Origin of the sequence: Methylobacterium gnaphalii (assembly GCF_007992215.1) — a bacterium.
GTDB lineage: Bacteria > Pseudomonadota > Alphaproteobacteria > Rhizobiales > Beijerinckiaceae > Methylobacterium > Methylobacterium gnaphalii.
In genome coordinates this window covers 1-56732 of record NZ_BJZV01000011.1, presented here as the reverse complement: position 1 = coordinate 56732, position 56732 = coordinate 1, and the positions used below count along the sequence as shown (strand labels likewise).

The 56732-nt window shown below is 65.3% G+C and carries 54 protein-coding genes (1 of these 54 running past the window's edge); 33 read left to right on the top strand and 21 right to left on the bottom strand.

Features of this window, described 5'->3' with window-relative positions; genetic code table 11:
* The 10 genes from MGN01_RS10975 to MGN01_RS10930 all read left to right on the top strand — a co-directional run.
* Positions 1-320, top strand: partial view of an NADPH-dependent FMN reductase gene (locus tag MGN01_RS10975; RefSeq protein WP_147046655.1) — the 3' portion only. Its footprint begins 259 nt before the window's first position; only the last 320 of its 579 coding nucleotides appear in the window; its start codon lies off the left edge, out of view; it ends in the stop codon at positions 318-320.
* Between the two features lie 133 nt (positions 321-453).
* Entirely contained in the window at positions 454-2796 is a 2343-nt protein-coding gene (gene rnr, locus MGN01_RS10970) for a ribonuclease R (RefSeq protein WP_147046654.1), read from the top strand.
* 23 nt (positions 2797-2819) lie between these two features.
* Positions 2820-3320, top strand: a complete 501-nt coding sequence (locus tag MGN01_RS10965) for a DUF983 domain-containing protein (RefSeq protein ID WP_238257969.1) — start codon at positions 2820-2822, stop codon at positions 3318-3320.
* Complete coding sequence (locus MGN01_RS10960) at positions 3274-4023, top strand: NUDIX hydrolase (protein ID WP_147046653.1); 750 nt, start codon at positions 3274-3276, stop codon at positions 4021-4023. Before MGN01_RS10965 ends, MGN01_RS10960 begins: the two co-directional genes overlap by 47 nt.
* A 193-nt stretch (positions 4024-4216) precedes the next feature.
* Positions 4217-5431, top strand: a complete 1215-nt coding sequence (locus MGN01_RS10955; protein WP_147046652.1) for a serine hydrolase domain-containing protein — start codon at positions 4217-4219, stop codon at positions 5429-5431.
* Positions 5432-5516: 85 nt separating this feature from the next.
* Positions 5517-6005: a cyanase gene (cynS, locus tag MGN01_RS10950; protein WP_147046651.1), complete on the top strand. Its 489-nt coding sequence runs from the start codon at positions 5517-5519 to the stop codon at positions 6003-6005.
* 258 nt (positions 6006-6263) lie between these two features.
* Positions 6264-6734, top strand: coding sequence for a peptide-methionine (R)-S-oxide reductase MsrB (gene msrB, locus MGN01_RS10945; RefSeq protein WP_147046650.1), 471 nt, complete (start codon positions 6264-6266; stop codon positions 6732-6734).
* Positions 6735-6765: 31 nt separating this feature from the next.
* Positions 6766-7500 carry a peptide-methionine (S)-S-oxide reductase MsrA gene (gene msrA, locus MGN01_RS10940; RefSeq protein WP_147046649.1) on the top strand — a complete coding sequence of 245 codons (735 nt, stop codon included), beginning with the start codon at positions 6766-6768 and terminating at the stop codon, positions 7498-7500.
* A gap of 87 nt (positions 7501-7587) precedes the next feature.
* Complete coding sequence (gene purD / locus MGN01_RS10935) at positions 7588-8868, top strand: phosphoribosylamine--glycine ligase (RefSeq protein WP_147046648.1); 1281 nt, start codon at positions 7588-7590, stop codon at positions 8866-8868.
* A gap of 7 nt (positions 8869-8875) precedes the next feature.
* Positions 8876-9322, top strand: a complete 447-nt coding sequence (locus MGN01_RS10930; RefSeq protein ID WP_238257968.1) for a nucleoside deaminase — start codon at positions 8876-8878, stop codon at positions 9320-9322.
* Between the two features lie 4 nt (positions 9323-9326).
* On the opposite strand, the gene MGN01_RS10925 is transcribed toward MGN01_RS10930, so the two are convergent.
* Entirely contained in the window at positions 9327-10250 is a 924-nt protein-coding gene (locus tag MGN01_RS10925) for an alpha/beta fold hydrolase (RefSeq protein WP_147046646.1), read from the bottom strand.
* 214 nt (positions 10251-10464) lie between these two features.
* Between MGN01_RS10925 and MGN01_RS10920 the strand changes: the two genes are divergently transcribed.
* From MGN01_RS10920 to MGN01_RS10895, 6 genes are all read left to right on the top strand, one after another.
* Entirely contained in the window at positions 10465-12567 is a 2103-nt protein-coding gene (locus MGN01_RS10920; protein WP_147046645.1) for a putative bifunctional diguanylate cyclase/phosphodiesterase, read from the top strand.
* A gap of 114 nt (positions 12568-12681) precedes the next feature.
* Positions 12682-12885 carry a CsbD family protein gene (locus MGN01_RS10915; protein WP_147046644.1) on the top strand — a complete coding sequence of 68 codons (204 nt, stop codon included), beginning with the start codon at positions 12682-12684 and terminating at the stop codon, positions 12883-12885.
* 74 nt (positions 12886-12959) lie between these two features.
* Positions 12960-13136: a DUF1328 domain-containing protein gene (locus tag MGN01_RS10910; protein WP_147046643.1), complete on the top strand. Its 177-nt coding sequence runs from the start codon at positions 12960-12962 to the stop codon at positions 13134-13136.
* A gap of 152 nt (positions 13137-13288) precedes the next feature.
* On the top strand, positions 13289-15076 hold the full coding sequence (locus tag MGN01_RS10905) for a pseudouridine synthase (protein WP_147046642.1): 1788 nt from the start codon (positions 13289-13291) through the stop codon (positions 15074-15076).
* Positions 15077-15107: 31 nt separating this feature from the next.
* Entirely contained in the window at positions 15108-15662 is a 555-nt protein-coding gene (gene rsmD / locus MGN01_RS10900; protein ID WP_147046641.1) for a 16S rRNA (guanine(966)-N(2))-methyltransferase RsmD, read from the top strand.
* 107 nt (positions 15663-15769) lie between these two features.
* Complete coding sequence (locus MGN01_RS10895; RefSeq protein WP_147046640.1) at positions 15770-17908, top strand: molybdopterin-containing oxidoreductase family protein; 2139 nt, start codon at positions 15770-15772, stop codon at positions 17906-17908.
* Positions 17909-18235: 327 nt separating this feature from the next.
* On the opposite strand, the gene MGN01_RS10890 is transcribed toward MGN01_RS10895, so the two are convergent.
* The 12 genes from MGN01_RS10890 to MGN01_RS10840 all read right to left on the bottom strand — a co-directional run bounded on the left by MGN01_RS10890 (position 18236) and on the right by MGN01_RS10840 (position 29742).
* Positions 18236-19507, bottom strand: coding sequence for a Gfo/Idh/MocA family protein (locus MGN01_RS10890; protein ID WP_147046639.1), 1272 nt, complete (start codon positions 19505-19507; stop codon positions 18236-18238).
* Between the two features lie 533 nt (positions 19508-20040).
* Entirely contained in the window at positions 20041-20307 is a 267-nt protein-coding gene (locus MGN01_RS10885) for a hypothetical protein (RefSeq protein ID WP_147046638.1), read from the bottom strand.
* Positions 20282-20965, bottom strand: coding sequence for a hypothetical protein (locus MGN01_RS10880; protein ID WP_147046637.1), 684 nt, complete (start codon positions 20963-20965; stop codon positions 20282-20284). The genes MGN01_RS10885 and MGN01_RS10880 overlap by 26 nt, the downstream gene beginning before the upstream one ends.
* Positions 20966-20972: 7 nt before the next feature.
* Positions 20973-22409, bottom strand: a complete 1437-nt coding sequence (locus MGN01_RS10875) for an APC family permease (RefSeq protein ID WP_373319167.1) — start codon at positions 22407-22409, stop codon at positions 20973-20975.
* Between the two features lie 5 nt (positions 22410-22414).
* The gene (locus MGN01_RS23535) at positions 22415-22588 is read right to left on the bottom strand and encodes a hypothetical protein (RefSeq protein ID WP_170245935.1); all 174 of its coding nucleotides are present in this window, start codon (positions 22586-22588) and stop codon (positions 22415-22417) included.
* 60 nt (positions 22589-22648) lie between these two features.
* A complete protein-coding gene (locus tag MGN01_RS10870) occupies positions 22649-23041 on the bottom strand; it encodes a hypothetical protein (protein ID WP_147046636.1) in 393 nt (130 codons plus the stop codon).
* Positions 23041-23340 carry a hypothetical protein gene (locus MGN01_RS10865; RefSeq protein WP_147046635.1) on the bottom strand — a complete coding sequence of 100 codons (300 nt, stop codon included), beginning with the start codon at positions 23338-23340 and terminating at the stop codon, positions 23041-23043. The genes MGN01_RS10870 and MGN01_RS10865 overlap by 1 nt, the downstream gene beginning before the upstream one ends.
* Positions 23341-23775: 435 nt before the next feature.
* Positions 23776-25065 carry an outer membrane beta-barrel protein gene (locus MGN01_RS10860; protein WP_147046634.1) on the bottom strand — a complete coding sequence of 430 codons (1290 nt, stop codon included), beginning with the start codon at positions 25063-25065 and terminating at the stop codon, positions 23776-23778.
* 353 nt (positions 25066-25418) lie between these two features.
* On the bottom strand, positions 25419-26717 hold the full coding sequence (gene glnT, locus MGN01_RS10855; RefSeq protein WP_147046633.1) for a type III glutamate--ammonia ligase: 1299 nt from the start codon (positions 26715-26717) through the stop codon (positions 25419-25421).
* 99 nt (positions 26718-26816) lie between these two features.
* On the bottom strand, positions 26817-28160 hold the full coding sequence (locus MGN01_RS10850; protein WP_147046632.1) for an FMN-binding glutamate synthase family protein: 1344 nt from the start codon (positions 28158-28160) through the stop codon (positions 26817-26819).
* On the bottom strand, positions 28160-28849 hold the full coding sequence (locus MGN01_RS10845; protein ID WP_147046631.1) for a GltB/FmdC/FwdC-like GXGXG domain-containing protein: 690 nt from the start codon (positions 28847-28849) through the stop codon (positions 28160-28162). The genes MGN01_RS10850 and MGN01_RS10845 overlap by 1 nt, the downstream gene beginning before the upstream one ends.
* Entirely contained in the window at positions 28849-29742 is an 894-nt protein-coding gene (locus MGN01_RS10840; RefSeq protein WP_147046630.1) for a class II glutamine amidotransferase, read from the bottom strand. The genes MGN01_RS10845 and MGN01_RS10840 overlap by 1 nt, the downstream gene beginning before the upstream one ends.
* Before the next feature lie 722 nt (positions 29743-30464).
* On the opposite strand from MGN01_RS10840, the gene MGN01_RS10835 reads away from it, so the two are divergent.
* Complete coding sequence (locus MGN01_RS10835) at positions 30465-31070, top strand: helix-turn-helix domain-containing protein (protein WP_147046770.1); 606 nt, start codon at positions 30465-30467, stop codon at positions 31068-31070.
* A gap of 357 nt (positions 31071-31427) precedes the next feature.
* Here MGN01_RS10835 and MGN01_RS10830 read toward each other — a convergent pair whose 3' ends face one another.
* The 5 genes from MGN01_RS10830 to MGN01_RS10810 form a co-directional block, all read right to left on the bottom strand.
* Positions 31428-32081: a helix-turn-helix domain-containing protein gene (locus MGN01_RS10830; RefSeq protein ID WP_147046629.1), complete on the bottom strand. Its 654-nt coding sequence runs from the start codon at positions 32079-32081 to the stop codon at positions 31428-31430.
* A 55-nt stretch (positions 32082-32136) separates the two neighbouring features.
* A complete protein-coding gene (locus MGN01_RS10825; protein WP_147046628.1) occupies positions 32137-32757 on the bottom strand; it encodes a sarcosine oxidase subunit gamma in 621 nt (206 codons plus the stop codon).
* Positions 32750-35785 (bottom strand): sarcosine oxidase subunit alpha family protein, encoded by a 3036-nt coding sequence (locus MGN01_RS10820; RefSeq protein WP_147046627.1) that lies wholly within the window; start codon positions 35783-35785, stop codon positions 32750-32752. The genes MGN01_RS10825 and MGN01_RS10820 overlap by 8 nt, the downstream gene beginning before the upstream one ends.
* Entirely contained in the window at positions 35782-36069 is a 288-nt protein-coding gene (locus MGN01_RS10815) for a sarcosine oxidase subunit delta (RefSeq protein WP_147046626.1), read from the bottom strand. Before MGN01_RS10815 ends, MGN01_RS10820 begins: the two co-directional genes overlap by 4 nt.
* Before the next feature lie 107 nt (positions 36070-36176).
* Complete coding sequence (locus tag MGN01_RS10810; protein ID WP_147046625.1) at positions 36177-37427, bottom strand: sarcosine oxidase subunit beta family protein; 1251 nt, start codon at positions 37425-37427, stop codon at positions 36177-36179.
* A gap of 105 nt (positions 37428-37532) precedes the next feature.
* Between MGN01_RS10810 and MGN01_RS10805 the strand changes: the two genes are divergently transcribed.
* On the top strand, positions 37533-38528 hold the full coding sequence (locus MGN01_RS10805) for a GlxA family transcriptional regulator (protein ID WP_147046624.1): 996 nt from the start codon (positions 37533-37535) through the stop codon (positions 38526-38528).
* 146 nt (positions 38529-38674) lie between these two features.
* On the opposite strand, the gene MGN01_RS10800 is transcribed toward MGN01_RS10805, so the two are convergent.
* Both MGN01_RS10800 and MGN01_RS10795 read right to left on the bottom strand, forming a co-directional pair.
* Positions 38675-40132: an MFS transporter gene (locus tag MGN01_RS10800; RefSeq protein ID WP_147046623.1), complete on the bottom strand. Its 1458-nt coding sequence runs from the start codon at positions 40130-40132 to the stop codon at positions 38675-38677.
* Positions 40133-40230: 98 nt separating this feature from the next.
* Entirely contained in the window at positions 40231-40758 is a 528-nt protein-coding gene (locus MGN01_RS10795; RefSeq protein WP_147046622.1) for a gamma carbonic anhydrase family protein, read from the bottom strand.
* A 245-nt stretch (positions 40759-41003) separates the two neighbouring features.
* Between MGN01_RS10795 and MGN01_RS10790 the strand changes: the two genes are divergently transcribed.
* Positions 41004-41894: an alpha/beta fold hydrolase gene (locus MGN01_RS10790; RefSeq protein ID WP_147046621.1), complete on the top strand. Its 891-nt coding sequence runs from the start codon at positions 41004-41006 to the stop codon at positions 41892-41894.
* Between the two features lie 892 nt (positions 41895-42786).
* Here MGN01_RS10790 and MGN01_RS10785 read toward each other — a convergent pair.
* Positions 42787-43632 (bottom strand): S1 family peptidase, encoded by an 846-nt coding sequence (locus tag MGN01_RS10785; protein ID WP_147046620.1) that lies wholly within the window; start codon positions 43630-43632, stop codon positions 42787-42789.
* Positions 43633-44131: 499 nt separating this feature from the next.
* Between MGN01_RS10785 and MGN01_RS10780 the strand changes: the two genes are divergently transcribed.
* The 14 genes from MGN01_RS10780 to MGN01_RS10715 all read left to right on the top strand — a co-directional run bounded on the left by MGN01_RS10780 (position 44132) and on the right by MGN01_RS10715 (position 56693).
* On the top strand, positions 44132-46006 hold the full coding sequence (locus MGN01_RS10780) for a methanol/ethanol family PQQ-dependent dehydrogenase (RefSeq protein ID WP_147046619.1): 1875 nt from the start codon (positions 44132-44134) through the stop codon (positions 46004-46006).
* Between the two features lie 178 nt (positions 46007-46184).
* Positions 46185-47072, top strand: coding sequence for a methanol oxidation system protein MoxJ (gene moxJ / locus MGN01_RS10775; protein WP_238257824.1), 888 nt, complete (start codon positions 46185-46187; stop codon positions 47070-47072).
* 71 nt (positions 47073-47143) lie between these two features.
* Positions 47144-47746 carry a cytochrome c(L), periplasmic gene (moxG, locus tag MGN01_RS10770; protein ID WP_147046769.1) on the top strand — a complete coding sequence of 201 codons (603 nt, stop codon included), beginning with the start codon at positions 47144-47146 and terminating at the stop codon, positions 47744-47746.
* An 83-nt stretch (positions 47747-47829) separates the two neighbouring features.
* Positions 47830-48120 carry a methanol dehydrogenase [cytochrome c] subunit gene (locus MGN01_RS10765; protein WP_147046768.1) on the top strand — a complete coding sequence of 97 codons (291 nt, stop codon included), beginning with the start codon at positions 47830-47832 and terminating at the stop codon, positions 48118-48120.
* Between the two features lie 274 nt (positions 48121-48394).
* Positions 48395-49426, top strand: a complete 1032-nt coding sequence (locus MGN01_RS10760) for an AAA family ATPase (RefSeq protein ID WP_147046617.1) — start codon at positions 48395-48397, stop codon at positions 49424-49426.
* Positions 49423-50268 carry a DUF58 domain-containing protein gene (locus MGN01_RS10755; protein WP_147046616.1) on the top strand — a complete coding sequence of 282 codons (846 nt, stop codon included), beginning with the start codon at positions 49423-49425 and terminating at the stop codon, positions 50266-50268. The genes MGN01_RS10760 and MGN01_RS10755 overlap by 4 nt, the downstream gene beginning before the upstream one ends.
* 7 nt (positions 50269-50275) lie before the next feature.
* Positions 50276-51205: a nonribosomal peptide synthetase MxaA gene (locus MGN01_RS10750; protein WP_147046615.1), complete on the top strand. Its 930-nt coding sequence runs from the start codon at positions 50276-50278 to the stop codon at positions 51203-51205.
* 4 nt (positions 51206-51209) lie between these two features.
* Positions 51210-52262 carry a vWA domain-containing protein gene (locus MGN01_RS10745; RefSeq protein WP_147046614.1) on the top strand — a complete coding sequence of 351 codons (1053 nt, stop codon included), beginning with the start codon at positions 51210-51212 and terminating at the stop codon, positions 52260-52262.
* A complete protein-coding gene (locus MGN01_RS10740; RefSeq protein ID WP_147046613.1) occupies positions 52259-52885 on the top strand; it encodes an MxaK protein in 627 nt (208 codons plus the stop codon). The genes MGN01_RS10745 and MGN01_RS10740 overlap by 4 nt, the downstream gene beginning before the upstream one ends.
* A complete protein-coding gene (locus MGN01_RS10735) occupies positions 52882-53865 on the top strand; it encodes a vWA domain-containing protein (protein WP_238257822.1) in 984 nt (327 codons plus the stop codon). Before MGN01_RS10740 ends, MGN01_RS10735 begins: the two co-directional genes overlap by 4 nt.
* Before the next feature lie 35 nt (positions 53866-53900).
* Positions 53901-54434 (top strand): SRPBCC family protein, encoded by a 534-nt coding sequence (locus tag MGN01_RS10730; protein WP_147046766.1) that lies wholly within the window; start codon positions 53901-53903, stop codon positions 54432-54434.
* On the top strand, positions 54431-55462 hold the full coding sequence (locus MGN01_RS10725) for a YncE family protein (protein WP_147046612.1): 1032 nt from the start codon (positions 54431-54433) through the stop codon (positions 55460-55462). Before MGN01_RS10730 ends, MGN01_RS10725 begins: the two co-directional genes overlap by 4 nt.
* A complete protein-coding gene (locus MGN01_RS10720; RefSeq protein WP_147046611.1) occupies positions 55459-55977 on the top strand; it encodes a hypothetical protein in 519 nt (172 codons plus the stop codon). Before MGN01_RS10725 ends, MGN01_RS10720 begins: the two co-directional genes overlap by 4 nt.
* 23 nt (positions 55978-56000) lie before the next feature.
* Complete coding sequence (locus tag MGN01_RS10715) at positions 56001-56693, top strand: response regulator transcription factor (protein ID WP_238257820.1); 693 nt, start codon at positions 56001-56003, stop codon at positions 56691-56693.
* Positions 56694-56732: the final 39 nt, after the last annotated feature.

Below are 56732 nucleotides of genomic sequence, written 5' to 3'. Positions count from 1 at the left end.
ACTCGATCCCGCCGGCCCTGTCGAACACCCTCGACCATTTCCTCGAAGAGTATTTCTGGCGGCCTTCGGGCATCGTCTGCTATTCGGCCGGTCAGTTCGGCGGGGTGCGCGCCGCGATGCAACTGCGCGCCATGCTGGCGGAGCTCGGCACGCCGAGCATCCCCTCGCTCCTGCCGATCCCGCGCATCCAGAAGGCGCTGAACGAGAGCGGCGAGCCGGCCGAGGAATGGCTCGGCAAGGCCGCAGACAAGTTCCTCGACGAGCTGGCCTGGTACGCCGAGGCGTTGCAGGCGAAGCGGGCCGGAGGGACGCCGTACTGATGCTGTGGCCCGCTCGTCGGGAGGCGTTGCCCCGGACCCCTGCCGGGGCCATGTTCAAGCCAGCCGCCGGTATGCTCGGCCCTGTCCGATCGAGCGCCGTCCCCATCAATCCGGCGCAGCGAGTCCCTCCTCCTTGACCAGACGCACCTCTTCCGCACCGGCCGCCAGCGCCCTTCCCTCGCGTGAAGCCATCCTCGCCTTCATCGCCGAATCCACCGAGAAGGTCGGCAAGCGCGAGATCGCCAAGGCGTTCAACATCAAGGGTGGGGACCGCATCGCCCTCAAGGCCCTTCTCAAGGAGATCGAGGAGGACGGCGCCATCGAGCGCGGACGCGGTGGCCTCAGCAAGGCCGGAAGGCTGCCCCCGGTGGTGCTGGCCGACATCTTTTCGAGGGATCGCGACGGCGAGTTCGTCGCCCGGCCGGCCCAATGGGACGGCGAGGGCGAGGCGCCGCGCATCATCGTCCAGATGCCGCGGGCGGGCCGCAAGTCGAACCGCCCTGCCCCGGGCCTCGGCGACCGCGCGCTGATCCGCGTCGAGCCGGAGGCCGGGTCGGCCACGCGCTATACCGGCCGCGTGGTCAAGGTGATCGGCAAGAACAAGGCCGAGGTGATCGGCGTCTACCGCGCCGGACGTGAAGGCGGCCGACTGATCCCAGTGGAGAAGCGCTCGCAGGGCCGCGAGATCGAGATCCCGCCCGGCGAAGAGGGCGAGGCCCGCGACGGCGATCTCGTCAGCGTCGCGGTCGAGCGCGAGACTCGCTTCGGCCTGCCGCGCGGACGCATCCGCGAACGTCTCGGCACGCTCGGCTCCGAGAAGGCGGTGAGCCTGATCGCGATCCATCTCCACAACATCCCGCATGTCTTCGCGAAGGAGACGCAGGCCGAGGCCGACGCGGTGAAGGAGGTTGGCCTGAAAGGCCGCGAGGACTGGCGCGACCAGCCGCTGCTGACCATCGACCCGCCAGATGCCAAGGATCACGACGACGCCGTGATGGCGGTGCCCGACCCCGACCCGAAGAACGAGGGCGGCTTCATCGTCACCGTCGCGATCGCCGACGTCGCCGCCTATGTCCGCCCCGGCTCGGCGCTCGACCGCGAGGCGCTGCTGCGCGGCAATTCGGTCTACTTCCCGGACCGCGTCGTGCCGATGCTGCCCGAACGCATCTCCAACGACCTCTGTTCGCTCCGCGAGAACGAGGATCGGCCTGCGCTCGCCGTGCGGATGGTGATCGCTGCCGACGGCACCAAGCGCCGGCACAGTTTCCACCGCGTGATGATGCGTTCACGCGCCAAGCTCGCCTATGCCCAGGCCCAGGCCGCCATCGACGGCCGGCCGGATGACAAGACCGGGCCGCTGCTCGAGCCCGTGCTGCGCCCGCTCTACGCCGCCTACGAGGCGCTGAAGAGGGCCCGCGACAACCGTGGCCCCCTCGCCCTCGACCTGCCCGAGCGCAAGGTGCTGCTGAAGCCCGATGGCTCCGTCGACCGCGTCATCGTGCCGGAGCGGCTGGAGGCGCACCGGCTGATCGAGGAGTTCATGATCCAGGCGAACGTCGCCGCAGCCGAAACGCTGGAGGCGGCGAAGTCGCCGCTGATCTACCGCGTGCACGACGAGCCGGCCCTGGAGAAGATGCGGGCGCTCGGGGAGGTGCTCGCCTCGGTCGGCATCAAGCTGCCAAAGGACGGCGTGCTGAAGCCGGCCCTGTTCAACCGCATCCTGCTCTCGGTGGCCGAGACCGAGCATTCGATCTTCATCAACGAGGTCATCCTGCGCACGCAGGCCCAGGCGATCTATTCGAGCCAGAACCTCGGGCATTTCGGGCTGAACCTGCGCCGCTACGCGCATTTCACCTCGCCGATCCGGCGCTATGCCGACCTCGTCGTGCATCGCGCGTTGATCGCGGCCGGGGGGCTGGGTTCGGACGGCCTGCCCTCCGATGTCACCGCCGGCATGCTCGACGCGATCGGTGAGCAGATCTCGGGTGCCGAACGCCGCGCCATGGCGGCCGAGCGCGAGACGATCGACCGGCTGATCGCCCACCACCTCGCCGACCGCGTCGGCGCGACCTTCACGGGCCGCATCTCGGGCGTCACCCGCGCCGGGCTCTTCGTGAAGCTCGACGAGACCGGGGCCGACGGCTTCGTGCCGGCCTCCACCATCGGCGCCGATTTCTACCGGCACGACGAGACCCGGCACGCCCTGGTCGGCGACCGCACCGGCGAGACCTTCCGCCTCGGCGACACCGTCGAGGTGAAGCTGGTCGAGGCGGCGGCGGTGGCGGGTGCCCTGCGCTTCGAGATTCTGTCGGAGGGGCGCACCGGCTCGGGGCGGTCGGGACCCGGTGGCCGGCCGAAATTCCACAAGGCGAAGTCCAAGAAGACGAGCTACGGGCCGCCGAAATCCGCCTCGAAGGGGGGCAAGCCTTCCGCCAGCCGCAACACACCCGATCGCCGGCGCGGCTCGCGCGGGTGAGGCGCGTGGTGTAGGACGCCCCCATGCTGATCGAGACGACGCACGCTATCGATCCTTCCGCGGAACCGCCTCGCGTGGCGGTCGAGCGCACCAGGCTCATTCCGGCCATGGCGCTCAGCTTCCTCTGCCGCTGCCCGCATTGCGGGGAAGGCAAGCTGTTCGGCCGCTTCCTCAAGACGCGGCCGCATTGCGAGGCCTGCGGGATGAAGCTCGACGGACATCGGGCCGACGACTTCCCGCCCTACATCGTGATCTTCGTGGTCGGCCACATCGTCGGCTACCTGATCCTGACTTTCGAGATGGGCTACGACGTGCCCCTCTGGGTCTCGGTTACGCTCTGGCCGGGGCTGACGCTCGGATTGGTGGCGCTCCTGCTGCAGCCCGTGAAGGGCGCTGTGATCGGCCTGCAATATGCGACCCGGATGCACGGCTTCCAGGTATCCCCACCCCCGCGGCCCGGAGCCGAGGAGACGCGCGTTGGACCAGGCGACCCCGCCCCCGCTGCCGATATCGGCCGCGTCTGAGACGCGCAGCCGATCGGCTCCGGCGCTCCGACCCCGTGATGCCGCCACGCTGATCCTGGTCGACCGGTCGCGGAAGAAGCTCCGCGTCCTGATGGGTCGCCGCAACACCCGCCTCGCCTTCATGGGCGGCAAGTTCGTGTTTCCCGGTGGCCGGCTCGATCTCGCCGACCGGCGCATGCCGGTGGCCGGCGCCCTGTGCCAGCGCAGCGAGGATGCCCTCTCGACGCGCGTCACCGGCCGCTCGCCGATGCTCGGCCGTTGCCTCGCCCTCGCGGCGATCCGCGAGACCTACGAGGAGACGGGCCTCTTCGTCGGCACCCGAGATTACGGGCCGCCCGAGACCACGCCCGAGGGCTCCTGGACGGCCTTCGCCGAAGAGGGCGTTCTGCCGGAACTGGAGGCGCTTCACCTCGTTGCCCGCGCGATCACGCCGCCTGGTCGCCCGCGCCGCTTCGATACCCGGTTCTTCGTCGCCGACCGCAAGGCGGTGGCGGCCGAGCGCGCCGGTATCGTCGGACCGGATGCGGAACTCACCGAGATTGCCTGGGTCGGGCTCGACGAGGCGCGCGGGCTCGATCTGCCGCGCATCACCCGTTCCGTACTCGACGACCTCGAAGCGGCCGCCGCGATCGACTTCAAGCCGTTCCGGCCGATCCCGTTCTACTTCGAGCGCTACGGGAAGGGCTTGCGGGAATTGCTGTGATGACGCGTTCGGTCGTTCGACACCGCCCGCGTCATTCCGGAGCCACGCAGCGGGACCCGGGATCCAAGATCGGGCACGCTGCTTCTGGCCTGTCGCGACCATCGCATCACGGGTGGATTCCAGATTCCTGCCTGTGGCAGGCCCCGGAATGACGGCCTTGGGAATCGAAAGTGGCGCGAGGCCTGTCCGAACGATGACCGACACCGATCCCCGCGGCCTGGGGCTCTGCCCGGAGCGCCTGGAGCGCATCGACGCCTGGATGCGGCGCTACGTCGACGAGGGGCGGCTCGCCGGGCTTTCCGTGAGCCTGCTCCGGCGCGGCCAGACCGCCTTCTTCCGCGCCCACGGCAAGGCCGACATCGCCCGCGACCGGCCCTTCGGTCCCGAGACCATCGCCCGCATCTACTCGATGACCAAGCCGCTGACCTCGGTGGCGGTGATGATGCTGTACGAGGAGGGCCGGTTTCAGCTCGACGATCCGTTGAGCTGCTTCCTGCCCGAGTTTGCGGAGATGCGCGTCGCCGTCGGCGGCAACCGGGTGAAGCTCGACACCGTGCCGGCCCAGCGGGCGATCACCATCCGCGACCTGCTCACCCATACCTCCGGCCTGACCTACGGCTTCATGGAGGCCACGCTGGTCGATGCGCTGTACCGGGTCGCCGGCATCGACTTCCAGACCTCGGACCATGCGCTGGCCGACCTCGTCGCGCGCGTGGCGCGCCAGCCCCTGCTCGCCCAGCCGGGTGCCGAGTGGAACTACTCGGTGTCCACCGACGTGCTCGGCCATCTCGTCGCCGTGCTCTCGGGCATGGAATTTTCGGACTTCCTGCGCGAGCGCGTGTTGAAGCCGCTCGGCATGAACGACACCGATTTCTTCGTGCCGGACGACAAGCGCGAGCGCTTCGCGGCCAACTACGTCTTCGACCGCACGGGCCGCCTGAAGATCTACGACGATGCCGAGGGCAGCCGCTTCCTGTCGCCCCCGCCGGTGGCCTCGGGCGGCGGTGGTCTCGTCGGCACGGCGGCCGACTACCTGCGCTTCTGCCGCTTCATCCTGAACAAGGGTGAGCTCGACGGCGTGCGGCTGCTCGGCCGTAAGACGGTCGAGCTGATGACCGCCAACCATCTCGATGGCGACATGGCCGCGATGGGCCAGCCGCGCTTCTCGGAATCCTCCTATGCCGGCGTCGGCTTCGGGCTCGGCTTCTCGGTGATGCTCGATCCGGCCCGGGCGCAGATCATCGGCACGCCGGGCGAGGTAGCCTGGGGCGGCCTCGCCAGCACCTCGTTCTGGATCGACCCGGCCGAGGAGCTCGCCGTGGTCCTCTTCGCGCAGCTGATCCCCTCCTCCGCGCTGCCGATCCGGCGTGAGTTGCGGGTGCTGACCTACGCCGCGCTGGTGGATTGACCGCCGCTCTGGCGACGAACTTGCAGGGAGCGCGCCGGCGGCGACGGCAGAGCCGCGGCACGCTCAACCCAGCAAGAGACATGGCATGAAGCGCGAAGACCTCACGGAGAAGCTGCTCGACATCAAGCGCGAGAAGGGCTGGAGCTGGCGGTTCATCCAGGACGAGATCGGCGGCATCTCGCCGATCCTGATCACGGCGGCCTGCATGGGCCAGATGAAGCTGCCCAAGGCGCAGGCGAAGAAGGCGGCCGAGCTGTTCGGGCTGAGCCTTGCCGAGGAGCGCATGCTCAACGAGGCGCCCTATCGCGGCTCGATCCCGCAGATGCCTCCGACCGACCCGCTGATCTACCGCTTCTACGAGCTGGTCATGGTCTACGGCAGCACCTGGAAGGAGCTGATCCAGGAAGAGTTCGGCGATGGCATCATGTCGGCGATCGACTTCAACATGACCATGGAGCGTGAGCCCAACAACAAGGGCGACCGGGTGAAGATGAACCTCTCCGGCAAGTTCCTGCCGTACAAGTACTACGGCAACGAGGACGGCGTGCCGGAATACGGCTTCAAGGAGGGGTGACAGCGGCCGAGGGCTCGCATTCTCCCGCCGTCATTCCGGGACGCCGCCGGCGAACCCGGAATGACGGGCCCGTGGTGGCTGAGAAGCGGCGGCTGCGACATGTCACCCCTTGCGCCACGCTTCTTGCCAAGTTTCCCGCCGCCTATGCTGCATGGGTATCCCCGAGGCGGCGCGTCGCAGGCCGACGCTGAAACGTAACCGGCGCGCCGTCCGTACGAATGGGGAGACGATACGTCCCCCCTTTCGGGAGCAGCGCCCATGAACCGCCGCCAGACCCTTTTTGCCGGAGCCTCCCTGGCCAGCCTCTTCGCCGGGCTGAGTGCGTCGAAACCCGCCCTCGCCTTCGCCGTCGAGAAGAGCGACGAGGAATGGCGCAGGCAGCTCGACCCGGCCGCCTACAACGTCCTGCGCCAGCACGGCACGGAGCGTGCCGGCACCAGCCCGCTCGACCACGAGAAGCGGGCCGGAACCTTCTCCTGCGCCGGCTGCGACCAGAAGCTGTTCGCCTCGCAGACCAAGTTCGACAGCGGCACTGGCTGGCCGAGCTTCTATCAGCCGCTTCCCGGCGCCGTCGGCGAGAGTACGGACCGCGCCTTCGGCATGACCCGCACCGAGGTGCATTGCAGCCGCTGCGGCGGCCATCTCGGCCACGTCTTCAATGACGGTCCGCGCCCGACCGGCCTGCGCTACTGCATGAACGGCGTGGCGATGACCTTCCAGCCTGCCTGAACCGCCTTCCCCTCATTCATAGGAGAGCTCCATGATCATCTCCAAGTTTCTGCGCTCTGCCGCCCTCGGCTGGGCGCTCGCCCTCGGCGCGACCGGCGGGCTCATCGCCACGGTCTCGCTGCCGCACGGCTACGCCCATGCGGAAGAGGCCGGACAGCGCCTGCCCGACGCCGCGATGAAATCCAGCGAGGCGCCCGGCAAGCTGCAGACCGCGACGCTGGCTGGCGGCTGCTTCTGGGGCGTCCAGGGCGTCTTCCAGCACGTGAAGGGCGTGACCCAGGCCGTTTCCGGCTATGCCGGTGGCAGCCGCGATACGGCGAATTACGAGACGGTCGGGCGCGGACGCAGCGGCCATGCCGAGGCGGTGAAGATCACCTACGACCCGTCGCAGGTGCGCTACGACCAGCTGCTTCAGATCTTCTTCTCGGTGGCCCTGGACCCGACCCAGGTGAACCGCCAGGGGCCGGATAGCGGCACGCAGTACCGCTCCGCGATCTTCCCGGCCGATGCCGAGCAGGCCAAGGTTGCCAAGGCCTATATCGCCCAGCTCGACGCGGCCAAGACGTTCTCGCGGCCGATCGCCACCAAGATCGAGCCCGGCGCCGCCTTCTACCCGGCCGAGGACTACCATCAGGACTACATGGCCCTGAACCCGCATGCCGGGTACATCGTGGTCAACGATGCGCCGAAGCTGCGCGCATTGCAGACGCTTTTCCCGGATCGCGCGAATGAGGCCCCGGTCCTCGTCAACAAGTCCAAGGCCTGACCCGAACCGCGTCTCGGCCGTGGACGCAGAGCCGTCGCGGCGAAATCAGGCTTTGCCCCGCCCGCCGTTTTCGACGATGGGAGGGGCATGAACATCCTGCTCATCGGCTCCGGCGGGCGCGAGCACGCGCTCGCCTGGGCAATCTCGAAGTCCCCGCTCTGCGACCGCCTGTTCACGGCGCCCGGCAATTCCGGCACGGCCGCGCACGGCACGAACCTCCCCGACCTGAAGGCCTCCGACCACGCGGCCGTGGTGGAGTTCTGCCGCAGGGAAGCGATCGGCCTCGTCGTGGTCGGGCCGGAAGTCCCCCTCGTCGCCGGGCTGGTCGACGATCTCCACGCCGCCGGCATCCGCGCCTTCGGCCCGACCAAGGCCGCGGCGCAGCTGGAGGGCTCCAAGGGTTTCACCAAGGAGCTCTGCGCCGAGTACGGCATCCCCACCGCAGGCTTTGCCCGCTTCACCGAGGTCGAACCGGCCCTGGCCTATCTGCGCGAGCACGGCGCGCCGATCGTGGTGAAGGCGGACGGCCTCGCTGCCGGCAAGGGCGTCGTCGTGGCCGAAAGCCTGCCCGAGGCCGAGGCCGCCGTGCGCAACGTGCTCGACGCGCCCGGTGCGGCACTCGTCATCGAGGAATGCATGGTCGGCGAGGAGGCGAGCTTCTTCGCCCTCTGCGACGGCACCCGCGCCGTCCCGATCGGCACTGCCCAGGACCACAAGCGCGCCTTCGACGGCGACCGCGGCCCCAATACCGGCGGCATGGGCGCCTATTCCCCGGCGAGCATCATCACGCCCGCTCTGGAAGCGGAGGTGATGGAGCGCATCATCGCGCCGACGCTGCGCGGCATGGCCGAGCGCGGCACGCCCTTCACCGGCATCCTCTATGCCGGGCTGATGCTGACGGCGGATGGGCCGCGGCTCATCGAGTACAACACGCGCTTCGGCGACCCGGAGGCGCAGGTGCTGATGCCGCGGCTCACCGGCGACCTCGTGCCCGCGCTGATCGCGGCCTGCGACGGCGATCTCTCCCAGGTCTCCCTCGGCTTCGACAGCAGCCGGGCGGCGCTCACCGTGGTGATGGCGGCGGCCGGCTATCCCGGCACCGTCGTGCGCGGCTCGCCGATCCGCGGCGTCGCGGAGGCTGCGGCCGAGGACGTCATCGTCTTCCATGCCGGTACCCGGCAGGAGGGCAGCCAGCTCGTCGCCGATGGAGGCCGCGTGCTCGCCGTCACGGCCATCGGCAGGAGCGTCCGCGAAGCCCAGGCCCGCGCCTATGCCGCCATCGCGCGCATCGACTGGCCGGAGGGTTTCTGCCGTCGCGATATCGGCTACCGGGCGGTGACCCGCGAAGCCGACGATCCCGGCATCTGAGCCGCCCGTGAGCGCGGACCCGCTCGGCCTCGCCTTCGACGCCGCCCGCGAGGCGGCCTCCCTCGGCGAGGTGCCGGTGGGCGCGGCGATCGTGCGGGAGGGCCGCGTGCTGGCGGTCGCCGGCAACCGGCCGCGCCGGTTGCACGACCCGACCGCCCATGCCGAGATCCTGGCGATCCGCGCCGCCTGCGCCGCGCTCGGCGACGAGCGGCTGACCGGCTGCGATCTCTACGTGACGCTGGAGCCCTGCCCGATGTGCGCGGGCGCGATCTCCTTCGCCCGCATCCGCCGGCTCTATTACGGCGCCTCCGACCCGAAGGGCGGCGGCGTCGAGCACGGCCCTCGGGTCTTCAACCAGCCGACCTGCCATCACGCGCCGGAGGTGTATGGGGGGCTGCGCGAGACGGAGGCGGCGGCCCTGTTGAAGGACTTTTTCCAGGCCCGGCGCGACTGAGTCCTCAGCGGCGGAAGAAGTCCTGAAGCGCCGCCAGCACCTCGTCCGGCTTCTCCTCGACGACGAAGTGCCCGCAATCGAGCGACAGGCCGGCTGCCCGCGGCGCGAAGGTCTGCTGCCACACGGCGAGCGCCGGCTCGGGCTTGTCCTTGTCGAGATAGTCCCGGCTGGCGAGCACGGTGACGGGCATGGAGAGCGTCTTGCCGGCGGCGAGGTCGGCCTTGTCCGCGGCCCGGTCCGGTCCGTCGGGGCCGCCGGCGCGATAATCCTCGCACATGGCATGGATGCGCTCGGGAACGTTCCAGCTCTGCCGGTAGAGCGCCAGCGCGGCCGGAGCGAAGGCCGAGAGGTCGTGCGCCCCGCTCCACTGCCTCAGGAGGCCCTCGAAATAGGCGTCCGGGTCCTGCCTGATCGCCTGCTCCGGTTCCGGCGCGGGCTTCGCGAGGAACGACCAGTGCGGGTTCGTACCTGGCTTGGCCGCGATCCGGTCCCACTGGATGGTGGTCGGCACGATGTCGAGGAGCGCCAGCCGCTCGATGCGCTCGGGATGGTCCAGGCCGAGACGGTAGGCCACGCGGGCGCCGCGATCGTGCCCGGCGATCGCGAAATGCACGTGACCGATCTGCTCCATCAGCGCGACGATGTCCCGGGCGATCGTTCGCTTGGCGTAGGTCGAATGGTCCGCCTCGCCCCTCGGCGCGTCGGTCCAGCCATAGCCTCTCAGGTCGAGGCAGATGACGCGGCGATCCTCGGCGAGCCGCCCGGCGATCGGGTTCCACATGGCGTGGGTCTGCGGAAAGCCGTGCAGCAGGAGCAATGGCGGCGCCTCCGCCGGGCCGCCGGCCCGGGCGAACCAGCGGCCGGACGGCGTATCGATCCACAAGGCTTCGAAGCCTGGGAAGAGATCTTCGACCTTGTCTGCGTCCATGTCTCACTCTTCTCCGCAGTGATGAAGGTCCATCGATAGGACATCTTCGCGAGTGCCCGTCGATCCGCCGGCCGGCGGTGATGAGCGTGAGAGGGTCTGTCGAAGCGACATTGACCGCTACTTAGACTATTTTGGCAGCAATATGCCTAATACTTCGGCAGTGCCTTTTCTTAACGCTTAGAGGTGACATTAGGCTAGCTTTTGCGGTGCTCTCATGCCTCTCCACGCCCTCGAAGAAGTTGCTCAGATCTCGGCCGACTGGCTCTGGGAAACAGATCAGCTAGGGCGGTTCAGCTATTTGTCTGCCGAGGCCGAGAGGTTCATGGGCATGCCCGCCGCTGCCATGCTCGGCCGCAGCCGCGAGGCCTTTGCCGTGGACGACGCTGGCGAGGGCGACGAGGCTTACAGCCTTCAGGGCGTCTTCGAGGCGATGGACGCGCTTCGTCCGTTCCGCGACCAGATCTACCGGTTTCGGCACCCGGACGGTGCTCCCCGCTGGTTCGAGATCAGCGGGCGCCCGCGCTTTTCACCCGACGGAACCTTCCTCGGCTATCGCGGCGTTGGCAGCGACGTGAGCGAACAGCATCGCACGCGCAGCACCCTGGCAACCACTCTGACGCAGTTGCAGAACGCGAACGCCCAGCTCGGGGAGCAGAACCGGCGCTTCGATGCGGCGCTGGAGAACATGACCCAAGGCCTGTGCATGTTCGACGCGGATGCGCGTCTCGTCGTCTGGAACCGACGCTACCTGGAGATCTTCGACCTCGACGAGACCGCACTCAGCATCGGTATGACTCAGCGTGAGATCATCGAGGTCCTGGTCGCCTTGAAGCGCTACAAGGCCGGCGCCACCGTGGATTCGGTGAGCGAGGGCACGCGGACATCGCTGGCCGGGGAGAGCGCCAAGTCCGTCCTGCGCGAACTGGCCGACGGACGCGTCGTCGCGGCCACCCACCGGACCATGGAGGGCGGCGGCTGGGTCGCCACGTTCGAGGATGTGACCGAGCGCCGACGCAACGAGGCGCGCATCATCCATATGGCCCGCCACGATGCGTTGACCGACCTGCCGAACCGGACCGCCCTGCGTGAAGTCGGCACGGAAATGGCGGCCCAGGCCGGCGACGGCCTGACCTTGGCCGTGCTGTGCCTCGATCTGGACCGCTTCAAACCCGTCAATGATAGCTATGGCCATGCCCTCGGCGACGCGCTGCTGCGCGCCGTCGCCGAGCGGCTGCGCAGCCACGTGCGCGGACGCGACGTGGTTGCACGGCTCGGTGGCGATGAGTTCGCCGTGCTCTATCGGGTCGAGGACGAGACCGGCGCCGAGAGATTGGCGCAGCGCATGATCGCGGCGATCAGCGCGCCCTACCAACTCGACGGCTATTGCGTCGAGATCGGCATGAGCGTCGGCATCGCGCTCGCGGATGAGTGCCGCGACATCGAACGCCTCCTGCGGAACGCCGACATGGCGCTCTACGAGGCCAAGGCGGCGGGTCGCGGTACCTGTTGCCTGTTCGAACGGCAGATGGACGAGACGGCGCGCGAGCGCACCGTCCTGGAACGTGAGCTGCGCGAGGCCCTCGCGCTTGGTCGGTTCGAGGTTCACTACCAGCCGCTTGTCGACCTGGACGAGAACCGCATCACCGGCCTCGAAGCGCTGGTACGCTGGCGCCATCCCGAGCGGGGCCTCATCAGTCCCAGCGTCTTCGTTCCCCTGGCCGAAGAGACAGGGCTCATCGTCCCACTCGGCGAATGGGTGCTCAACCAGGCCTGTCGCGACGCGGCCACGCTGCCCGACGACATCAGCATCGCGGTCAACGTCTCGGTCCTGCAACTGCGCAACCGCAGCTTTGCGCAAAGCGTCTTGATGGCGCTCGCCGCCACGGGATTGCAGGCGGAACGGCTCGAGATCGAGATCACCGAGAGCGTGCTGCTCGATGACACCGAGGCCAATCTCGAGACGCTGCACACCCTGCGCCGGCTCGGCGTACGCATCTCGATGGATGATTTCGGCACGGGCTATTCGAGCATCAGCTACTTGCGTCGCTTTCCCTTCGACAAGATCAAGATCGACCGCTCCTTCGTACGCGACTCCGCTGGGCGCTCGGATGCCGGCGCCATCATCCGCGCGATCGTGGGTCTCGGTACCAGCCTCGGCATCACCACGCTGGTCGAGGGTGTCGAGACCGAGGCCCAACTCGCCACGGTGCGCGCCGAGGGTGTTCAGGAAATCCAGGGCTTCCTGTTCAGCCCGCCGCGCCCCTTGGGAGAGATCAGCGAGATGCTCGTGCTCGGCGGGATTAAGGACGCCGCATGAGCGTGATCACGTCGAGCTCTTCAGGGAGTCGATGTTAAGCGGCGGAACATTGCGGTGGGGCGCGCCGTTGCAATCCCGAAGACGGCACTGCCGTCGATGGATGAAGGACCTGCAATGAGCAGCACGACCGACAAGATCAAGGGCGTCGCCAACGAGGCCGCCGGCAACGTGAAGCAGGGGATCGGCAAGGCGACCGACGATCCGAAGCTTCAGGCGGAAGGCAAGGCGCAGGAGCTCAAGGGCGATGCGCAGAAGACGGCCGGCCATGCCAAGGATGCCGTCAAGGACGGCGCCGACGCGGTCAAGCGCAGCCTCTAGGGAAAAGCGACAGCGCTGCGGAACGATTGCCGCAGCTTGGCCATTTATCCCGGAAGTTTTTGCAGGAGACTCAGATGCTCGGTTGGGCAGTCACATTTCTCGTTATCGCTCTGGTCGCGGCGGTCCTCGGTTTCGGCGGTGTCGCCGGTACGGCCATGGAAGCAGCCAAGATCGTCTGCTTCGTTGCGATCGCGCTGTTCCTGATCTCGGCCGTCATGGGCGCCGTGCGCGGGCGCGCCCCGCGGCTCTGACGGCACCAGCGACGATCGCGAGCGGAAAAGGCGGCTTCGGCCGCCTTTTTCGTGCCTCGCGCATGCCCCCGCGGCAGCGGCGTGTTCCGATCGAGGCAGGAGTGCAGACAGGCGTCTCGTAACGGGCGGCCCGCTCTGTTATGGCAGCGGCCATGAGCGACATTCCCGATGACGATACCGGCGTGGCCGAGCCCCCGCACGGCGACGATGCGATTCCCGCTACCCCCGAGGGCGAGCGCATCGCCAAGGCCATTGCCCGTGCCGGCATCGCCTCGCGCCGCGACGCCGAGGCGATGATCGAGGCCGGGCGCGTGAGCCTGAACGGGAAGGCTCTCACCTCCCCGGCGATCAACGTCACCGAAGAAGATCGCATCACCGTCGACGGCGAGCCGCTGCCGGCCCGCGAGCGCACCCGGCTTTGGATCCTGCACAAGCCGCGCGGCGTCGTCACGACGGCCCGCGATCCGGAGGGCCGACAGACGGTCTTCGACGTTCTGCCGGACGACCTGCCCCGTGTCGTCGCCGTGGGGCGGCTGGACATCAATACCGAGGGGCTGCTGCTCCTGACCAACGACGGCGGCCTCGCCAAGGTCGTCGCGCATCCGGATACCGGCTGGCTGCGAAAGTACCGCGTGCGCGCCTTCGGCGAGATCACGCAGCCGGAGCTCGACAAGCTGCGCAAGGGCGTCACCATCGACGGCATGGAGTACGGCCCCGTCGAGGCGCATCTCGACCGCGCGCAGGGCGACAACATCTGGCTGACGCTCGGCCTGCGCGAGGGCAAGAACCGCGAGGTCAAGCGCATCCTCGAACATCTCGGCCTCTCCGTGAACCGGCTGATCCGGGTCTCCTTCGGGCCCTTCCAGCTCGGCGACCTCGAGGTGGGGCTAGTCGAGGAGATCCGCACCAAGGTGCTGAAGGAACAGCTCGGCAAGACCCTGGCCGAGCAGGCCGGCGTCGACTTCGAGAGCCCGACCCGCGAGCCGATCGCGCCCTTCGGCAAGCCGAGGAAGCCCGCGGCGGAGGCCCAGCGCGGCCCTACCGGCAAGCCTCGCAAGCCGGCCTCGGCCTCCTCGCGGCCCGAGCGGCGCGGCGGGGACGATCGCCCGACCCGCAACCCGTCGCGCCCGGCCGCGCCCGCCCGCGTTCCCACCGGCGGCTCGAGCGCCGGCCCGCGGCAATCCATCTGGCGTGCGGACGAGGATACTGAGCGCCCGCGCGGCACCAAGATCCCGCGCAGGGGCAGCGACCCGAGGTCATCGCGCGAAGCGGCGGCCGAGCGCGGCCGCGAGCGCGTCGGCTCGATCAAGTCCGGTGAGCGCCGCGTCCTGGTGGAGCGCCTGCAGCCGAGCCCGGAGGCACCCGCTCCCGAGCCCCATCGCCGCGTCCGCTTCCGCACCGCCGAGGAGCGTCCCGAGCGCTCCGACGACCGGCGCGCTCCCCGGGCCGATGCGCGCCCGCGCCGGCAGGAAGGCGGGGCAGCTCCCCGGACCGACCGGTTCGAGGATCGCGGCGAGCGCCGCGGACCGCCGCGCGACCGGCCGCGGGACGGCGAACGCTCCGGCGGCTTCCGCGATGGGCTGCGTCCACGGTCGTCCGAATCCGGGCGTGGCCGGGGAAACGATGCCGGCGGCCGTGAAGACCGCCCGCGTGCACACCGGGAACATGATCAGCGTGCTGGCGGCGCCGGGCCGAGAAGCGGCTCGGGCCGACCGGGTTCCGAGCGCCCCGCGGGCGGCGCTCGCAGCGACAGGCCGGCCGGCGGCCGCGGCTTCAAGGCTGGCGGCGATCGTCCGGGCGGCGGAGGTTTCAAGGCCGGCAGCGGGCGGCCCGGTGGCGGCTTCAAGGGCGGAAAACCCGGCGGACGACCGGGCGGTTTCGGCGGAAAGCCGGGCGGTTCCCGCGGTGGCGGCGGTCGGCCGCCGCGCGCTGGAAAATGAGTGATCTCAAAGGCTTGCTGGCGATCCTTGCATGAGGATCGTCGGTGGAAATCTGCGCGGGCGCACCCTGCGAGGTCCGCGCACGGACGCGATCCGGCCGACCTCGGACCGGCTGCGCGAGACGCTGTTCAATGTCCTGTTCCACGCCTACGGCGATCCTGTTGAGAATGCTCGTGTTCTCGACCTCTTCGCCGGCACCGGCGCCCTCAGCTTCGAGGCCCTGTCGCGGGGTGCCGCCTACGCCCTCCTCGTCGACGAGGGCGCTGAGGCGCGGGGCTTGATTCGTGAGAATATCGAGGCACTTGGCCTTGAGGGCACCACCCGCCTCTACCGGCGTGACGCGACCAAGCTCGGCCTCGCTCAGGCCATCGGCCGCTTCTCGCTGGTCTTCTGCGATCCGCCCTATGGCCGCGACCTCGCCCCCAAGGCCCTCCAGGCTGCGGCTGATGGCGGCTGGCTGGAGCCGCAGGCGCTTGTTCTCGTTGAAGAATCTGCCTCCGTCACGCTCGGACCCCTGCCCGGCTTCACGCAACTGGAGCGCCGCGACACCGGCGACACGGCCGTGACCTTCCTGCGCTTCGATTGAGGTAGTCCCAGCGTCAGTGTTTTAGAATTATAATTGACTTAGCCGTCGCAGCGCGAAACTCTCCCCGCATAAGGACGCCCAAAGGGCGCATTCAGGGAGAAACGCCAATGCCTGCCGCACAGACGACGAAGCTCGGAGCCTGTCCGCACGACTGCCCCGACACCTGCTCGATGATCTACACGATCGAAGAGGGCCGGCTGATCAGCGTGAGAGGCAATCCCGAGCACCCGATGACCCGCGGCTCGCTCTGCGTGAAGGTCAAGGATTTCGAGCGGCACCACTACAACTCGGACCGCATCCTCTACCCGATGCGCCGCACCGGTCCGAAGGGTTCGGGCCAGTTCACCCGCATCTCCTGGGCCGAGGCGCTCGATGAAGTCTATAACGGCTTCCAGGACGTGATCGCGCGGCACGGCCGCGAGGCGATTCTGCCCTACAATTACCTCGGCAACGAGGGGGTGGTGCAGGGCCTCACCGTCGGCGACGCCTTCTTCAACAAGCTCGGCGCCAGCGTCGCGGAAAAGACCTTCTGCGGCTCGGGATCGTGCACAGCCTGGCTGCTCACCGTGGGGCCGACCAACGGCCTCGACCCGATGAGCTTCACCCAGTCCAAGTACATCGTGATCTGGGGCTGCAACTCGATCTCGACCAACATCCACCACTGGCACGTGGTGAAGGATGCGCAGCGCCACGGCGCCAAGGTGGTGGTGATCGATCCCTACCGTTCGCGCACCGCCAAGGAGGCCGACTGGCACATCATGCCGAAGCCCGGCACTGACGGTGCTCTGGCGATGGCGCTGATCCACTGCATCATCAACGGGAACCTGATCGACCGCGACTACGTGGAGAAGCACACGATCGGCTTCGACCAGCTGAAAGAGCGCGCCGAGTCCTTCACACCTGAATATGCCGAGCAGATCTGCGGCGTGCCGGCGGCCGATATCCGCATGCTGGCGCATGAATACGCCACCACCCGCAACGCTGCGATCCGCCCCGGCGTCGCCGTCGAGCGCAGTGCCGGAGGGGCGCAGGCCCTGCGTGCCATCTTCTCGCTGCCGGCGCTGACCGGCGCCTGGAAGGATCCCGGCGGTGGGATCTACCAGATGCCGCTCTGGGAGTTCCCAGTGCACTGGGACCGCGTCTGCCGGCCGGACTGGATTCCGGAGGGCACCCGCGCGGTGAACGTTCTGAAGCTCGGCGCCGTGCTCAACGGTGAGGCTGGCCTGAACCCCGGCATCCACGCGCTGATGGTCTATAATGCCAACCCTGTCTCGAACTCCACGGAAACTGCGGCGATCAAGAGGGGGCTGGCCCGTGAGGACCTGTTCACGGTGGTGAGCGAGCACTTCATCACCGATACGGCCCGCTATGCCGACATCCTGCTGCCGGCCACCATGGCGGCCGAGCACGACGACATGATGTTCTCCTGGGGCCATTTCTTCTTCACGCTCAATCAGAAGGCCATCGAGCCGCCAGGAGAGACCGTCTCCAATGCCGAGCTGTTCCGTCGGCTCGCCAAGCGCTTCGGCTTCGATGACCCGCAATTCTCCATGAGCGAGATCGAGCTGATGGAGTGGTACCTCGACTGGGACAGCCCGAAGATGGCGGGTGCGAGCATGGAGGAGTTCCGCCGGACGGGGTGGTATCGTCTCAACGTTGGCGACCCGGAGACGCGAACACCGCATGCCGAAGGCAACTTCCCGACGGCCTCCGGCAAGTGCGAGTTCTTCTCGCAAGGCGCCCTCGACAGCGGCAACTTCGTCGCCCCGCCCTTCCGGCAGATGTACGAAGCCCAGCAGGGCGGCGAGCCGCTCGATCCCCTGCCCGGCTATGTGCCGGCGAACGAGCGGCCGGAGACCAATGGCGCCCTTGCCGCACGCTTCCCACTCAACATCGTCTCGCCAAAGAGCCACGGCTTCCTCAATTCGCAATACGCGAACGAGGCGCACAAGATCGCCAAGCAGGGCGAGCAGTCGATCCTGATCAACCCGTCCGATGCCTTGGGCCGGCAGATCACCGAGGGCGCCCTGGTTCGTGTCTTCAACGAGCGCGGCACCTTCCACGGGCAGGCGCAGGTGACGGAGGACGTGCCGCCCGGCGTGGTCGTAGCATCCCTCGGCTACTGGCACTCGCTCAACCGGGACGGCGCGGTGAATGTGGTGAGCTCATCGAAATACGGCGGCATGGGCCACTCGCCGACCTTCAGCGACAACCTCGTCGAGGTGGGGCTGGCGAGTTCGGCGTAATCGTCCAACTCACCGTCGTTGCGTAGGGAGCGATGCAATCCAGGGCGATAGCCGCAACCTCGCGGGTATTGCCCGGATTCCTTTAGGTTCGCGCAGCAATGCTGACTGAAGGCTTGGCGCACTAGGCCAACCAGCGGCACCATTAGTATACCCAGCCTTGCCATCGAGCCGGTAAGCGCCGGCCGATGATGAGGCTGGTCGGGGCCGGAAGGCCATGCCCCGTCCCAGCTCTATTTCCTGCGCAGCTGCTCGGTTGCTCTCGGCGTGTCGGCGCATCGCGCGCGGCCCACATCGTCGTCGCGTTGCTGGCCATCCTGATCTCGTGGCTCAGCCGCCCTGCTCCTCCGGCAGGGGCCCGCGCGTGGCGTCGAGTCGGTCACTGGCCGGCATCTTGACGACGCCCCCACCGAGCGCCGCCTCGTAGATGGCCGCCATGATGCGCTGGTCCTGGAGGCCCTCTTCGCCTGCCGTATGCGGCTCCCGATCGGCGCGGATGCACTGCGCGAAGTGGTCCATCTCCACCGCGAATTGGTTGCGGGGCGCGAAGACCCGGCGCTCCTGCGCAGTGGCCGGGCCGGCGCGGTGACCGATCTCCATGGCGAGATTGTTGTAGCTGAAGGCCGGATCGAGCCCGAACCAACCCTCCGTCGCAACCGCTCTCAGGCGACGGCTCTCGTGCATGCTGTAGCCCGCGGTGCCCGTTGCGAAAACGCCAGACGGGAATTGAAGTGTAAACTGCGAGACGTCCTCGATTTCTCGGAACCGTGGGTCGTTGCGGGGCTGCGTGATGCGCCCCGTCACCTCCACCGGCTCTTCGCCGGTGATGTAGCGGAAGGCGCTGAGGCAGTAGAGACCGATATCCGGCAGCGAGCCGCCGCCGGCCAGGGCCTTGATCTGCCGCCACTGACCAGGCGCGGCATCGTGTTGCGTGTTGACCGCCTCGATCAGGCGCAACTCGCCGAAGACCTTGCGGCGGGCGAGGTCGACAAGGCTACGGTGGGCGACGTTGTACTGCAGGCGATAGGCTATCATCAGCTTGCGACCGGCCTGCCGGCAGGCGGTGACCATTCGCTCGGCCTCCGCTACCGACGTCGCCATCGGTTTCTCGCAGAGCACATGCTTGCCGGCGCGCGCGGCACGTTCAGTAAACTCGGCATGCATCGCGTTTGGCAGCACGATGTAGACCGCCTCGATCTCGGGATTGTCGCGGATCGCATCGAAGCCCGCATAGTCGTAGAGGTTCTTGTCCGGCACGCCGTATTGCGCCGCGATCGTGCGCGCCTTGTCCCGATTACCGCTCACGAGCGCGACCGGCTTGACGTGCCGGGCCTCGGCGAAGCCCGGCATGATCTGTTCGAGTGTCAGATGGCCGATGCCGACGACCGCAATGCCGAGCCGCCGCGGAAGCGGATCGGGATTGGGCAACGTCTCACTACCCTCGCTCGGCGCCCGCAGAGACGGCAGGACCACCTTACCGTTCTCGACATGGCCCAAGAGCGGCGCCGGCTGACCTTCCGCTGCCGAGGCCGCGCCGATCAAGGGAACGCCGGCCAAGCCTGCGGCTGCGCCGAGAACGCTTCTGCGCGTTGTGTCGACCATGGTGGGGTCCTGCTGATGTTTGTGAGAAGACCGGCTACGCGGATCGCCGCGTGGATGCCGGGTCGGCGCCACCAAGCGGACTAACGCTCACGCCCAGTCGGACCGCGCTCGCATCGTCTCGGGAAACCGCTGGGATCGAACGGAGTTCACTGCCACTGGCAGCGCTGGCAGCTCTTCGGCTTGCTCAAGACCACCCTACCCCTGAGCGGCTCATGCCGTTGAGACGCAGCACGTGACAGGTAGAGTCCACACCGAGGCCGCCGACACCGAGGCATATGTCGTTGCGCGGTCCTTCTTGGTCTCCGCGTCCCGAGCCTTTCGACGGTGGCGCCGCGGGTCATTGCAGTGATGAACCGGTACGGGCCAGCCGGCGGCGCGGTCATCGCAGCGGCTGGAGCCCCCGCCGGTGCGGGCGTCGACCTGATCGATCTTAACAAGGCCAGCGGTGCGAGCGCGCCGTGCTGCATGTACGCTCAGCCGAATAGCTGCGCTTCGAAGCCCCAAATAGTGGGTCGCCAAGAATATCTGAACTGTCAGGCCGCTTGGGTCGAACGTAACTTAGCGCCGCGATAGGCATCCGGAATCGAGAGTGCCCACACGAAAAGCCCCGCGGCATGCCGCCCGATCATGCTGGCATCCGGCGCTGCGAAGTGAGTGGTCAGCCAGGCGCCGACCACCGTGAACGCCGCGAAGCCTAACCCCCGGTTGGCGCGTCCCGTCAGGACGTGGCCCATGCCGGGCAGAACGATCGCCGTCGCGAGGACGAAGAGCGGGTCAGGGTTGAGCCGGAAGACGCGCATCACATGGTTCCTGGTACTGGAGAGCAGCCGACAGATCGACGGCGGCATCGAGCGTTTTGAGAAGGTTTTGAGGACTGATCTGCTCGTAGGCGAAGCGGTTTCCCCGCATAAGCAAGTAGGCGCCGCGTTCGCCCTCGCAGGCCTGGATCGAGATCCGCAGGCCCCGCGGCGTGACGAGAATCTCCTTGAGTCGAGGATCGGCGAGGAGCTTGCCGGCCGGCGCTGTCAGCCGGTCCAACAGAGGCCGTGACTGCGCGGTGCCGCGTACGAGCGTGTCTTGCGGCCATCCCACCGGCACCTCGTGACGCGCGGGCATGTCCGCGGCGGGGGAGTAGAACTCTACGTTTGTCGACCGGCGTAAAACGGCGAGAGCCTGCGTTCCCGCAATCGGCACCCGGACCTCGATCCTGCACCAGAGCTGCGGCAGCCGGCGAAAGGCCAGAGAGTCGGCGAGCAGGGACAGGTGGATCGGACAGGCCCGGTAGCGTCCCGTCAGCGTAGCGAAGCCGGCGCGATCGACTCCGCGATCCGGGGGGGCGTCGAAAAGTGGGGCTAGCGAACCGAGCAGGTTTCGTCGTTCGTGTGCAACGCGCACGGAATGGCGACGGCAGAGCCATGCTGCCATCGCCAGAACCGCGCATGCTGCGAGGGTGAGCACGTTGCGCCTAATATCCCCGAGGCTTCGGCCAAGGCATCGTGAACTGATCGCCGCGCCGGACATACTTGTAGCGGTGCAGAACGAACCAGACCGACGCGAAGATGTAGAAAGCCGTCATCGCCATGAGCTGCGTGCCGTAGCCGAGGAACACCGCGACATAGGTCGTCGTACAGAGCGTCAGCAGGATCAGCGCCGGCAGAGGATGCAGCGGGTGCACGTAGCCCCGCGGGATCACTCCAAGCGGCCATTTGCGGCGAAACACGATGATCGACAGGGCCATCAGGGTGTAACCGAGCAGACCCGATAGGATCGACAGGGTGATGGTCTGATCGAGCGGCGTGGAGACCGCAAAGACGATGGCGATCGGCGCGAAGAAGACGATCGCGCGGTAAGGCGTCCGGTAGGTTGGGTGCACCGCACCGAACCAAACCGGCATGTAGCGGTCGCGGCCCATGGCGAACCAGGCGCGGGACGCATCGTTGATGCAGCCATTGGCCGATGCGATGGTTGCAAAGAGCGTTCCGAGGAAGAGTGCCGTCTCGAGCCAGCGGTTTCCGGTCAGGCGGGCCGCATCGTAGAGTGGCGTGACAGCTTGGCCGAGATACTCCCAGGGCATCAGGCCGGTGCAGACATACCAGGTAATGGTCGCCGCGATCAGCAGCGTCATCATGCCGGCCATGGTGCCGAGCGGCAGGGCGCGGGCCGGTGAGCGGACTTCTTCCGCAGCCTGCGTCGTGCCCTCGATGCCGAGATAGAACCACAATCCGAAATGCATGGCCGCGAGGATGCCGAGCGAGCCGTAGGGCAAGCCGCCGAGCAGATCGCCGTGCTTCAGCACCGCGCCGGGTGCCCAAGGCTGCGCCGCCACAAACAGCACCACGATGGCCGCGAAGGCGGCTGCGGTAATGACGAGGTTCAGCGTCAGCGTCGCGAGTACGCCGCGATAGTTCAGGAAGGCCAACCCCACCACAGTCAGCACCATGAATGCGCGTTTGTCGACGGCCCCTTCAAGTCCGGCATTCGTCGCGAATGCCTCGATCAAATCGCCGGTGACGATGGCATTCGAGACTTCGAGCATCGTGTAGGCCATGACGAGGTAGAGGCCGACATTGAATGCCGCGAGCGGCCCGATGATGTGCTTGGCCTGCGCATATTGCCCGCCCGCGGCGGCGACGGTCGAGGTGATCTCGGAATCGATCATCGCGACGCAGGTATAGAGGATGCCGGCGAGCCAGCAGGCTGTAAGCGCTGCGACCGGCCCGCCCTTGCCGACTGCGAAGTTCCATCCCATGAACTCGCCGACGAGGACGATGCCGACCCCGAGCGCCCAGACGTGACCCGGGCCGAGGACGCGCAATAGCGCGATCTTCTTTGAGCCTGCGGTATCGCGCACAGAGGGATGAAGTGTCGTCGGCTCCGACAGCCCGACGTTGGGAGCGCGCATCTCGTTCATTCCGCCCTCGCAGCCGATTCGCCAACTTCGCTGTCCACGATCTCGCCCTCGGCGGAAGACAGCAGATATTCTTCGTCGAAGCTTCGATCCGTCTTCACCAGATCGAACAACATCCAGAAAGCGAGAGCACAGGCGACCGCCCAGGCTCCCCAATTCATGAACAAGACCACGTTGGAACTCCTTGTTCGGGACTGAGCAAAGGCTTCCCGGCTTAGCGGGACGCGGCGGTGCTACCGCGCTGAATTCGAGCGAGAGAATTTCTCAGCGATGACCTCTTTGTATTCCTTGTTCGAGTAAACGAACATGAATACGAAATATCCGACGATGATCGCGAAGGTTATGATCAGGGCGGTGATGTTGAAGTCATAGTCGAACCGGGTGCCGATGATCGGCGCGGCCTTCTCAGGGGTGAACCCGAGTTTCGTCCATTGCTCGACCATCGTCGCGTTCTGGCCGAGATCCTGCCAAGTCGGGTTCGTGTAGTCTTTCGTCGAGGTGCCGCTGCCAGCGAGTTTCAGCCAGAGTGGCAGGTAGAGTGTAATGAAGACCAAGACTAGCATCAGGACAGCATCGAAGATTTGGCCGCCGATGGGCTGCTTCGGAGGCTCGTAGGGCGTCTTCATCAAGCAGCTCCCTTTGTACGCCGCGCTTCCCGAGCGCGGTCGAGATAGTAGATGTCAGTGCCGTAGATCGAATCCCGGTCCTCGCCATAGTGCTTGATCATGGCCACGACGGCCGCGGAATTCAGGAATACGACGATGAGCCCGAGGGTCGCCATGATTGGCAGGATGTGACTCTCCGCGAACACGTCGCGCATCATCCAGAAAGTAAAGCCGTAGACGAGCCAGACGACGAAGACTGCAAAGCTGGCAGCTGTTCGGTCGCGATTAAACATCGCGTCGATGCGGGGATCCCGATGCATCACGGCGTCCTTCCTTCCCTATCGGCTATTCCTTGAAGGAATGCCGTATTCTTTGTAGGAAATATTCTGCCTTCAACGCGGGCCTGTCAACACGCAAATGGCACCCGACCGCATCATTGTGCAGAATTTTGCGAAAAACCCGTATGCTGCTGAAACCACTGACGAAATATCGATGCGTCAATACTTGGTGAGGCATGTCGGGCCGAGTGTCCAGCACCGATGCGTTCGCCGTTACGGGCGGTTTCGGATTGAGTCCTATGAAGGGTCGATGGGCAGCCGTTGGAGATTCGAGCGCTGCCGACTCGGCTGACATTTCAAAGAAAACTCCCCATCGGCAAGCGACCGGGGAGTTGGATCAGACGTTCAATTCCCGACAGCATGATCTGCCGGGAATTGCTCCGAGGCCGTAATCGCTTTGGAAGAAAGCATTCGCTCTTAGAACGTAAAGCCGGTCTCGATCATGAAGCGGTCCTGGCTTCGCACGTTGCCGGTGCGGCCCAAGCCTGTGCCGAGCGTTCCGAGGGCCAAATTGCCGATCTGGATGTCGTAAAGGTCGACGTGCGAGTACTCGCCGCGGACAAAGAAGCGGTCGAAGTTGAAGGTCGGCGTGATGGTGTAAGAAAGCGCCGAGCTGCCTGCACCGTAGAGCAGATTGTTGACGCCGGCACTGTTAAATCGGCTGCCGTTCTGAGCGATGTATTCGACACGCCCGGCGAGCGAGAACCAATCTGTGAAGCTGTAGGCTGCGAGAATCGCGGCACCGTAGGTCTCGGCACCGGGATTGCCGATACTGAGATCACGCTCGACACTGGTGTACTGAGCGTAGGGGGTGATCGTCCAAGGGCCGTTCGCGTAAGTATAATTCACGCTGACGATGCTGCTGTTCTGCAGCGTGTTCGGCGTCGCATACTGAAACTTCGAGCCACGCTCGAGGCTGTTGAACCGGCTGAAGTGCGTGCCGCCGTTGATGCCGATGGTATTGTTGTCATCGAGCTTGTAGGTCACCAGGCCCGTGACCCAGTTTAGCTCACCCGAGAAGAAACCATCGGTGACGGCAATCGAGGCGTTCCACGGGCCGCTCGAATAATTGGCCTGCACGCCCTGGTTCAGGAAGATCTCCTGGTTGAACAACAGGCCGCCCGAGATGTTCATGCGCTGATACGTGAACAACCCTTCCGAGCCGATATTGCCGAACATCCGGCCACCCTGGACCGACCATTCGTCGTTGATCTGGTACTTGCCGTAGGCGATCGGCACGGGTCCGAAGAACAGCGAGTTCTGATCGAACGAGGAGTAGAGCGGGAAGCCGAGCAGTGGGAACGAGTACAGTCCGGCCTGGACGTAGAACTGGAAAGGCCCATCCGCCTTCTGGATCGTGGCCATCAGGTTGGTGAAATCGACCCGGTTCTGCTCGTCACGGCCCGTATTGAAGGGCAACGGAAATGTCGCGGAGTTCGGGCTGAACGGGGGCGAGAAGTTATAGGCCACTCCCGACACGGCGCCGCCGATATAGAGATCGCCAATCGGCGATTCAAAACAGGCTGGGTTCGGGTTTGCCTTGATGGTCGGACCATAGGCGGGGGTCGAGATCGTCGCCTTGCAGTGCTCGGGTGGAGCGGGAACTGGGGTCAGCGTGGCAGAGGGTATGTCGGCAGCGGAGGCGGACCCTGCGGCCAGCAGGGCGAGCACGGTCGTCGTGGCGCGCATCGTCGTCTTGAATGCCATGTCGAACCGGCCCCCCTAGTTTTTTCTGCGGCCGCTCGGCGCGGCCAAACCGACGTCATGTCGCGGCTGGAAAGGCACCCAGGCGACAACCTCGGCAGTATCCTGCCAAGAAACATTCGAGCTCAAGCAGAAAAATTCGTCGTTGCAGGATCAGTGGGGATTTCGGGTGACGATGTACCAATCGTGCAACGGTCGCACTTTGGGGTCGCTAGGTTGAGTTAAATAGATCTCAGGAATCAATCGAACGCACTGCAGCAAAGTCTTTGCTGCAGTGCGTCTTGTCTTGTGGCGGACGAATCTCCCCGGCCCAATTCGGCACCGGGCGGCCTAGCCGCCCGGCAAGGTTCGGCTCCTCAGCAATCAAGGGTGTTATTGCGCTCCCACTCGGTCAGGTGGCCGCAATAACAGTTCCACTCGTCCTGCTTGAGCTTGAGGTAGCTCGGCACGAAGGAGCCGAAGGCCTCGTTCAGGACGCTGCTCTTCTCCAGAGCACGCATCGCGTCGAGCATGTTCAGCGGAAGCCGCTTCACGCCCTCGAGGTTGTGACCCTCGGTGTACATGTTGATGTCGAGGCGTTTGCCCGGGTCGCGCTCCTGCCGCATGCCGTCAAGCCCGGCGGCAAGGATGCCTGCCTGCAGCAGATAGGGGTTCACCGCACCGTCTGGGAGCCGGAACTCAAAGCGGCCGCCACCCGGCACCCGGACCATGTGCGTCCGGTTGTTGCCCGTATAGGTGACGGTGTTCGGCGCCCAGGTCGCTCCCGAAGTCGTGCGCGGGGCGTTGATGCGCTTGTAGGAATTCACCGTCGGGTTGGTGATCGCCGCGAGCGCGTCGGCCGAATGGATCAGGCCGCCGATGAAGTGATAGCCGATCCGCGACAGGCCGATCTCGTCCGACTTGTCCTTGAAGACGTTCTCACCATCCCGCCACAGTGAGACGTGCGCGTGACAGCCCGAGCCGGTCAGCTCCAAGAATGGCTTGGGCATGAAGGTCGCGCGAAAGCCGTGCTTCTCGGCAATGGAGCGGGTCATGTATTTGAAGAAGGCGTGACGGTCGGCGGTCACGAGCGCATCGTCATAGTCCCAGTTCATCTCGAACTGGCCGTTCGCGTCCTCGTGGTCGTTCTGGTAGGGGTTCCAGCCGAGCGCGATCATGGCGTCGCAGATTTCTGCGATGACGTCGTAGCGGCGCATCAGGGCGGACTGGTCGTAGCAGGGCTTCATCTGCTTGTCGGCCATGTCGGCCGGTTCGCTACCACAGGGCGTGATCAGGAAGAACTCCGGCTCGACGCCAGTCTTCATCTGGTAGCCGTCCTGCGCGGCCTCCTTGATCAGGCGCTTGAGGATATTGCGCGGGCCCTGATCGACAGGCTTGCCGTCCATGTAGAGGTCGGCGGGCAGCCAGCCCACCTCGGGCTTCCAGGGCAGCTGGATCAGGCCATCGGGATCAGGCACTGCGAGCAGGTCGGAATCGGCAGGGCTCATGTCGAGCCAAGTCGCAAAGCCGGCGAAGCCTGCTCCATCCTCGCAACAGGTCCTGATTTTGGATGCTGGCACGAGCTTGGCGCGCTGCGTGCCGAACAGATCAGTGTACGAGACAAGAAAATATTTGATCCCGCGCTCTTTGGCGGTGATTTCGAGATCTGTTGCCATCGCTAAACCCTCCCAAGGGCTGATGAATGCTTGTGGCCTGTCAGCAAGTAGCCTGCCAACAAAAAGGGCCGCCCCCGTTCAGGGCGACCCTCGATGTTTCTAGAGACCGGTCTTGCCCGGAACCCAGTTGGTGCCGGCCAGCGGAACCTGCGCCATCGCCGCGGCTTCGATGGTCAGAGCCACCAGATCCTCCGGCTCAAGGTTGTGCAGGTGGCTCTTGCCCGCGGCGCGGGCGATGGTCTGAGCTTCCAGCGTCATCACCGCGAGGAAGTTGGCCAGACGGCGCCCGGCGAGCTCCGGATCGAGGCGTTTCATCAGTTCCGGATCCTGGGTGGTGATGCCGGCCGGATCCTTGCCCTCGTGCCAGTCGTCATAGGCACCGGCAGTGGTCCCGAGCGCCTGGTACTCGGCTTCCCAGCGGGGGTCGTTGTCTCCGAGCGCGATCAGGGCAGCGGTTCCGATGGCAACTGCATCGGCACCCAGCGCCAGAGCCTTGGCGACATCGGCTCCTGAGCGGATACCGCCCGAGATGATGAGTTGCACCTTGCGGTGCATGCCGAGATCCTGAAGCGCCTGCACGGCCGGACGGATTGCAGCGAGCGTCGGGATGCCGACATGCTCGATGAACACGTCCTGGGTGGCCGCGGTGCCGCCCTGCATGCCGTCGAGCACCACGACGTCGGCGCCGGACTTCACGGCGAGCGCCGTGTCGTAATACGGCCGCGAGGCACCAACCTTCACGTAGATCGGCTTCTCCCAATCCGTGACCTCGCGCAGCTCGCCGATCTTGATCTCGAGATCGTCGGGGCCGGTCCAGTCAGGATGCCGGCAGGCCGAGCGCTGGTCGACGCCCGGGGGCAGGCAGCGCATGCCGGCGACACGCTCGGTGATCTTCTGGCCGAGCAGCATGCCGCCACCGCCGGGCTTGGCGCCCTGCCCGATCACCACCTCGATCGCGTCCGCCTTGCGCAGATCGTCAGGGTTCATGCCGTAGCGCGATGGCAGGTATTGATAGACCAGCGTCTTCGAATGCCCGCGCTCTTCCGGCGTCATGCCGCCGTCGCCCGTGGTGGTCGAGGTACCGGCGATGGTTGCGCCGCGGCCCAGAGCCTCCTTGGCGTTGGCCGAGAGCGAGCCGAAGCTCATTCCGGCGATCGTCACCGGCGTCTTCAGCTTGATCGGCTTCTTGGCGAAGCGGGAGCCGAGGATAACCTCGGTGCCGCACTTTTCGCGATAGCCTTCGAGCGGGTAGCGGCTGATCGAGGCGCCGAGGAAGAGCAGGTCGTCGAAATGCGGCACGGGCCGCTTCGCGCCGGCGCCACGGATGTCGTAGATGCCCGTCGCCGCAGCGCGGCGGATCTCGGACATCACGTCGGGCGTGTAGGTCGCGGAGAAGCGGGGCTTGGTGCGCGGGGTGCCGCGCGGATCCTTATGATCGGCCATCAGTAGGCTCCGGCGTTGTCGACGTGGAAGTGGTAGAGGGTGCGGGCCGAGCCGTAGCGCTTGAAGTCCGAGGGATCGACTTCGCCAGCAAGGCCGGCATTCTTCAGCTTGGCGTAGAGCAACTCGCGGTGCTCATCCTCCATCGGCTTCTCGATGCAATCTGCACCGAGGCTGGCGACTGACCCACGCACGAAGAGCTTCGCCTCGTAGAGGGAGTCGCCGAGTGCCTCACCGGCATCACCGAGAACGACGAGCGAGCCCGCCTGAGCCATGAAGGCCGACATGTGGCCGATCGACTTCTTCACGACGATGTCGATGCCCTTCATCGAGATGCCGCAGCGAGCACCGGCATTGCCGTCGATGAGGAGAAGGCCGCCATGGGCGGTGGCGCCAGCCGACTGGCTGGCATCGCCGCGGACATGCACGAAGCCGGAGATCATGTTCTCGGCGACGCCCACGCCGGCATTCCCGTTGATGAGAACGCTGGCCTGCTTGTTCATGCCGGCGCAGTAGTAGCCGACGATGCCTTCGATCTCGACGGTGATCGGCGCATCGAGGCCGGCGGCGATGGCGTGACGGCCCTCGGGATGGTTGACCGTCCAGTGGGTCTCGTTGGTGTCGGACCGCAGCGCGTGCAGAGCCTGGTTCAGGTCACGCAGGGGGCTGTTGTTCAGGTCGAATGTTGGCATCAGTGGCGCTCCCACGCATAGACCTTGGCAGGCTCCGGCTCGAAGACGCGCGCGTTCTCGATGCCTGGAAGACCGACGAGAGCGCGGTACTCCGAGCCGAAGGCGACATAGTCGTCCGTCTCGGCCATGACGGCCGGCTTGCAGGCAATCGGATCGCGAACCACGGCGAAGCCGTTTTCGGTGCCGACGACGAAGGTGAAGAAGCCGTCGAGATCCGTGAGGCTCGATTCGAGTGCCTCCTTCAGCGAGGCACCCTCGCGCATCCGCCAGGACAGGTAGCCGGCAGCGACCTCGGTATCGTTCTGCGTCTTGAAGGTCAGGCCCTCGCGCTGCAGCTTCCGGCGCATGCCGTTATGGTTCGACAGTGAGCCGTTATGGACGAGGCACTCGTCGAGGCCCGTCGAGAACGGGTGCGCGCCGTTGGTGACGACGGCGCTCTCCGTTGCCATGCGGGTGTGTCCGATGCCGTGGCTGCCGGACATGCTGGCGAGATCGAAACGCTCGGCCACGGAAGCCGGCAGGCCGACCTCCTTGTAAATCTCCATGCGCTTGCCGGCGCTGACGACATCGATGCCGGGGGCGTTCTCCTTGAGCCAGGCGCGAATCTTGGTCTCGCGCTCGGCCGGCACGGAGAGCACGGTATGCGTGTCGCGCGCGGTCTTGGCGAAGGAGCGGTCGAACACCGACTCAAGCTGGGAGATGGTCTCGGCCAGAGCTGCCTGATCCGGGCCACGCAGGGTGAGCTTCACGCCCTCGGTATCTGAGCCGTAGACTGCGATACCCGCGCTATCGGGACCGCGATCGGTCATCGTCTCAAGCATATCCGACAAAAGCTTGCCGAGCTGTGGCTCAAGATTTGGATTCTTTAAAAACAACCCGACAATACCGCACATCGCAAGTTCCTTATTGATCAGGAGCGCAGGATATTGCTCGCATACCGCAAGAAGTTCGTCAACTGAGGATCAACAAAATTTCCTGGTACGAAATAGAGCCCGAAGGGTGCAGCCGAAAAATGGACGATCGAGCCTTCTTCGGCGGGCTTCGGGCGTCGCGTTTCCTGCATCGACGAACGCGGCATTGATGCGCGTCGGGCGTGGCATGCTTGCACAGGCCAACACCGCCCAACTCCGCGAATGCGTCGGAGAGATTGCCAACCACGCAAAACGCGGCAACATCTTGCCGGGTATGGGCGGGTGACCTTCTCTTTGCGAAGGATAATTTCTCGAAGGGAAAATGAATGTCAAGCGCTGAAATCATACTGCCGTGCAGCAAGAACTGCCGTTTGCAAGGTCGGTAGGCGGATGACGAATGTTTTATCATCCGCCGCCGCGATTGTAGGCAAGCTTCGCGAGCGAGCGTCTTCTCACGAAGTTCCGCACTTATCATGTAGTTCGTTATGGGGGTGCCCGCGTTAGCAGTTTTGGTTCGCGGTAACGTATGAGAGACGCACAACTCGTTCGCGACCCTCGCTGAAGATGCGAACGGTCACACGAATATTGATTCTTGCAGTGCACACATTGATGGGCCGCCCGACTGCGCCCATCCATGTGAGAATGAGGCGAGTGGTTTCTCCCAGATGAAGAGTCGCGTGCCGAACCAGCCTCCGCAGGAACGCATCCTGAACACGGCCTCAAATGCGCCGGTCGAGGACAAGCGAGATCTGGAGAAGGCACTGGGCCATCAGATCCGTGCGCTTCGCCGTGAGCGCGAACTGTCCGTCGCTGACCTCGGGGCCGCCGCTGGCATCTCGCCGGGCATGATTTCGAAGATGGAGAACGGGCAGATCTCCCCTTCCCTCGCCTCGATCAATTCGGTGGCCAATGCCCTCAACGTACCGATTACAGCCTTGTTTTCTGCCTTCGAGGAGCGCCGCGACTGCTCCTACGTGAAGAAGGGTCAGGGCGTGGTGATCGAGCGTCGCGGTACGAAGGTTGGTCACATCTACGAACTTCTCGGCGCCGGCCTGCGCGGGGAGCTGATCGTCGAGCCCTATTTGATTACTCTAGAAGATGCCGCCGAAGCCTATACGGGCTTCCGGCATGGTGGCATCGAGTTCATCTATATGCTGGCCGGTGAGGTCATCTACCGCCATGCCGACCAGGAGTACCATCTGACGCCTGGCGACTCTCTGATGTTCGATGCCGAGGCGCTGCACGGACCGGCAAAGCTCCTGAAAAAGCCTATGACCTATCTGGCGATCATCTCCTATCCGCGCGCCTGATACTGGTCGGAGTTTGCTGTTTCACACGCTTTCCCGGCATTGCGAACGGGCAAGGCGTTGCAGATCGTGGTCGCGCTGGCCGCGTTTTAGCCGCGGATAAGCGCACGTGCGCCTCCTGATGACGGCTGTAGAGCTGGCATAAGAGACGAGTTCGTCTTCTTGAGGAACATGCACTTCGTCGCTTGTGTTTCCCTCAGGGAATGATAGTTTCTTTTTGTGATTGAAGCGTCGGTGCGGGCTGCTCCTGATCACGATTTCTCCCATGTACTCAAGGCTTCGCCGACACTTGTTCGGTGAAGCCCTTTTCTGTCGGGAGATCCTTGCACGCTCTCAGAGAGCTGAGCGGCTTCGCAGCATTCAGGTCGACTGCCGCGGGTAGATGATCACGGCGATGTATTTGATAGGCGGCTGGATGATCTGCACCGGTCCATGAAGACCGGCCGAGTCGAACATCAGTGAGTCGCCCGGCAGCAAACGATAATCGTGGTTCGCGTGGCGGTAGATGATCTCGCCGCTCAGCATATAGATGAACTCGATCCCGGCATGGCGAAAGCTTGTATAGGGAACGGCGTCGTCGGTCAGATCGATCATGTAAGGCTCGACGACGATGTCGCCGCCGAGCGCCGCTCCCAAGAGTTCGTAGATGTGCCCGACCTTGGTGCCCCGGCGCTCAATGATGAGCCCCTGCCCGCTCTTCACGTGTGAGCAGTCGCGCTTTTCCTCAAAGGAGGAGAACAGCGATGTGAACGGCACGTTGAGTGCGCCGGCGATGGCGCTGATGGTCGAGAGCGAAGGAGAGATTTGCCCGTTCTCGATCTTCGAGATCATGCCGAGCGAGACGCCGGCCGCATTGCCGAGCTCGGCGGCCGAAAGGTCGTGCGCACGCCGCAGCATGCGGACCTGAGATCCAATCGCCTTTTCCAGTGACTTAGCGCTTTCCTGCGGCGCGCTCGATCCCGTCGAGAGATCGAGCCCCTGGTTCGCGGCAGAAACCTTGCTGATCTGCGCCATCGGAAGCTGCCTCAGTGCGCTGGGTCGGCCGGTCGGATCGAGGCCGACACGGAGGTCAGTGAGCAGGCCCCTGCTCGACCTCGTAACCGAACTCGGCGGCGGCTTCGGTCAGCCAGGACCAGAAGCTGCCGGCGAAGCTGCGGGCAACTGCGACGTCGTAGGTGGGGACGTCGTCGAGCTGCCAGAGCTGGGCGCCGATATGGGCGATACTGGTCGCCGCCGTCTGCCCGGCCTGGAAGGCACGCGGATGCAGGTCGACGGCGACGCCCTTCTCGAGCACCGTCCTGGCATTGCGTCCAGACACCCGCACGACGGCCCGTCCGTCGCTCTGATCCGTCACGGCAGCGACGCCGCGGAAAGCCTGGGGCAGGTCGCGCAGGGCCTCGCGCGTCTCGGCGACAGCGAGCCACTGGCCCGGGGCAGACCAGACCAGGCCCCGGTCGCGGAAGAGCTGCGCCCTCCCCGGCTCGGGCAGCGTCCAGCCATACCGCTCGGAAACAAGGGCGCGCAGGGCGTCCGTCTGTCCGTCGGCGACGATGACCGTCGCCAGCCCGATGCCGTCGCGCAGGGTCAGCCGGACACCGGCCTCGCCCTGTGTGCGGCCGTGACGACCGGGCTTCGCGTAGCCCGCCCAGGCGCTGCGTGGGGCCCACATGCTCGCAATTGCCTCAGACATGCATCTTGCTCCCCTCGGGATCGACGAAGACCGCCGAACAGATCTCGACCTCGAAATCCTCGCCCCGCACCGGATCGTAGGCGCGGACGTGCTCGCCGATCCGCTGCGGACCGCGGCTGATGAAGCCGATCCCGATCCAGTGGCCGTTGCTCGGCGAGTAGGCGACGGAGCTCAGGAAGCCCTGATCCGCTTCGAGGCTCGGCGTGGCATCGAGCGCGATGATGTGCGCGCCGGCCCTGAGACGCTTGGATCTGTCGACCGGACGGACCCCGACCAGGGTCGGACGATCCGGCTCCGTCAGGCCGGGACGGTCCTTCATCAGGCGGCCGATATAGTCCTTCTTCTTGGCGAGCATGCCGCCGAGGCCGATATCGGCGGCCGTCGTCATTCCGTTGATCTCGGCTCCGGCCGCGTGGCCCTTCTCGATGCGCATGACCGAGAGGGCTTCCGAGCCGTAGGGCGTGATGCCGTGCGGTGTGCCGCTCTGCATGATCGCCCGCCAAAGCGCGTCGCCATAGGCCGCTGGGACAGCGATCTCGTAGGCGAGCTCACCCGAGAACGAGATCCGGAACAGCCGCGCCGGGATGCCGCCGCCGACGGTGATGTTCGCGCTGGCGAGGAACGGGAATGCCTCGTTCGAGATGTCGAACTCGGGGTCCACGACCCCGCGCAGGGTGTCGCGAGCCTTGGGGCCGGCGACTGCGTACTGCGCCCATTGCTCGCTGATCGAGGCGATCTGGACGTCGAACTCGGGCCAGAGCCACTGCCGGCAGAACTCCATATGTTGCATCACCTTCGCCGCATTCGCGGTCGAGGCTGTCATCACGTAGTGGTTCTCGCCCAGGCGAGCGATGGTGCCGTCATCGAGGACGATCCCATCCTCGCGCAGCAGGATCGCGTAGCGCGCCTTGCCAACCGGCAGGCTACCGAACGGATTGGCCGTGAACTTTTCCAGGTAGGCGAGCGCGTCGCGCCCCTGGATGTCGATCTTGCCCAAAGTCGTCACATCGCAGATGCCGACCTTCGAGCGGACTGTGTTGACCTCGCGGTTCACGCTCTCGAGCCAGTCCTTCTCGCCGGCCCGCGGAAAGTAGGCCGGACGAAGCCACAGGCCGGTCTCGACGAAGACCGCCCCGTTCTCCTCGCACCAGGCGTGCGAGGGCACGTGCCGGGTCGCGCGGAAATCCTTGCCGCGGTGATGGCCGGCCAGCGCACCGAGTGCCACCGGCGTGAAGGGGGGGCGGAACACCGTGGTGCCGACGCTCGGGATCGCCTGGCCGGTCAGCTCGGCCATGATTGAGAGGCCGGCAAGGTTCGAGGTCTTGCCCTGGTCGGTTGCCATGCCGAGGGTCGTGTAGCGCTTGAGGTGCTCCACGGCCCGGAAGCCCTCGCGATGGGCCAGCTCGACGTCGGAGGCGGCGACGTCGTTCTGGAAGTCGACGAAGGCCTTGCCCTTGATCCGGGGCGACCGCCAGAGCGGCGTATAGCCGGTGCTCTCCGGCTCCGTGCCCGGAACCGGGTAGAGCTTCCGCTCGAAGCCGCAATGCTGTGCCGCGTCAGCGGCCGCTTCCGCGCCCGTCGCAAGGCATTCCGCCAGGGTGAAGCGCCCTGCCGCCGCGCCCGCCGCTACCATGCCCTGAGGCATCGCTGCCGGGACGAAGGCATGGATGTCCTCGTTCCAGACCGGCTTGCGCGACAGGTGCGAGTCGAGGTGGACGATCGGATTCCAGCCATTGGCCATGGCCAGGCAATCGCAGGCGATGGTCTGCGCGCTGCCATAGGAATCGACGACCTCGATCGCCTTCAACCGGAGATGCCCACGGGTCCCCGCGACATAGCCGTCGGTAACGACGGTGGCGCCCGCGCTCTCGGCTGCGCGACGCAGCTCGTGCGGCACCGACCGGCGCGTGTCGATGACGGCCGCGATCTGGCCGCCGGCGGCGAGCACGTCGGTCACCGTGCGCCAGCCATCGTCGCTCGAGGTGACGACGGCGATCTTGTGGCCTGGCAGGACGCCGTAGCGGTTGATGTAGGCGCGAACCGCGCCGGCCAGCATGACACCCGGCCGGTCGTTGCCGCCGAAGACATGCGGACGCTCGATCGCACCGGCGGCAAGAACCGCGCGCTTGGCGGTGATCCGCCACAACCGCTGGCGCGGCGCATGTGCGCCGGGAACCGGGAGGTGGTCGCTCACCCGCTCGACGGCGCCGTAGGAGCCGTGGTCGTATACCCCAAACAGCGTCGTGCGCGTCAGGATGCGAACCTCCGGCAGGCTGATCAGTTCGTCGAGAGCCGCTGCGGCCCACTCGACGCCGGCCTGCGAGCCGATCCACTGGTTCTCGGCGAGCAGACACCCACCGAGTTTGAAATCCTCGTCCACGAGGATGACCCGCGCCCCGGCACGCCCAGCGGTCAGCGCAGCCGAGAGACCGGCAGGGCCGCCGCCAATGACGAGCACGTCGCAATGGGCATGCATCCGGTCATAGGTATCCGGGTCGGGCGCATTCGCGGCGCGTCCGAGGCCAGCGGCCCGGCGGATCATCGGCTCGTAGAGCTTCTCCCAGAAGGAGGCCGGCCACATGAAAGTCTTGTAGTAGAAGCCCGCCGCGAAGATTGGCGCCGCCAGCGCATTGATGCCGAGCGCGTCGAAGGCGAGCGACGGCCAGCGGTTCTGGCTGTTCGCTTCCAGGCCTGCGTAGAGCTCGGCGACGGTGGCGCGGGTGTTCGGCTCGCGACGCGCGCCGGAGCGCAGCTCGACGATCGCGTTCGGTTCTTCCGAACCCGCCGACAGAATGCCGCGCGGGCGATGGTACTTGAACGAGCGCCCGACGAGATGGACGCCGTTGGCGAGCAGCGCCGAGGCCAGCGTGTCGCCCTGGAAGCCCTTGTACGAGGTGCCGTCGAAGCTGAAATCGAGGAGCTTGCGGCGATCGACGAGGCCGCCTCTCGCGACCCGGTAGGCCTGGCTACGCTCCGGGGTCTCCGCGGCGATATCCGCGTCGGACCGCCTGAGAGTCATCGTGGTCATGCGGCGTCTCCCGTGTGGCGGGCCAGCGCGACGTCGCGGGCCGAAGACACGTCACGGATCTCGTGGGTGCGGGTATCGCGGGTCACGACGAGCCAGCTTCGGCAGCCGGCGCCGTGGTACCAGAGCTCGCGGTGCAAGCCGGCCGGGTTGTCGCGCAGGTAGACGTAGTCGTGCATCGCCTCGGCCGAGGCGTTCATGCCGTCGGGACGAACGACCGTTGCGTCGCCCAGGTAGCTGAACTCGCCGTTGTCACGCTCGCCGCAATGGGGGCATCGAATGCGCATGGGACTGGCTCCTCGGAGTGCTCTCCGCCGAAGTGGCCGCCGGTTCGGCGAAAGAGAGCACGACAAAACAATGGCTTAGAGCCGTGCCCGACCTGTCGGGCGCGGCTCTAGTGCAGGTTCGGCTGCGCGCCCATGCCCTTCTCGTCGATGAGATGGCCGGTCGCGAAACGGTCGAGGCGGTAGGCGGCGCTGACGGGATGGGGCTCGTCGCGGGCAATGGTGTGCGCGAAGCAGAAGCCCGCAGCCGGGGTGGCCTTGAAGCCGCCGTAGCACCAGCCGGCATTGAGATAGAGGCCGCCGATATCGGTCCGGTCGATGATCGGCGAACCGTCCATCGACATGTCCATGATGCCGCCCCAGTGGCGCAGCAGCCGCACGCGGCCTAGGCCCGGCCAGAGGGCCATGCCGCCCTCCATCACGTCCTCGATCGTCGCGAGGTTTCCGCGCTGGGCGTAGGAATTGTAGCCGTCGATATCGCCGCCGAAGACGAGCCCGCCCTTGTCGGACTGGCTGACGTAGAAGTGGCCGGCGCCGAAGGTCATCACGCAGTCGATCAGCGGCTTCAGCCCCTCGCTGACGAAGGCCTGCAGCACGTGGCTCTCAATCGGCAGCCGCATATCGACCATGGAGGCGAGCAGCGAGGACGAGCCGGCCACCGAGATGCCGATCTTCTTCGCGCGGATGAAGCCGCGGCTGGTCTCGACGCCGACCACCCGGCCATTCTCGCGGGCGATGCCGGTCACGGCGCAGTTCTGGACGATGTCGACGCCGCGCTCGTCCGCCGCTCGGGCATAGCCCCAGGCCACCGCATCGTGGCGCACGGTGCCGCCGCGGCGCTGCACGAGGCCGCCCTTCACGGGGAAGCGGGCATTATCGAAATCGATGAAAGGCACCATCTGCCGGACCTGCTCGCGGTCGAGCAGTTCCGCATCGATGCCGGCGAGCCGCATGGCGTTGCCGCGCCGGGCATAGGCATCGCGCTGGCCGTCGGAGTGGAACAGGTTCAGGACGCCGCGCTGGCTGACCATCGCGTTGTAGTTGATATCCTGCTCCAGGCCTTCCCAGAGCTTCATCGAGTGCTCGTAGAAGGGGATGTTGCCCGGCAGGCCGTAGTTGGAACGGATGATCGTCGTGTTGCGCCCGACATTGCCGGAGCCGATCACGTTCTTCTCGAGCACGGCAACGTTCGTGATGCCGTGCTCCTTGGCGAGGTAGTAGGCCGTCGCGAGCCCGTGGCCGCCGCCGCCGATGATGACCACGTCGTACTCGGTGCGCGGCACCGCATCGCGCCATTGCGGCTTCCAGTCCTTCTGGCCGCGTAGAGCTTGGCCGAGAACGCTGAAGAGCGAGTAGCGCATGGAGATCCCCGTCGCCGGTCGTGATCGTATGTCACAGCCTTGATACTGCGCTCCACGGGACGCATCCTGGCATTTCATGACAGGTTTCCAGCAAAAAGCGCAAAAATGAGCACGCCTTCTGCCGCCAGTCGCGTCCGGCCCGGCCGCAAGCCGCCTCGCATCGAACCCCGGGCGCCGATCAGCGTCGGGTTCATCCTGGTGCCAGACTTTCCGCTGATGGCGTACAGCGCGGCCGTCGAACCGATGCGGGCGGCCAACACGCTGTCGGGCTGCACGCTGTACGAGTGGTGGCACGCCGCGCCCGGCGGCGGGACGGTGCGCGCCTCGAATGGCATCGACATTCTCACCAATGTCGAGGTCGGCTCCGCCAAGCGCGGTACGGACCGGGTCTTCGTCTGCGCCGGGGGAAACCCCGCCACCTTCGTCGACCCCGATCTCTTCGCTTGGCTCCGGGCACTTGCCCATGGCGGAGCGACGATCGGGGGGATTTCAGGCGGCCCCTACCTCCTTGCCCGGGCCGGCCTTCTCGATGGCCGCCGCTGCACCCTGCACTGGGAGCACGTCCCGGCCTTCGAGGAGAGTTTTCCCGGAATAGACGTGGTCCGCTCTCTCTTCGAGGTCGAGGACAAGCGGGTGACCTGCTCAGGTGGCATCGCTGCCCTCGACATGATGCTGCACCTGATCGAACGCGATCATGGGCCTGGGCTGGCCGCAGGCGTGAGCGACTGGTTCCTCCATAACCAGATCCGTGAGGGCTTGAGCCCCCAGAGAATGGACCTGCGCATGCGGTTCGGCGTGCGCGATCCGCGACTGCTGAGAGTTCTCGCCGCCATGGAGGGAAACCTCGAGGCACCGCTGTCGAAGGAGGCGCTAGCCGGGCTCGCGAACGTTTCGACCCGCCAACTCGAACGCCTGTTCCGAGACTTGATGAATCGCAGTCTTCACCGCCACTATCTCGACCTAAGGCTCGACCGCGCCCACCAGCTCCGTCGCGAGAGCAGCCTCTCGGCCGCAGAGATCGCTGCTGCCACCGGTTTCCTGAACTCGGATGAACTCACCCGCGCAGAGCGGCGCCGGCGCGACCTAGCGGCGGAGAGCTAATCACCGTCGGGTGTCCACGAGCGCTCACATGGAAGAAGCGTAGCGCGCGTGGATCCATCTTTGCTGGACGACAGCTCAATCGGGGACTGGGAGCCCGAGGCGCTGCAGTGCGAGGCAGGCTGCGCGACCTGCGGCCGCCATCTCTTTCACGCCGATGTCCGCAGCGGACGTTCCTCCATGATCGTCAGGAAGACGAGCGCGAGGACGAGGCCGATACAGGCGGCGGCGAATATCAGCCGAAACGTCTCGGCGAGACGTGCCGCATCACTCCCATGGATAAGGCTCGCGATGCCGTGACCCGCGGCGGTCTCGCCCCCTGCCGCCCCACCGAGGACGATCGTGCCGAACACGGCGACGATCAGGGCGCCGCCGAGCGAACGGAAGAAATTCATCGATGCCGTCGCGATGCCGAGCTGGTGCCTCTCCACGGTGTTCTGGATGGTAATCGTCGACAGCGGCAGCACCGTGCCGATGCCCATGGAGAGCAGCACGAACAGCGCTTCGATCAGCCAGAGCGAGAGGGCCGCGCCCTTCATGGCGATGACGGCGCAGCAGACGCAGCTCACCGCGAGCATCGCGATCGGCACGCGCTTGTAATGCCGGAAGTACATCATCGACCGGCTCGACATCGTCGCGCCGACGACGGTTCCGACCATGAGCGGCACCATCGCGACGCCGGACCGGCTCGGCTCCATTCCGAGCACGCCTTCGAGGAAGAGCGGCACGTAGATCGTCAGGCCGATCAACGTGCCCATGGCGAAGCAGGCCGACAGCGTCGCCGTGTAGACCACCTGATCCTTGAGCACGTTCAACGGGATCAGGGGCTCGGCGGCCGTCATCAGACGCGCCACGAAGCCGCCGCTGGCGAGCGCCCCAAGGGCGAGCAGGCCGATGACGGGCGCCGAGTTCCAGGGATAGCTCACACCGCCCCAGTTGAGCGCCAGCATCAGCGCGCTCGAACCGACCACGAGCAGAACCGAACCGGCATAGTCCAGCCGGTGCCGGCGCTCGTTGCGCGGCAGCAGCTTCAGCTTCGCGTTGGTCAGCCAATAGGCGAGCAGGCCGATCGGCAGGTTGATCCAGAAGATGAAGGACCAATGCAGGTGCTGGGCGAGGAACCCGCCGAGCAGGGGGCCGGCCAGCGACGACGTGACGAACACGCTCGCGACATAAACCTGGTAGCGCGCCCGCTCCTTGGGCGAGAGGATATCCGCGAGAATGGTCTGAGCCAGCGCGATCAGACCGCCTCCGCCGATGCCCTGCAGGCCGCGCGCGAGTGCCAGTGCGATCATGCTCGGGGCGAACGCGCAGAACATGGACCCGATGCTGAAAGTCGAAATGGCAATCAGCAGCATGACGCGCCGCCCGTGGATGTCGCTCAGCTTCCCGTAGAGCGGCGTCACGGCCGTCGAGGCGAGGAGGTAAGCCGTTACAATCCAAGGCAGATTCTCGACGTCGCCGAGTTCCCGCCCGATGGTCGGCAAGGCGGTGGCCACGATGGTCTGATCGAGGGCCGCAAGCAGCATGGCAGCGATCAACCCGAAAAGGATCGAGCGGATCTCCGCCGGGCTGAGCGCCGGCCGGAGGTGATGCGGTGCGTTCAAGTCGGTGCAGCCTCGTTGGGCATGAGAAACCTGGCCACCCCTCCCCGGCTTAATTCATGGGGCGCAGCAGGCGGTTGGGCCCAGTGTTGTCTGGACGATTACTCGTGGAGTGCGAGGCTCTTAGCATACTGGCCAGCTCTGGCCACATACCGTTCGGCAAGGGCGCGCAGATCCTCGGCGCTGGCGGAATCGAGGTTGCGGATGGCCTTCGCCGGCATACCGACGATCAGGCTGTTATCCGGAAACTCGGCGCCCTCCTTCACAAGCGCATTGGCGCCGACGATGCAGTGTCGGCCGATCCGGGCCCCATTCAGTACCGTGGCTCCCATGCCAATCAGCGAATTCGCGCCGACCGTACATCCATGGACGATCGCTCGATGACCAACGGTGACTCCGGCGCCGATGGTGAGTGGGAACCCGGGATCCGAGTGCAGGACGGCTCCGTCCTGAATGTTGCTACCTGCGCCGATCCGCATCTCCTCGTTGTCACCGCGCAGGACGGCTCCGAACCAGATGCTCGCGCCGGCGCCAAGGCGCACGCGGCCGATCACATGGGCGCCCGGAGCGATCCAAACGGTCTTGTCTTCGAGGACCGGTACGATGTCGTCGAGCGAGTAGAGCGGCATGGGCATATCGTTCGCAGGTCAAGCGGGCAGGATTGCCATGACCTCTAAGCTAGTGCTCGATTGGATCCAGCGCAGAGTCGGCGTCTTGGGTCCTTGCAGGCAACGAGTAACGGCCAGGCGCGAGGCCGTGCTGGTCTGGGCTTCGACGCGGACGGCACTACCCGCGCGATCAAGCTACCGCGGTCAGATCCTTCAAACAGCGGTACCATGCCGCTCAGCCGTGGCTCCGAGGCTAGGATCGAACGATGGCAGACACGGATCGCTTCCTCGCAGGTTTCGAACTTCGCGACATTGACGCGAACGGCATCCGCATCCACGCCGCCGTCGGCGGCTCGGGACCGCCCCTGCTGCTCCTGCACGGGCATCCGCAGACGCATGCGACTTGGCACGCTGTCGCGCCGAAGCTCGCCGAGCGCTTCAACGTCGTGGCGATGGACCTGCGCGGCTACGGCGACTCGGACAAGCCCGAGGGTGGCGAGCGGCACGTGAACTATTCCAAACGCGCGATGGCAGCCGACGCCGTAGCACTCATGTGCGCCCTAGGCCACGAGCGTTTTTCGCTGGTCGGACATGACCGTGGCGGCCGCGTTGCTCATCGCCTAGCGCTTGATCATCCGCAGACCGTCAGCCGGATCGCGGTATTCGACATTGCTCCTACGGCAACGATGTACGAGCGCACCGATAAGGCCTTCGCCACCGCCTACTTCTGGTGGTTCTTCCTGATCCAGCCCGCGCCACTGCCGGAACGGCTCATCGCGGCCGATCCGGAATTCTTCCTGCGCACCCATGTCGAGGGCCAATCGAAGACGCCAGGATCTCCCACGCCGGAGCTCTTTGCCGAGTACCTGCGCGTCTACAGCGATCCGGCGACCCGTCACGCCATCTGTGAGGATTATCGAGCTGCGGCGACGATCGATCTGGAACACGACGCGGCCGATGCGGATAAGCGGATCGAGATACCTCTGCTAGCGCTGTGGGGCGCGAAGGGCACCGTCGGGCGCACCTACGATGTGCTGGCGACTTGGCGGGACAAGGCGCGCGACGTTCAAGGTCACGCGCTGGATTGCGGACACACCTTGCAGGAGGAGCGCCCGGACCTCGTCTTGGCCGCGCTTGAGACCTTTCTGGTCAGCTAGGTCGCTGAAATGGCCGCGCTCGGCACACCTGAAGTCCATCGCCGGATGATCACCATCAACGCGCCGGCCAACTCAATCTGAACGGTGAAAACTCAGTACCGTGAGGGGCGATGATGCCATCGACCAGATCGTCGCATCCCATGCGCAGTACTGCAGATTTAGATGTCTAAATGTGCAGCTCAGTATCTTCCGGAGCCCGCGCAACTTAGTCGCGCCTGTATTCGTGGCGACCGAGACTATACAGCGTGCAATCGTTGGACGCCGCCGATCGAGAGGTCCAGCAAGCCCGGTGTTCACAATTTTATAGGAGTGGCGCGCCAATCAGAATAAAACTGCGAACACATATGTCATTGATATTGCTAGATAAATAGTAAGAGAAGTCCGCGCCACCCCGGATCTCGGAGATTGAAAGACAACTGACCGGGCGCGTTTAAGGGCTGGCTCCGGCCGAATGTAGCTAGGCTACCTCTAGGCTTTGACCGGAGAGGATTGGGCATTCCTGAATTGGCTGTGGTCGACGCACTGCGCCGCTCTTGGTCGATCACGGGCTGCCTGGAATCAGTCATTTGCCAGACGGCTGTCTGACCGCTCAGCGCCCATCGCCGCCGTTCAGCGAGGGTCAGCACCTTTCCGGAAGCGGACACAGATGCCGTATGCTCGTTGACCGGGTTGGGTGGATGTTTGCCAGTCCGCCGTCCGTCGCCAACTTCAATAAGTGGACAATCCACGTTCAGCGATAGCTGATCGAAGGTAGAACGGCCACTCCCAGTAGAGTGCTCTAGGCCGCCCTTCCACCGCAAGGTCGGACGTACTTCAACTCTTGTCTTGGCATTCTGCTCAAAAAGGCGTGCGACGGCGTATCAGCCGTTGAACGCTGACGGCATAGTCTCGACTAGCGGCTGACAGGAGAGCTCGGAGGGGACGCCAAAGCTCCGACTTCCTGTCGGATCGCGGACAGAAGCTCACCTTCAAAGAGAAGTGCCGAGCCGTAGTGGAACTCAATGTCGAAGGAGCGGCGCGAGTTCATCGAGAGGGAGGCGCTCTGCATGGCGAGCATACGGCCGGTCGCGTCAAACAGGCCCGAGCCGGAGCCACCATAGCCGTCGTTGCAGTCGTGACGCACGCGCCGGATCTCATCCTCGCTCGGCGGGTCGATCTGCCGAATGAAGCAAGTCTCGATGCTGCTCGGCCCCCGGTAATTCTCGTGACCGCCCGGCGACACCATGATCACCGGCAATTCTCCAACGCCGGTCGGCAAAGAGGGAGCATCTGGGACAGGCTGCGGCGGGATCCCCACTGCCGGCTCAGATAGCCGCAGCAACGCCCAATCATCGGTGATGTGCAGAGAGCGGGCGTGCGGCGGCGTGCCAAGGCGCAGGCTGCCTGGATCAAAATTGTAGTTGCGGCCGCCGATCTGGAAGTAGCAGTCAGCGACGTTGCGCGTCGTCTCCATCCTCCGATTGCGGAAATTATGGGCATTCATGACGACCAAGGATGGATTGCCGATCAGCCAAGCCGCTGCGGCCTTTTGCGGTACTCCATCCGGACGCCGACAAAATAATACGCCAGCTCCGTGGTAGCGCTGGATGTCGGCGCCTGTCATGTCACGCCGACCATCGTGCGGATAAAGTGCGGCTACGGCTACTCCGCAGCTTAACGAGCCAATAAGGCCCAGTCCGGCAAGGACGGCCTGACCGACTACTGCACGTAGAAACTGGTCGACATTGCGCTGCGGCATTGCACTTGCGTGTCCGATCCAAGTTTTTATGAAGAAAATCTAGCGAAGCATTGCGCCCAAGATAAAATTTCGCTTCCGCGAAGCTCTCGCATCCTTGCTAGACATCGTTCCTCGCCTAGCCGTGGCAGCATAGCCCCTCCACACTGCCGCTTCGAACATCGCACGTCAGCTGTCACGCAAAGTCGTGCGATGCACGGCGCGAAGCGTCAAGCTCGGTGAACCGGAAAAGCGAAGTTGCGCATTGCACTGGTCTCGGATGCCAAATTCACCTGCTCATAAATGTCGAAGGTTCTAAAGACTTCTACCCAATCTGTTGTCTAGAAATAACTGGACGTGAAGCAGTAATAAAAATCTCATAAGACAATGCTATTCTTATCGTGGTCTTATTGATCGAGATTGAAAAGCGGTTGTTGACTGAGATGTGCTTCCGGCCCTGAGGGAAATAGCCACGCATGACCGCAAGGTCGAAAGACGGGGCGGACAGGCTAGGAGACGCAGGATGAGCAGACTTTTGAATTCGGTTTCTTTGGCGGTGATGGCGCTCGCGTCGATCGCTGGGTCCAGCATCGCCGCCGCGGCCGATGACAAACTCGTCGAACTATCGAAGAGCGACGATAATTGGGTGATGCCCGGCAAGAACTACGACTCGAACAATTACAGCGAGTTGAAACAGATCAATAAGAGTAACGTGAAGGATCTCCGAGTGTCCTGGACGTTCTCGACAGGACTGCTCAACGGTCACGAGGGTGCGCCGCTCGTTGTCGACGGCAAGATGTACATTCATACCTCGTTCCCGAACTACACCTTCGCCCTAGGTCTTGATGATCCGGGTCACATCCTGTGGCAGGACAAGCCGAAGCAGAACCCGGCTGCCCGCGCCGTGGCATGTTGCGACCTCGTCAACCGCGGTCTCGCCTACTACCCGGGTGACGGCAAGAGCCCGGCGCTTATCTTGAAGACTCAGCTCGACGGTCACGTCGTGGCGCTCAACGCGCAGACCGGTGAGACCGTGTGGAAGGTCGAGAACTCAGACATCAAGGTCGGCTCTACCCTGACGATCGCGCCTTATGTCGTGAAGGACAAGGTGATCGTTGGTTCCTCGGGTGCCGAACTCGGCGTGCGCGGCTATCTAACCGCCTACGACGTGAAGACGGGCGCCCAGGTCTGGCGCGCCTACGCAACCGGTCCGGATAAGGACCTGCTGCTGGCCGACGACTTCAACGTGAAGAACGCCCATTATGGCCAGAAGGGCCTTGGCACCGCGACCTGGGAGGGCGACGCCTGGAAGATTGGCGGCGGCACCAATTGGGGCTGGTACGCCTACGATCCGGGCACGAACATGATCTACTTCGGCACAGGTAATCCGGCACCGTGGAACGAGACCATGCGTCCGGGCGACAACAAGTGGACCATGACCATATTCGGCCGCGACGTTGATACGGGCGAGGCGCATTTCGGCTACCAGAAGACCCCGCACGATGAGTGGGACTATGCCGGCGTCAACGTAATGATGTTGTCCGAGCAGAAGGATAAGGATGGGAAAATGAGGAAGCTCCTCACCCACCCGGACCGCAACGGCATCGTCTATACGCTCGACCGAACCGACGGCTCGCTGGTCTCCGCCAACAAGATCGACGACACCGTCAATGTGTTCAAGTCGGTTGACCTGAAGTCGGGCACCCCGGTGCGCGATCCGGAATACGGCACCCGGATGGACCACCTCGCCAAGGACATCTGTCCTTCGGCAATGGGCTATCACAACCAGGGGCACGACTCCTACGACCCGAAGCGCCAAGCCTTCTTCATGGGCATCAATCACATCTGCATGGATTGGGAGCCCTTCATGCTTCCTTACCGCGCAGGTCAGTTCTTCGTGGGCGCGACGCTGAACATGTATCCGGGTCCGAAGGGCGACCGCCAGAACTACGAAGGACTCGGCCAGATCAAGAGCTACAACGCGATCACTGGCAAGTTCAACTGGGAGAAGATGGAGCGGTTCGCCGTGTGGGGCGGAACGACGGCCACGGCTGGCGACATCGTCCTCTACGGAACGTTGGACGGCTACATCAAGGCGCGCGACTCCGATAACGGCGACCTCCTCTGGAAGTTCAAGCTACCGTCCGGCGCCATCGGCTACCCGATCACCTACACCCACAAGGGTGAGCAGTACGTCGCTATCAATTACGGCGTCGGCGGCTGGCCGGGCGTCGGCCTGGTGTTCGACCTGCAGGATCCGACCGCTGGTCTCGGCGCGGTCGGTGCCTTCAAGAGGCTCGCCAACTACACCCAGATGGGCGGTGGCGTGATGGTGTTCTCGCTCAACGGCAAGGGCCCCTACGACGACCCGAACGTCGGTGAGTTCGCTTCCAAGTAAGTCGACCTGACGGTGGAGCTCCGCCGGTCACTCCTGGCCGGCGGGGCCTTACGCGGAACAGCAGAAGAGACGGGTCACTGGGAGCGCCATCCCGGCCCGCTCTCCACTCCAACATAAAATCAACGCGGAAACAGGTTTAACGACCATGTGGATCGTCACCGGACGACAATTCGCGGCGATGTCAGCTGCAGCCCTTCTCGCCCTCGCATCTGGCTCAGCGATCGCCGCGGGCGAATCCGAGGCTCAGGTTCCGCCATCCGAGAGCACGACGGCTCCCGCGAAGGTCGTGGACGCCACACCCGTCGACCCTTCCGTCCTGCGCATCTGCGCTTCCGAGAAGCAGCCCCCACTCTCCATGAAAGACGGATCAGGCCTCGAGAACAAGATCGCCGTTGCGGTCGCCGAGGCCATGGGCCGCAAACCGGTCTTTGTCTGGCATGCGAAAGCCGCGATCTACTTGGTACGCGACGGGCTGGAGAAGAAGCTTTGCGACGTAGTGGTCGGGCTGGACAGCGACGATCCGCGGGTGCTCACCACCAAGCCTTACTATCGCACCGGCTACGTCTTCATCACCCGCGCAGACAAGGACCTCGACATCAAGTCATGGGCTGATCCACGCCTTAAGACGGTAGACCACATGGTGGTCGGCTTCGGCACGCCCGGCGAGGCGATGCTCAAGGATATTGGCCGCTACGAAGAGGACATGGCCTACCTCTACTCACTGGTTAACTTCCGAGCCCCACGCAACCAGTACACGCAAATAGATTCCGGCCGGATCGTCAGCGAGGTTGTCAACAACAAGGCCGACGTCGCCGTAGCCTTCGCACCCGAGGTGGGCCGCTACGTCAAGGAATCCACCACGCCCCTGCGCATGACGCTGGTGCCCGACGACACCGTGCGCAGCGACGGCCAGCGGATGCCCCAGAGCTACGACCAGTCCATGGGCGTGCGGAAGGGCGAGGCGGCCCTGCGCGACGCGCTCGACGCCGGCATCGCCAAGGCGAAGCCGCGGATCGATGCGATCCTGAAGGACGAGGGCGTGCCGACTGCGCCGGTCTCGAACTGACGGCCCAGGTGCGCCCCCTGCCGCGACGCCCGAACCGTCGAGGCTCGACGCATTCGAAACATGGACAGACGATGATCAGATCAGTGACAGTAACAGCGTATGCTCTTCTTGGTTCGGTTTTGTTGGCCTCGCTTGGGACATCCGCGCTGGCTCAACCGCAGACGGGTCCGTCGACTACCGGCGTCGAGTTCCGGAATACGATCACCGGCGAGATCATGAACCTTGATGAGGGTAAGCCCGGTGGACGCGATACCGAGGCGTTCAAGCACTTCAAGCAGACCGGCAAGAACAAGTATATCGGTGACAAGTCGTGCCTGCGGAACGGCGAGAGCCTTTATCTCACCTCTTGTTCCGGCTGCCACGGCCATCTTGCCGAAGGGAAGGTCGGACCGGGCCTCAACGACAATTATTGGACCTATCCCTCCAACACGACGGATGTCGGCCTGTTCTCGACGATCTGGGGCGGCGCCAACGGCATGATGGGTCCGCACAACGAGGATCTCAATCCCGACGAGGCCCTCCAGATCATCACTTGGATCCGCCACCTCTATACAGGCCCAGTCCAAGATGCCGTTTGGCTCAATGCTGAGCAGAAGAAAAACTACAAGCCATACAAGGAAGGAAAACACTTCTCGAAGGACGAGAAAGGCCAGTGCAAGCCGCTGGAGCAATGATCGTTCTCGATGAGTATGCCGCCAATAGAGCGGCGAATAAGCGGCAGCAGAGTCGCAATGTGGGAAGAGACGGAGGAGTGATCATGCGGACACTTGTTTATGCTGCGGTCTTGGTGATCGGTTCGACGCTGGCTCTGCCAGCGGCCGCCTATGACGGCCAGAAGTGCAAGGCCCCGGGTAATTGCTGGGAGCCGAAACCCGGCTTCCCCGACAAGGTGGCGGGGTCCAAGTACGACCCCAAGCACGATCCGAAAGAGCTCAGCAAACAGGCTGAGTCCATCAAACAGATGGAGGCGCGCAACAAACAGCGCGTCGAGAACGCTAAAAAGACGGGCAAGTTCGAGTACGACGTCAGCAAGATCTCGGCGAACTGAGCCCACATGCGCGACTTGCCGTCGGCGCGTCGCGCATCCTTACCTCAACTGAGGCGAGGCTACCGGTCTGGCGCGTGTTCTTACCCGCGACCTTATCTGGAGGGTCCGAAGCGAAGCGGCCTCGAAAAATTCTCCGGATGGCGAAGCGCGAACTGGAACACCCTTCGAGGCCTCCGCTTCGCTTCGGCCCCTCAGGGTGAAGTCGCGGGTAGGTATCGCATCGATAGCGGCAGAGCCTCGCGTGGAGGCGACAAAGATCCATGGTTCAACAACAATGAACACCATTCGCCACGGCGATGCGATGCTCACCGATTGGCGCGATTCTGCGACCCGTTTTCAGAACGAGGTCGGCAAGGTCGTCGTTGGCCAGGAGCGAGCGGTCCGTCTCGTCACAATCGCGATCTTCGCCCGGGGCCACGTGCTACTTGAAGGCGATGTCGGTGTCGGAAAGACCACCCTGCTGCGGGCGGTGGCTCGGGCGCTCGGTGGCGCCTACGAGCGCGTCGAAGGCACGGTCGACATGATGCCGTCCGACCTGATCTACCACACCTATCTCGCCGACAATGGCCGCCCGCGCGTCGAGCCGGGGCCTGTCCTGCGCAGGGCCGAGGACTTGTCGGTCTTCTTCTTCAACGAGATCAACCGCGCCCGACCCCAAGTGCATTCGCTGCTGCTGCGCCTGATGGCAGAGCGCAGCCTCACCGCCTTCAACCGCGAATACCGTTTCCCGGACCTCCAGGTCTTCGCCGACCGCAACAGGGTCGAACGCGAGGAGACCTTCGAGCTGCCGGCCGCTGCGCGGGACCGCTTTCTCATGGAAATCGGCATGGAGGCCCCTCGGGACGCGCAGGCCCGCCGCGACCTCGTCTTCGATCCGCGCTTCCACGACACCGACGCCCTGATCAACGGCCTGCAACAAGGCGTGATTGACCATGCCGCCGTGACCGGGATCGCGGGCGCGATCCAGCACACCATCCAGGCCAGTCCGGAAATCGAGGCCTACGTCGTTGCCCTCTGGGAGGCGCTGGTGCGGCCGGCCGAGGCCGGCATCCGGATCTCCGGTATCGACATGGCGGCACTGATCAAAGGCGGTGTCTCGCCCCGCGGCCTCGCCTTCTTGGTGCGCGCCGCCCGCGTGCGTGCCTGGCTAGATGGCCGCGAGTTCCTGGTGCCGGAAGACATCCGCGACGTCTTCCCCGAGGTGATGGCGCACCGCGTCTTCCTCGAGCCGGTCTACGAGATGCGCCGCGAGACCATCGTACCGGGTCTGATTCGTGCGGTGTTCGAGATGGTGCCGGCGCCGTGAGTACGGGCGAGGTCGTCTATCTCCCGCGCTGGCAGCCGGGCGGCAGCACGGTCGGGCCTCATCGCGGCCGCGATGCCGGCGGCCTCGGGACGTTCCGCGATCAGGTGCCGTTCCTACGCTTGCCCGATGCCCGCCGCGTCGACATCCGCGCGACGCTGCGCGACCCGTTCGAAGGCACCTATGTTCGCCGCTTCGAAACGCGCACCGCAATCGAGGTCTGGGCGCTGGTCGACCTCTCGGCCTCGATGCGGTTTCGTGGCGAGGCCGATCGCATGGCGCTCGTTGCCGATCTTTGCGCCGGGCTCGCCCATTCGGCGACACGGATCGGCGACGCTTTCGGACTGATCGGCTGCGACGACTGCATCCGCGAGGACGTCTTCCTGCCCGCGACCCGTCGCCAGGGCATCGCCATGGAGCGCGCCGCGCGGCTCGCCACGGCAGTCTGCGCTGGCAACAGCGCGCGCGGCCTCGCGGCTGTCGCCGTGCGTCTCGCTGGCCGGCCGAAGATGCTCTTCGTAATCTCGGATTTCCGGTGGCCTGAGGCACTAATCGAGGAGGTGCTATCGAGCCTTGCCCTGAATGACGTGATTCCGGTGCTCCTGGCCGACCGGACCGAGGATGAGGCGCTTCCCTCCTTCGGCCTGATGGAATTCGACGACCTTGAGGCGGGCGGCCGCCGGGTAGTGTTCATGCGTCCCAGCCTGCGCCGCCGCTGGCACGAGCGCGAACGCGCACGCCTCGACAGGCTACACCGCATAGCCTCGGGCTACGGCCGGCCGCCGTTTCGCCTGGACGTACGCTTCGACGCTGAGGCGCTCAGCCGTCATCTGATGACGACGTGAGTTGGCGATGCGGCGTCTGATCCTCCTACTCTTCGCCCTATTCGCGCTGACCGGCCCGGCATGGGCGCAGGTGCGCTCGGTCGAGGTGCGTGCGCCGCGGCCTTTCGGCTATTTCGTCGGCGACCTCGTTCGCGTGCAGGTCGACATCAAGGTCGATCCGGGCTTCTCCGTGCAGGCCGCCTCGCTGCCGCAGCCGGGTTCGGTGACCTACTGGCTTGAGTTACGCAGCATCACCGTTGACGAGACTAGGCAGGCCGATACCGCCCGCATCCGCCTGAACCTCGTTTATCAATCGTTCTATGCGGCGCTCGATGCTCGCGCCCTAGAGATCCCGGGCTTCGCGCTCACCGTCGCGAGCAATGGGCAGAGTGGTATCACGACGGCCAAGGCGCAGGTCCCTGCCTGGTCGATCAACGTGTCACCGCTGCGTGAGGTACAGCCGCCGCCGCGCGAGGATCCGCTTGAATACATGCGGCCGGATGGGCGCGCTCCGCTGCTCGATCCCGAGCCCCAGCTGAAATGGGCGGCGCTCTTTGCCGGCCTCGCGCTGCTAGCCCTCATCCTGCTCGCCCGCGACCGGGCATGGGGGCCGTTTGGCAAGCGGCGGGGTCGCGCCTTCGCCGCGGTCCAGCGCAGCCTTCGCGGCCTAGGACGGCGACCGGACCAGGATATCGCCTATCGCGAGGCGCTGATCGCGCTGCATCGCGGACTCGACGAGACTGACGGGCGCCGAGTGCTGGCGGACGACCTACCCGCCTTCCTCGCGCGGCATCCAGCCTATCGGGTGGAGGAAAATGGTCTCGCCTGTTTCTTCCATGCCTCGCGGCTGACTTTCTTCGGCCGAGAAACGGCGGCTGCTCGCAGCCAGTGGTCCCTCGCGGAGGTCGAAGCGACGGCCGGCAAGCTCGCCGCGGCCGAGCGGATGGCAGGTGGCTGACGCGATGGCCCTACTTTCCCGCCTCGGCGCGAGTCTGCCACTTGTCCTTTTGCTGCTGCCGTTGGCGCTGCTGCCGCTGCTGGTCTCCAGCCAGCGCCGGATCTCGCTCTCAGCCCTCGATGCCGCCCCGGCCGATGGCCTCTCGCGGACAATCGACTGGGTGCTGAAGATCGCCGGCGTCCTCGCCATTGCCGCCCTGATCGTGGCTCTGTCCGGCCCGTACCGATCAGGAGAGACGGTCACTCGCATTGGCGTCGGTGCTCAGGTCTCGATGTTGATCGACCGCTCTGGCTCGATGAACGAGACCTTCGCCGGCAAGCAGCCCTCCGGCGCTGAGGAGTCGAAAGCGGCCGCGTCGCGGCGGCTGCTCGGCGACTTCGTCGGCAGCCGTGCCCACGACCAGTTCGCCGTGACTGCCTTCTCGACCTCGCCGATGCTGGTGGTGCCGATGACCGACCGGCACGATGCCGTGCGTGCAGCCATCGCCGCCATCGACCGGCCCGGGCTCGACTACACTAACGTCGCCCGCGGGCTCGGCATGGCGCTTTCTCAGTTCGGCGCCGAGGCCGTGCAAGTCTCGCGTGCAGTGCTGCTGGTCTCGGACGGTGCCGCGGTGATCGATCCGAAGGTCCAGGAGATCCTGCGCGCCGAGTTCTCAAAGATCCATCCGAACCTCTACTGGCTCTTCCTGCGCACCAAGGGATCGCCCTCGATCCATGACAAGCCGGCCGGTGAGGACACTCCGCAGGCGGCACCTGAGCGGCATCTCGACCTTTTCTTCAAGAGCCTTGGCACGCCCTACCGCGTCTTCGAGGCGGAGGGCCCAGAGCAGGTCGCCGAGGCGATACGCCAGATCGAGAGCCTAGAGCGCGACCCGATCCCCTATACCGAGCAGCGCCCACGCGGGGATTTGACGCCCTCGGCCTACGCCTTGGCCACCCTCGGGTTGCTAGTGCTGGTCGCGGGCAAGCTACTGGAGGCTGACCCGCGGCGTGCTAGCCGGCGGTCCTCCCCGACGACTGCTGTCCCGTCAGACGAACAGAGGCTCGCGGCATGAGCACCGGCCACCTAACCTTTTCTAGCTCCGCGCCGTTCGACCGCTTGCGCTCGCAGCTCACCGCCGGGCTGCATCGCCTCCGGCCCTCGCTGCTTATCGCCCTGCCGGTGCTCCTCGGCTTCGCCGCCGTCGCGTTCGCCGGGCTGGCCTGGCGCACTGCTGAGGCGAACCGGACCATCGTTGATCTCTCTGCGAACCGAGACGTCACCGTCTCGGCCGAAGCACCCTCGCGCGTCCTCGTTGCCCGCGTCCTACTGCTCGCCCGGCAAGATCGGCTCGAGGAAGCCGAGGGCTTTGTACAGACCCTGGAGCGGCGGGGCGATGCGGACGGCTCGGCGCGCGCGCGCTACGCGATGGCCAACAGCCGCTTGCGCCAAGCCTTCGGGCATCTAGCCAAGAACAATATCGACCCGGCCGGCCCCCACGTCGTCCTCGCCCGCCAGGACTATCGGCGCGCTCTGCAGGCCCGGCATGACTTCTGGGATGCGAAGTTCAACCTCGACGTGGCCTCGCGCCTGATCCGCGACTTCCCGGATTTCGACCGCAAGCACGGCGACGACCTCAAGGCCGAGCGCAAGAAGATCTGGACTGACATCCCCGGCCAGCCGCGGGGGGCGCCTTGAACGAGTTCCTGGCCAGCAACCTTCGCGATCAGCGCCTGCAGGCGCTGGCGATTGCGCTTGCGCTGGTGCTCACGACCTTCACGGTCGGCACCGTCTCGCTTACGCGTGACGGCGTCAAGGTGCTCGCCGTGGTCGACATCACCGGCAGCATGAACGTGCGCGACTACAAGCATGCGGATGGCAGCCCGGCGAGCCGTCTGGACACCACCAAGGCAGCTCTGCGCGACCTCGTCTCCCGCCTGCCCTGCGGCTCGCGGCTGGCCCTCGGCATCTTCACCGAGCGCCGACCCTTTCTGCTGTTCACACCGATCGAGGTCTGCCATGATTTCTCGCCAGTCGACGGCGCCCTCGACGCTCTCGACTGGCGTATGGCCTGGGAAGGCGACAGCCGGATCTCGGCCGGGCTTTTCCGCTCCATCGAGATGGCCGAGAGCCTCGGCACCGACCTAATCTTCATCTCCGACGGCCAGGAGGCTCCGCCCCTTCCTAGCACCGGCGCTGCGGGTTTCGAGGGCAAGCCAGGTGCCGTGCGTGGCCTGATCGTCGGTGTCGGCGGCTACGCCCTCTCGCAGATCCCGAAATTCGATGATCGCGGCCGCGAAACCGGGTTTTACGGCGAGACCGACGTCCAGCAGGAGAACCGCTTCGGGCCGCCGCCGGCCGATGCCGAGAGCCGCGAGGGCTACAACCCGCGCAATGCGCCGTTCGGTAGTGTTGCCGCCAAGGGCAACGAACATCTCTCCTCGGTGCGCGAAGCCTATCTGAAGAGCCTCGCGGGCGCGGCCGGCCTGACCTACGCGCATCTCGACGGGCCCGGCGGCCTGCTTCATCCCCTGATGAGCGCGGCCACACCGCGCCCCCTACCGGGCAGTCTGGACCTGCGTCCTTTCCTCGGCAGTGCCGCCTTGGCGCTGCTTATCGCCGTCTTCGCCGCTCCGCCCCTGCTCGGGCTCACGCGGCGGGGGGCTCCCTTCCGATGAGATGGAAGAAGGCCTGACTCATGCCTCGTGTGACTATGCGTTTCGTGACCCCGACCATCGTTCTCGCCCTCACCGCAATTGACGCACTCGCCCATGGCCCGACGCCGCAGAAGATCGACCAGACGATCACCATCAAGGCCAAGCCCGATGCGGTCTGGAAGGTCGTCGGTGATTTCGGTGGCATCAAGAACTGGCATCCCAGTCTTGAGAAGAGCGTCGGTGAGGGCGGCGACAAGGAAGGGGGTACCCGCACACTCACCTTCAAGGGCGGCGGCGTGCTGAAGGAGGGCCTCGACGAGTGGAAGGCCGACAACTTCACCTATTCCTACCGGATGTCCGATCCCGATCTGAAGGCGCTGCCGGTCTCCTCCTATTCGGCGACGATCACCGTGGCGCCCGAAGGAGACGGCTCCAAGGTCGAATGGATGGGCCGGTTCTATCGCGGCGACACCGGCAATGAGCCACCCGATAACCTGTCCGACGCAGCCGGCAAGGAGGCGATGAACAGGTTCTTCAACGATGGCCTAAAGGGGCTGAAGGCCAAGGTCGAGGGCTCGGGCACGCAATGATCCCTTCCCGGGACGAGACCAGCAATCAACGCGGCTGCCTGCGGCTCCTGTTCCGCGCACGGAGGGAGGCCGCGCAGGCTGTACTGCTGCTCGGCCTGATCTCGTCTGTGCCCGGTGTCGCCTCCGCCGCCTCGATATTCGTCGCCAGCCAGGACGCAGGGCAGCTCGCCCGGATCGAGACAGGGACGAAGACCGTCGCCGCGACGATCGACGTTCAAGCCGGCCCTGTTGCGCTCGCGACTGATGCACATGGCAGGATCTACCTCTCGCATCCAGACCATGGTGCGATCACCGTTGTCGAGGGCCGCACGAACCGCGTGCTGAGGCGCCTGCTTTATGATGGCCAGCCGTTCGGCATTGCTGCCGATCCGGATGGGCGCTTCGTCTACATCGGTGACTGGAAGGCAGGTCACCTCGCCCGTCTCGATGCTGAGACCGGGGCCGTCAACGCTATCGCTGTCGTCGGAAAGGATCCGGCCAACCTTGCGCTCGGTCACGACGGACGGATCTGGGTCGCGGATCGCGAAAGCCATCAGATCAGCGTGATCAATGCCGCGCGCATGCAGCGGATTGCCACTATCCCAGTGGGTGAAGGCCCGTTCGCGCTCGGACTCAGCCCAGCTCAGGATCGCCTCTACGTAGCGAATGTGCGCAGCAACGACCTCAGTGTAATCGACACGGCCACGCTAAAGCTGCTCGCCACAGTACCTGTCGGCGCGATGCCTTATGGCGTTGCGACCAGCACCGACGGAGCGCGCATTCTCGTCACCAATCAGCATGCCGGCACAGTTTCAGTAATCGATGCCGTCGATCTCAAGGTGAGCGGAACAGTAAAGGTCGGGCGCTATCCGGAGGGGATCGTAGTGAGCGGTGCGCTCGCCTACGTCGCCAACTGGTTCTCGGAGGACGTTTCCGTCATCGATCTCGCGAGCCTGCACGAAATCGGCCGTGTCCCTGTCGGCGAGGGGCCGCGCGCTCTCAGTGTGACGCCCAACGACCGTTCTCAGCGCAGCGAGGTCGTCCGATGAGGCGGCTGTCGTTCGTGTCGCTCGTCCTCGCGGCGCTCGGTGGTTGCGGTGAAACGGACGAGGACCAGGCGAAAACCGAGGAACAGTCGGTCGTCGCCACGCAGTCGGATACCGACACACCGGCTTGGCTCTCGCCGACGGATGCGATGGATACCGGTCGCTGGCTTGCCAGCCGGGAAGCCGGCAGACCCTTGTCGAACGACGATGCCGCCAGCGCGCAAATGCGCCGCAGTCTCGGCCAAGCGCAGTCGTTCTTCATCGAGGATCCGCGCATGATCGCCAACCGAACCGTGCAGCTCGGCCGGATGCTGAGCGAAGCTGGTAAGAAGGAGACCTACGAGGCCTTATTGGAGGGGCTGACCGCTGTCGCCCGCAGCGCCAGGGGTAGGCAGCTCTTCGGCGAGATGTGCCAGCACTACTTCAATACGCGTCGGAGAGGCGTGGATCGCGAGGCCTCGCTCGCGCAACTCTCCGAACGCTACGGCGCCCAGCACACTGGCGAGGCCAAGCCGTGAAGACGGAGGCTCAGCGCACGCGCTTGGTTCAGCAGGGCGGCAAGGAGACGGTGGCTCTGACGAGCGTCCTGATCATCGACGATCATCCCGTCGTGCTCGGCGGTTTGCGCCGGATTCTGGAGGATGCGTCCGCAAATCTCGGCATCCGGCAGATCCACGAGGCGACGGATATCGTCTCCGGCTACCGCAACTTCCACAAGCTGAGGCATGAACTCGTCATCACTGATCTCAGCTTCCAGGACCGCGATCTTGCTGGCCTTTCCCTGATCCGCCGAATGAATGCGCTGCAGGCGGGCGTGCGGATCCTTGCCTTCAGCATGCACGACGATCCGGTCGTGGTCTCGCGCGCTGTCGGGAGCGGGGCTCTTGGCTACGTCCTTAAGGATGCGCCGACGGCGACCATCATCGAAGCTTTACGGTCCGTACAGGCTGGGCAGGGATACCTTGAGCATCGTCTGGCAACCCGGGTTGCGATGCTCTCCACGGGCAGAAGCAGCCAGCCGCTCGGTGCGTTGAGCGCGCGCGAACTGCAGATCCTGTCGCTCTTGAGCAGAGGAAAATCGTATCGTGTCATCGCGGACAATCTGTCCGTAAGCTACCGGACTGTGATCAGCGCCTGCTCAAGCATGCGTCAAAAGCTCGGCGTCCAGAATCTCGCCGAACTGATCCATGTCGCCGTTTCCGAAAATAAGCGTCGGGCCCAATGGCGACTCTGAGGGTCCGGATTTATCCTCGGGCAGCAAGATGATCTGTCG

Excerpts from the sequence above, each read along its gene's own strand:
- MGN01_RS10965 (WP_238257969.1), top strand. The coding sequence starts at position 2,820 with ATGCTGATCGAGACGACGCACGCTATCGATCCTTCCGCGGAACCGCCT.
- MGN01_RS10955 (WP_147046652.1), top strand. The coding sequence starts at position 4,217 with ATGACCGACACCGATCCCCGCGGCCTGGGGCTCTGCCCGGAGCGCCTG.
- cynS (WP_147046651.1), top strand. The coding sequence starts at position 5,517 with ATGAAGCGCGAAGACCTCACGGAGAAGCTGCTCGACATCAAGCGCGAG.
- msrB (WP_147046650.1), top strand. The coding sequence starts at position 6,264 with ATGAACCGCCGCCAGACCCTTTTTGCCGGAGCCTCCCTGGCCAGCCTC.
- msrA (WP_147046649.1), top strand. The coding sequence starts at position 6,766 with ATGATCATCTCCAAGTTTCTGCGCTCTGCCGCCCTCGGCTGGGCGCTC.
- purD (WP_147046648.1), top strand. The coding sequence starts at position 7,588 with ATGAACATCCTGCTCATCGGCTCCGGCGGGCGCGAGCACGCGCTCGCC.
- MGN01_RS10925 (WP_147046646.1), bottom strand. The coding sequence starts at position 10,250 with ATGGACGCAGACAAGGTCGAAGATCTCTTCCCAGGCTTCGAAGCCTTG.
- MGN01_RS10920 (WP_147046645.1), top strand. The coding sequence starts at position 10,465 with ATGCCTCTCCACGCCCTCGAAGAAGTTGCTCAGATCTCGGCCGACTGG.
- MGN01_RS10915 (WP_147046644.1), top strand. The coding sequence starts at position 12,682 with ATGAGCAGCACGACCGACAAGATCAAGGGCGTCGCCAACGAGGCCGCC.
- MGN01_RS10910 (WP_147046643.1), top strand. The coding sequence starts at position 12,960 with ATGCTCGGTTGGGCAGTCACATTTCTCGTTATCGCTCTGGTCGCGGCG.
- MGN01_RS10905 (WP_147046642.1), top strand. The coding sequence starts at position 13,289 with ATGAGCGACATTCCCGATGACGATACCGGCGTGGCCGAGCCCCCGCAC.
- rsmD (WP_147046641.1), top strand. The coding sequence starts at position 15,108 with ATGAGGATCGTCGGTGGAAATCTGCGCGGGCGCACCCTGCGAGGTCCG.
- MGN01_RS10895 (WP_147046640.1), top strand. The coding sequence starts at position 15,770 with ATGCCTGCCGCACAGACGACGAAGCTCGGAGCCTGTCCGCACGACTGC.
- MGN01_RS10890 (WP_147046639.1), bottom strand. The coding sequence starts at position 19,507 with ATGGTCGACACAACGCGCAGAAGCGTTCTCGGCGCAGCCGCAGGCTTG.
- MGN01_RS10885 (WP_147046638.1), bottom strand. The coding sequence starts at position 20,307 with ATGCGCGTCTTCCGGCTCAACCCTGACCCGCTCTTCGTCCTCGCGACG.
- MGN01_RS10875 (WP_373319167.1), bottom strand. The coding sequence starts at position 22,409 with ATGCGCGCTCCCAACGTCGGGCTGTCGGAGCCGACGACACTTCATCCC.
- MGN01_RS10870 (WP_147046636.1), bottom strand. The coding sequence starts at position 23,041 with ATGAAGACGCCCTACGAGCCTCCGAAGCAGCCCATCGGCGGCCAAATC.
- MGN01_RS10865 (WP_147046635.1), bottom strand. The coding sequence starts at position 23,340 with ATGCATCGGGATCCCCGCATCGACGCGATGTTTAATCGCGACCGAACA.
- MGN01_RS10860 (WP_147046634.1), bottom strand. The coding sequence starts at position 25,065 with ATGGCATTCAAGACGACGATGCGCGCCACGACGACCGTGCTCGCCCTG.
- glnT (WP_147046633.1), bottom strand. The coding sequence starts at position 26,717 with ATGGCAACAGATCTCGAAATCACCGCCAAAGAGCGCGGGATCAAATAT.
- MGN01_RS10850 (WP_147046632.1), bottom strand. The coding sequence starts at position 28,160 with ATGGCCGATCATAAGGATCCGCGCGGCACCCCGCGCACCAAGCCCCGC.
- MGN01_RS10845 (WP_147046631.1), bottom strand. The coding sequence starts at position 28,849 with ATGCCAACATTCGACCTGAACAACAGCCCCCTGCGTGACCTGAACCAG.
- MGN01_RS10840 (WP_147046630.1), bottom strand. The coding sequence starts at position 29,742 with ATGTGCGGTATTGTCGGGTTGTTTTTAAAGAATCCAAATCTTGAGCCA.
- MGN01_RS10830 (WP_147046629.1), bottom strand. The coding sequence starts at position 32,081 with ATGGCGCAGATCAGCAAGGTTTCTGCCGCGAACCAGGGGCTCGATCTC.
- MGN01_RS10825 (WP_147046628.1), bottom strand. The coding sequence starts at position 32,757 with ATGTCTGAGGCAATTGCGAGCATGTGGGCCCCACGCAGCGCCTGGGCG.
- MGN01_RS10820 (WP_147046627.1), bottom strand. The coding sequence starts at position 35,785 with ATGACCACGATGACTCTCAGGCGGTCCGACGCGGATATCGCCGCGGAG.
- MGN01_RS10815 (WP_147046626.1), bottom strand. The coding sequence starts at position 36,069 with ATGCGCATTCGATGCCCCCATTGCGGCGAGCGTGACAACGGCGAGTTC.
- MGN01_RS10810 (WP_147046625.1), bottom strand. The coding sequence starts at position 37,427 with ATGCGCTACTCGCTCTTCAGCGTTCTCGGCCAAGCTCTACGCGGCCAG.
- MGN01_RS10805 (WP_147046624.1), top strand. The coding sequence starts at position 37,533 with ATGAGCACGCCTTCTGCCGCCAGTCGCGTCCGGCCCGGCCGCAAGCCG.
- MGN01_RS10795 (WP_147046622.1), bottom strand. The coding sequence starts at position 40,758 with ATGCCGCTCTACTCGCTCGACGACATCGTACCGGTCCTCGAAGACAAG.
- MGN01_RS10790 (WP_147046621.1), top strand. The coding sequence starts at position 41,004 with ATGGCAGACACGGATCGCTTCCTCGCAGGTTTCGAACTTCGCGACATT.
- MGN01_RS10785 (WP_147046620.1), bottom strand. The coding sequence starts at position 43,632 with ATGCCGCAGCGCAATGTCGACCAGTTTCTACGTGCAGTAGTCGGTCAG.
- MGN01_RS10780 (WP_147046619.1), top strand. The coding sequence starts at position 44,132 with ATGAGCAGACTTTTGAATTCGGTTTCTTTGGCGGTGATGGCGCTCGCG.
- moxJ (WP_238257824.1), top strand. The coding sequence starts at position 46,185 with ATGTCAGCTGCAGCCCTTCTCGCCCTCGCATCTGGCTCAGCGATCGCC.
- moxG (WP_147046769.1), top strand. The coding sequence starts at position 47,144 with ATGATCAGATCAGTGACAGTAACAGCGTATGCTCTTCTTGGTTCGGTT.
- MGN01_RS10765 (WP_147046768.1), top strand. The coding sequence starts at position 47,830 with ATGCGGACACTTGTTTATGCTGCGGTCTTGGTGATCGGTTCGACGCTG.
- MGN01_RS10760 (WP_147046617.1), top strand. The coding sequence starts at position 48,395 with ATGAACACCATTCGCCACGGCGATGCGATGCTCACCGATTGGCGCGAT.
- MGN01_RS10750 (WP_147046615.1), top strand. The coding sequence starts at position 50,276 with ATGCGGCGTCTGATCCTCCTACTCTTCGCCCTATTCGCGCTGACCGGC.
- MGN01_RS10745 (WP_147046614.1), top strand. The coding sequence starts at position 51,210 with ATGGCCCTACTTTCCCGCCTCGGCGCGAGTCTGCCACTTGTCCTTTTG.
- MGN01_RS10740 (WP_147046613.1), top strand. The coding sequence starts at position 52,259 with ATGAGCACCGGCCACCTAACCTTTTCTAGCTCCGCGCCGTTCGACCGC.
- MGN01_RS10730 (WP_147046766.1), top strand. The coding sequence starts at position 53,901 with ATGCGTTTCGTGACCCCGACCATCGTTCTCGCCCTCACCGCAATTGAC.
- MGN01_RS10725 (WP_147046612.1), top strand. The coding sequence starts at position 54,431 with ATGATCCCTTCCCGGGACGAGACCAGCAATCAACGCGGCTGCCTGCGG.
- MGN01_RS10720 (WP_147046611.1), top strand. The coding sequence starts at position 55,459 with ATGAGGCGGCTGTCGTTCGTGTCGCTCGTCCTCGCGGCGCTCGGTGGT.